This is a genomic window from Agromyces sp. Y782, from assembly GCF_059445405.1.
In genome coordinates this window covers 2845616-2900093 of sequence record NZ_JCAIUG010000001.1, presented here as the reverse complement: position 1 = coordinate 2900093, position 54478 = coordinate 2845616, and the positions used below count along the sequence as shown (strand labels likewise).

At 67.5% G+C, this 54478-nt stretch carries 67 protein-coding genes (2 of these 67 cut by a window edge); 8 read left to right on the top strand and 59 right to left on the bottom strand.

What is annotated here, in order from left to right; genetic code table 11:
• Positions 1–55, bottom strand: partial view of an IMP dehydrogenase gene (gene guaB, locus AC1C2S_RS13230; protein WP_495352979.1) — the beginning only. The gene continues 1448 nt to the left of window position 1, outside the view; 55 of the gene's 1503 nt are visible here — the first part of the coding sequence; it begins with the start codon at positions 53–55; its stop codon lies beyond the left edge, outside the window.
• Positions 56–300: 245 nt separating this feature from the next.
• Between guaB and AC1C2S_RS13225 the strand changes: the two genes are divergently transcribed.
• From AC1C2S_RS13225 to AC1C2S_RS13210, 4 genes are read left to right on the top strand one after another with little or no spacing between them, the layout of a single operon-like run.
• Entirely contained in the window at positions 301–1608 is a 1308-nt protein-coding gene (locus AC1C2S_RS13225; RefSeq protein ID WP_495353251.1) for a branched-chain amino acid ABC transporter permease, read from the top strand.
• 15 nt (positions 1609–1623) lie between these two features.
• The gene (locus AC1C2S_RS13220) at positions 1624–2604 is read left to right on the top strand and encodes a branched-chain amino acid ABC transporter permease (RefSeq protein ID WP_495353250.1); all 981 of its coding nucleotides are present in this window, start codon (positions 1624–1626) and stop codon (positions 2602–2604) included.
• Positions 2594–3508 carry an ABC transporter ATP-binding protein gene (locus AC1C2S_RS13215; protein ID WP_495352978.1) on the top strand — a complete coding sequence of 305 codons (915 nt, stop codon included), beginning with the start codon at positions 2594–2596 and terminating at the stop codon, positions 3506–3508. Before AC1C2S_RS13220 ends, AC1C2S_RS13215 begins: the two co-directional genes overlap by 11 nt.
• The gene (locus AC1C2S_RS13210; protein ID WP_495352977.1) at positions 3495–4262 is read left to right on the top strand and encodes an ABC transporter ATP-binding protein; all 768 of its coding nucleotides are present in this window, start codon (positions 3495–3497) and stop codon (positions 4260–4262) included. Before AC1C2S_RS13215 ends, AC1C2S_RS13210 begins: the two co-directional genes overlap by 14 nt.
• A gap of 523 nt (positions 4263–4785) precedes the next feature.
• On the opposite strand, the gene AC1C2S_RS13205 is transcribed toward AC1C2S_RS13210, so the two are convergent.
• The 3 genes from AC1C2S_RS13205 to groES form a co-directional block, all read right to left on the bottom strand.
• Positions 4786–6075, bottom strand: coding sequence for an ABC transporter substrate-binding protein (locus AC1C2S_RS13205; protein ID WP_495352976.1), 1290 nt, complete (start codon positions 6073–6075; stop codon positions 4786–4788).
• A gap of 256 nt (positions 6076–6331) precedes the next feature.
• Entirely contained in the window at positions 6332–7288 is a 957-nt protein-coding gene (gene rarD / locus AC1C2S_RS13200) for an EamA family transporter RarD (RefSeq protein ID WP_495352975.1), read from the bottom strand.
• 147 nt (positions 7289–7435) lie between these two features.
• A complete protein-coding gene (gene groES / locus AC1C2S_RS13195) occupies positions 7436–7732 on the bottom strand; it encodes a co-chaperone GroES (RefSeq protein WP_495352974.1) in 297 nt (98 codons plus the stop codon).
• A 152-nt stretch (positions 7733–7884) separates the two neighbouring features.
• Between groES and AC1C2S_RS13190 the strand changes: the two genes are divergently transcribed.
• Positions 7885–9072, top strand: a complete 1188-nt coding sequence (locus tag AC1C2S_RS13190) for a class I SAM-dependent methyltransferase (protein ID WP_495352973.1) — start codon at positions 7885–7887, stop codon at positions 9070–9072.
• Between the two features lie 120 nt (positions 9073–9192).
• Here the strand turns inward: AC1C2S_RS13190 and AC1C2S_RS13185 are convergent, their stop codons facing one another.
• From AC1C2S_RS13185 to glmS, 10 genes are all read right to left on the bottom strand, one after another.
• Positions 9193–9717 carry a DUF4190 domain-containing protein gene (locus AC1C2S_RS13185; protein ID WP_495352972.1) on the bottom strand — a complete coding sequence of 175 codons (525 nt, stop codon included), beginning with the start codon at positions 9715–9717 and terminating at the stop codon, positions 9193–9195.
• Between the two features lie 10 nt (positions 9718–9727).
• Positions 9728–10471 carry a DUF4190 domain-containing protein gene (locus tag AC1C2S_RS13180; protein ID WP_495352971.1) on the bottom strand — a complete coding sequence of 248 codons (744 nt, stop codon included), beginning with the start codon at positions 10469–10471 and terminating at the stop codon, positions 9728–9730.
• 7 nt (positions 10472–10478) lie between these two features.
• Positions 10479–10985 (bottom strand): DUF4190 domain-containing protein, encoded by a 507-nt coding sequence (locus AC1C2S_RS13175; protein WP_495352970.1) that lies wholly within the window; start codon positions 10983–10985, stop codon positions 10479–10481.
• A 105-nt stretch (positions 10986–11090) separates the two neighbouring features.
• Entirely contained in the window at positions 11091–12194 is a 1104-nt protein-coding gene (gene tsaD / locus AC1C2S_RS13170) for a tRNA (adenosine(37)-N6)-threonylcarbamoyltransferase complex transferase subunit TsaD (RefSeq protein ID WP_495352969.1), read from the bottom strand.
• Positions 12191–12790 carry a GNAT family N-acetyltransferase gene (locus tag AC1C2S_RS13165; protein WP_495352968.1) on the bottom strand — a complete coding sequence of 200 codons (600 nt, stop codon included), beginning with the start codon at positions 12788–12790 and terminating at the stop codon, positions 12191–12193. Before AC1C2S_RS13165 ends, tsaD begins: the two co-directional genes overlap by 4 nt.
• Positions 12787–13422 carry a tRNA (adenosine(37)-N6)-threonylcarbamoyltransferase complex dimerization subunit type 1 TsaB gene (gene tsaB, locus AC1C2S_RS13160; RefSeq protein ID WP_495352967.1) on the bottom strand — a complete coding sequence of 212 codons (636 nt, stop codon included), beginning with the start codon at positions 13420–13422 and terminating at the stop codon, positions 12787–12789. The genes AC1C2S_RS13165 and tsaB overlap by 4 nt, the downstream gene beginning before the upstream one ends.
• 10 nt (positions 13423–13432) lie before the next feature.
• Entirely contained in the window at positions 13433–13978 is a 546-nt protein-coding gene (tsaE, locus tag AC1C2S_RS13155) for a tRNA (adenosine(37)-N6)-threonylcarbamoyltransferase complex ATPase subunit type 1 TsaE (protein WP_495352966.1), read from the bottom strand.
• Positions 13978–15123 (bottom strand): alanine racemase, encoded by a 1146-nt coding sequence (alr, locus tag AC1C2S_RS13150; RefSeq protein ID WP_495352965.1) that lies wholly within the window; start codon positions 15121–15123, stop codon positions 13978–13980. The genes tsaE and alr overlap by 1 nt, the downstream gene beginning before the upstream one ends.
• Positions 15120–15488, bottom strand: a complete 369-nt coding sequence (locus AC1C2S_RS13145; protein WP_495352964.1) for a holo-ACP synthase — start codon at positions 15486–15488, stop codon at positions 15120–15122. Before AC1C2S_RS13145 ends, alr begins: the two co-directional genes overlap by 4 nt.
• Positions 15489–15510: 22 nt before the next feature.
• The gene (gene glmS / locus AC1C2S_RS13140; protein WP_495352963.1) at positions 15511–17361 is read right to left on the bottom strand and encodes a glutamine--fructose-6-phosphate transaminase (isomerizing); all 1851 of its coding nucleotides are present in this window, start codon (positions 17359–17361) and stop codon (positions 15511–15513) included.
• 88 nt (positions 17362–17449) lie between these two features.
• Here glmS and coaA point away from each other — a divergent pair, with 88 nt between their 5' ends.
• The gene (gene coaA / locus AC1C2S_RS13135) at positions 17450–18406 is read left to right on the top strand and encodes a type I pantothenate kinase (RefSeq protein ID WP_495352962.1); all 957 of its coding nucleotides are present in this window, start codon (positions 17450–17452) and stop codon (positions 18404–18406) included.
• Between the two features lie 19 nt (positions 18407–18425).
• Here coaA and glmM read toward each other — a convergent pair whose 3' ends face one another.
• The 18 genes from glmM to AC1C2S_RS13045 all read right to left on the bottom strand — a co-directional run bounded on the left by glmM (position 18426) and on the right by AC1C2S_RS13045 (position 33484).
• Positions 18426–19787 carry a phosphoglucosamine mutase gene (glmM, locus tag AC1C2S_RS13130; protein ID WP_495352961.1) on the bottom strand — a complete coding sequence of 454 codons (1362 nt, stop codon included), beginning with the start codon at positions 19785–19787 and terminating at the stop codon, positions 18426–18428.
• Between the two features lie 23 nt (positions 19788–19810).
• Positions 19811–20296: a 30S ribosomal protein S9 gene (gene rpsI, locus AC1C2S_RS13125; RefSeq protein WP_495352960.1), complete on the bottom strand. Its 486-nt coding sequence runs from the start codon at positions 20294–20296 to the stop codon at positions 19811–19813.
• A 43-nt stretch (positions 20297–20339) separates the two neighbouring features.
• Positions 20340–20786 carry a 50S ribosomal protein L13 gene (rplM, locus tag AC1C2S_RS13120; RefSeq protein WP_495352959.1) on the bottom strand — a complete coding sequence of 149 codons (447 nt, stop codon included), beginning with the start codon at positions 20784–20786 and terminating at the stop codon, positions 20340–20342.
• A 218-nt stretch (positions 20787–21004) separates the two neighbouring features.
• Entirely contained in the window at positions 21005–21985 is a 981-nt protein-coding gene (gene truA, locus AC1C2S_RS13115) for a tRNA pseudouridine(38-40) synthase TruA (protein WP_495352958.1), read from the bottom strand.
• Positions 21982–23325: an acyltransferase family protein gene (locus AC1C2S_RS13110; protein ID WP_495352957.1), complete on the bottom strand. Its 1344-nt coding sequence runs from the start codon at positions 23323–23325 to the stop codon at positions 21982–21984. Before AC1C2S_RS13110 ends, truA begins: the two co-directional genes overlap by 4 nt.
• A gap of 123 nt (positions 23326–23448) precedes the next feature.
• Positions 23449–24486 (bottom strand): GNAT family N-acetyltransferase, encoded by a 1038-nt coding sequence (locus AC1C2S_RS13105; protein ID WP_495352956.1) that lies wholly within the window; start codon positions 24484–24486, stop codon positions 23449–23451.
• Positions 24487–24572: 86 nt separating this feature from the next.
• The gene (rplQ, locus tag AC1C2S_RS13100; RefSeq protein WP_495352955.1) at positions 24573–25109 is read right to left on the bottom strand and encodes a 50S ribosomal protein L17; all 537 of its coding nucleotides are present in this window, start codon (positions 25107–25109) and stop codon (positions 24573–24575) included.
• Between the two features lie 50 nt (positions 25110–25159).
• The gene (locus AC1C2S_RS13095; RefSeq protein ID WP_495352954.1) at positions 25160–26149 is read right to left on the bottom strand and encodes a DNA-directed RNA polymerase subunit alpha; all 990 of its coding nucleotides are present in this window, start codon (positions 26147–26149) and stop codon (positions 25160–25162) included.
• 164 nt (positions 26150–26313) lie between these two features.
• On the bottom strand, positions 26314–26712 hold the full coding sequence (gene rpsK, locus AC1C2S_RS13090) for a 30S ribosomal protein S11 (protein ID WP_170024924.1): 399 nt from the start codon (positions 26710–26712) through the stop codon (positions 26314–26316).
• A 45-nt stretch (positions 26713–26757) separates the two neighbouring features.
• The gene (gene rpsM, locus AC1C2S_RS13085) at positions 26758–27132 is read right to left on the bottom strand and encodes a 30S ribosomal protein S13 (RefSeq protein WP_495352953.1); all 375 of its coding nucleotides are present in this window, start codon (positions 27130–27132) and stop codon (positions 26758–26760) included.
• Between the two features lie 179 nt (positions 27133–27311).
• On the bottom strand, positions 27312–27428 hold the full coding sequence (rpmJ, locus tag AC1C2S_RS13080) for a 50S ribosomal protein L36 (RefSeq protein WP_282836964.1): 117 nt from the start codon (positions 27426–27428) through the stop codon (positions 27312–27314).
• Positions 27429–27496: 68 nt separating this feature from the next.
• Entirely contained in the window at positions 27497–27718 is a 222-nt protein-coding gene (infA, locus tag AC1C2S_RS13075) for a translation initiation factor IF-1 (RefSeq protein WP_495352952.1), read from the bottom strand.
• 200 nt (positions 27719–27918) lie between these two features.
• Complete coding sequence (locus AC1C2S_RS13070; protein ID WP_495352951.1) at positions 27919–29070, bottom strand: mannitol-1-phosphate 5-dehydrogenase; 1152 nt, start codon at positions 29068–29070, stop codon at positions 27919–27921.
• Positions 29067–29507, bottom strand: coding sequence for a PTS mannitol transporter subunit IIA (locus AC1C2S_RS13065; protein ID WP_495352950.1), 441 nt, complete (start codon positions 29505–29507; stop codon positions 29067–29069). The genes AC1C2S_RS13070 and AC1C2S_RS13065 overlap by 4 nt, the downstream gene beginning before the upstream one ends.
• A 30-nt stretch (positions 29508–29537) precedes the next feature.
• A complete protein-coding gene (locus AC1C2S_RS13060; protein ID WP_495352949.1) occupies positions 29538–31070 on the bottom strand; it encodes a PTS mannitol transporter subunit IIBC in 1533 nt (510 codons plus the stop codon).
• Positions 31071–31089: 19 nt separating this feature from the next.
• Positions 31090–32772, bottom strand: coding sequence for a phosphoenolpyruvate--protein phosphotransferase (gene ptsP, locus AC1C2S_RS13055; protein WP_495352948.1), 1683 nt, complete (start codon positions 32770–32772; stop codon positions 31090–31092).
• A 45-nt stretch (positions 32773–32817) separates the two neighbouring features.
• Positions 32818–33084 (bottom strand): HPr family phosphocarrier protein, encoded by a 267-nt coding sequence (locus tag AC1C2S_RS13050; RefSeq protein ID WP_495352947.1) that lies wholly within the window; start codon positions 33082–33084, stop codon positions 32818–32820.
• 88 nt (positions 33085–33172) lie between these two features.
• Positions 33173–33484: a PTS sugar transporter subunit IIB gene (locus AC1C2S_RS13045; RefSeq protein ID WP_495352946.1), complete on the bottom strand. Its 312-nt coding sequence runs from the start codon at positions 33482–33484 to the stop codon at positions 33173–33175.
• Positions 33485–33708: 224 nt separating this feature from the next.
• On the opposite strand from AC1C2S_RS13045, the gene AC1C2S_RS13040 reads away from it, so the two are divergent.
• A complete protein-coding gene (locus AC1C2S_RS13040) occupies positions 33709–35607 on the top strand; it encodes a BglG family transcription antiterminator (RefSeq protein ID WP_495352945.1) in 1899 nt (632 codons plus the stop codon).
• A gap of 45 nt (positions 35608–35652) precedes the next feature.
• Here AC1C2S_RS13040 and map read toward each other — a convergent pair whose 3' ends face one another.
• The 23 genes from map to rpsJ form a co-directional block, all read right to left on the bottom strand.
• A complete protein-coding gene (gene map, locus AC1C2S_RS13035; RefSeq protein ID WP_495352944.1) occupies positions 35653–36480 on the bottom strand; it encodes a type I methionyl aminopeptidase in 828 nt (275 codons plus the stop codon).
• 6 nt (positions 36481–36486) lie between these two features.
• The gene (locus AC1C2S_RS13030; RefSeq protein WP_495352943.1) at positions 36487–37125 is read right to left on the bottom strand and encodes an adenylate kinase; all 639 of its coding nucleotides are present in this window, start codon (positions 37123–37125) and stop codon (positions 36487–36489) included.
• Entirely contained in the window at positions 37122–38444 is a 1323-nt protein-coding gene (gene secY, locus AC1C2S_RS13025) for a preprotein translocase subunit SecY (protein ID WP_495352942.1), read from the bottom strand. Before secY ends, AC1C2S_RS13030 begins: the two co-directional genes overlap by 4 nt.
• A gap of 115 nt (positions 38445–38559) precedes the next feature.
• Positions 38560–39255 carry a 50S ribosomal protein L15 gene (rplO, locus tag AC1C2S_RS13020; RefSeq protein WP_495352941.1) on the bottom strand — a complete coding sequence of 232 codons (696 nt, stop codon included), beginning with the start codon at positions 39253–39255 and terminating at the stop codon, positions 38560–38562.
• Positions 39255–39440, bottom strand: a complete 186-nt coding sequence (rpmD, locus tag AC1C2S_RS13015) for a 50S ribosomal protein L30 (RefSeq protein ID WP_022893865.1) — start codon at positions 39438–39440, stop codon at positions 39255–39257. The genes rplO and rpmD overlap by 1 nt, the downstream gene beginning before the upstream one ends.
• Positions 39440–40123, bottom strand: a complete 684-nt coding sequence (rpsE, locus tag AC1C2S_RS13010) for a 30S ribosomal protein S5 (RefSeq protein ID WP_495352940.1) — start codon at positions 40121–40123, stop codon at positions 39440–39442. Before rpsE ends, rpmD begins: the two co-directional genes overlap by 1 nt.
• 41 nt (positions 40124–40164) lie before the next feature.
• Complete coding sequence (rplR, locus tag AC1C2S_RS13005; protein WP_495352939.1) at positions 40165–40524, bottom strand: 50S ribosomal protein L18; 360 nt, start codon at positions 40522–40524, stop codon at positions 40165–40167.
• Positions 40525–40526: 2 nt separating this feature from the next.
• Positions 40527–41063, bottom strand: coding sequence for a 50S ribosomal protein L6 (gene rplF / locus AC1C2S_RS13000; RefSeq protein WP_495352938.1), 537 nt, complete (start codon positions 41061–41063; stop codon positions 40527–40529).
• 4 nt (positions 41064–41067) lie between these two features.
• Positions 41068–41466, bottom strand: coding sequence for a 30S ribosomal protein S8 (gene rpsH / locus AC1C2S_RS12995; protein WP_495352937.1), 399 nt, complete (start codon positions 41464–41466; stop codon positions 41068–41070).
• Positions 41467–41594: 128 nt separating this feature from the next.
• Entirely contained in the window at positions 41595–42182 is a 588-nt protein-coding gene (gene rplE / locus AC1C2S_RS12990; RefSeq protein WP_495352936.1) for a 50S ribosomal protein L5, read from the bottom strand.
• Positions 42182–42541 (bottom strand): 50S ribosomal protein L24, encoded by a 360-nt coding sequence (rplX, locus tag AC1C2S_RS12985; protein ID WP_495352935.1) that lies wholly within the window; start codon positions 42539–42541, stop codon positions 42182–42184. Before rplX ends, rplE begins: the two co-directional genes overlap by 1 nt.
• A 1-nt stretch (position 42542) precedes the next feature.
• The gene (gene rplN / locus AC1C2S_RS12980; protein WP_495352934.1) at positions 42543–42911 is read right to left on the bottom strand and encodes a 50S ribosomal protein L14; all 369 of its coding nucleotides are present in this window, start codon (positions 42909–42911) and stop codon (positions 42543–42545) included.
• A 32-nt stretch (positions 42912–42943) separates the two neighbouring features.
• Positions 42944–43264, bottom strand: a complete 321-nt coding sequence (gene rpsQ, locus AC1C2S_RS12975) for a 30S ribosomal protein S17 (protein WP_495352933.1) — start codon at positions 43262–43264, stop codon at positions 42944–42946.
• 2 nt (positions 43265–43266) lie between these two features.
• Positions 43267–43608 (bottom strand): 50S ribosomal protein L29, encoded by a 342-nt coding sequence (rpmC, locus tag AC1C2S_RS12970; RefSeq protein WP_495352932.1) that lies wholly within the window; start codon positions 43606–43608, stop codon positions 43267–43269.
• Positions 43608–44027 carry a 50S ribosomal protein L16 gene (gene rplP, locus AC1C2S_RS12965; protein ID WP_495352931.1) on the bottom strand — a complete coding sequence of 140 codons (420 nt, stop codon included), beginning with the start codon at positions 44025–44027 and terminating at the stop codon, positions 43608–43610. The genes rpmC and rplP overlap by 1 nt, the downstream gene beginning before the upstream one ends.
• Before the next feature lie 2 nt (positions 44028–44029).
• Positions 44030–44782: a 30S ribosomal protein S3 gene (gene rpsC / locus AC1C2S_RS12960; protein ID WP_495352930.1), complete on the bottom strand. Its 753-nt coding sequence runs from the start codon at positions 44780–44782 to the stop codon at positions 44030–44032.
• Entirely contained in the window at positions 44782–45147 is a 366-nt protein-coding gene (rplV, locus tag AC1C2S_RS12955; protein ID WP_495352929.1) for a 50S ribosomal protein L22, read from the bottom strand. The genes rpsC and rplV overlap by 1 nt, the downstream gene beginning before the upstream one ends.
• 25 nt (positions 45148–45172) lie before the next feature.
• Positions 45173–45454 carry a 30S ribosomal protein S19 gene (rpsS, locus tag AC1C2S_RS12950; RefSeq protein WP_495352928.1) on the bottom strand — a complete coding sequence of 94 codons (282 nt, stop codon included), beginning with the start codon at positions 45452–45454 and terminating at the stop codon, positions 45173–45175.
• A gap of 12 nt (positions 45455–45466) precedes the next feature.
• Positions 45467–46306 carry a 50S ribosomal protein L2 gene (rplB, locus tag AC1C2S_RS12945; protein ID WP_495352927.1) on the bottom strand — a complete coding sequence of 280 codons (840 nt, stop codon included), beginning with the start codon at positions 46304–46306 and terminating at the stop codon, positions 45467–45469.
• A 17-nt stretch (positions 46307–46323) separates the two neighbouring features.
• Positions 46324–46629: a 50S ribosomal protein L23 gene (gene rplW / locus AC1C2S_RS12940; protein WP_022893880.1), complete on the bottom strand. Its 306-nt coding sequence runs from the start codon at positions 46627–46629 to the stop codon at positions 46324–46326.
• Positions 46626–47300 (bottom strand): 50S ribosomal protein L4, encoded by a 675-nt coding sequence (gene rplD, locus AC1C2S_RS12935; protein ID WP_495352926.1) that lies wholly within the window; start codon positions 47298–47300, stop codon positions 46626–46628. The genes rplW and rplD overlap by 4 nt, the downstream gene beginning before the upstream one ends.
• Before the next feature lie 3 nt (positions 47301–47303).
• Positions 47304–47960: a 50S ribosomal protein L3 gene (rplC, locus tag AC1C2S_RS12930; protein WP_495352925.1), complete on the bottom strand. Its 657-nt coding sequence runs from the start codon at positions 47958–47960 to the stop codon at positions 47304–47306.
• A gap of 8 nt (positions 47961–47968) precedes the next feature.
• The gene (gene rpsJ, locus AC1C2S_RS12925; RefSeq protein ID WP_017201594.1) at positions 47969–48277 is read right to left on the bottom strand and encodes a 30S ribosomal protein S10; all 309 of its coding nucleotides are present in this window, start codon (positions 48275–48277) and stop codon (positions 47969–47971) included.
• A gap of 501 nt (positions 48278–48778) precedes the next feature.
• Here rpsJ and AC1C2S_RS12920 point away from each other — a divergent pair.
• Positions 48779–49228 (top strand): OsmC family protein, encoded by a 450-nt coding sequence (locus tag AC1C2S_RS12920; RefSeq protein ID WP_495352924.1) that lies wholly within the window; start codon positions 48779–48781, stop codon positions 49226–49228.
• Between the two features lie 6 nt (positions 49229–49234).
• Here AC1C2S_RS12920 and AC1C2S_RS12915 read toward each other — a convergent pair whose 3' ends face one another.
• The 4 genes from AC1C2S_RS12915 to rpsG all read right to left on the bottom strand — a co-directional run.
• Positions 49235–50449 carry an acyltransferase family protein gene (locus AC1C2S_RS12915; RefSeq protein WP_495352923.1) on the bottom strand — a complete coding sequence of 405 codons (1215 nt, stop codon included), beginning with the start codon at positions 50447–50449 and terminating at the stop codon, positions 49235–49237.
• 102 nt (positions 50450–50551) lie between these two features.
• Positions 50552–51745: an elongation factor Tu gene (gene tuf, locus AC1C2S_RS12910; RefSeq protein ID WP_495352922.1), complete on the bottom strand. Its 1194-nt coding sequence runs from the start codon at positions 51743–51745 to the stop codon at positions 50552–50554.
• 112 nt (positions 51746–51857) lie between these two features.
• Complete coding sequence (gene fusA, locus AC1C2S_RS12905) at positions 51858–53972, bottom strand: elongation factor G (RefSeq protein ID WP_495352921.1); 2115 nt, start codon at positions 53970–53972, stop codon at positions 51858–51860.
• A gap of 136 nt (positions 53973–54108) precedes the next feature.
• Positions 54109–54478: the 3' portion of a 30S ribosomal protein S7 gene (rpsG, locus tag AC1C2S_RS12900; protein WP_495352920.1), read on the bottom strand. 101 nt of this gene lie beyond the right edge of the window; the window shows 370 of its 471 coding nt (coding positions 102–471); its start codon lies off the right edge, out of view; the stop codon is at positions 54109–54111.

Below are 54478 nucleotides of genomic sequence, written 5' to 3'. Positions count from 1 at the left end.
GAAGGACGTCATCGTAGGTGAGTCCTGTGAGTCCGAACGGGTCGGCCTGGTCCATATCGCTCCTCGCGTCGAGTTCTGCCCGAGTACCGCGCGCCATGGGTCAGGCCCGCGATACCAATGTTAAGCGAGTTTGCATCCGAGCCATTCCCGGATAACAATCGAACGCCGTTTGCCTCATCTGTGAAACGTATGAGACATAATCGGCACGTACTGTCGACGACGTTGTCGACAGTAAGGACCGAACCCCGACGGCCACCAAGCCCGAGGGGCGCCCTTGGAGGTGCAGTGAAACCCACACGAATGCTCGCCCAACGGTCTCCAAGGAGGTGGCTCGTCCTCCTCGGAATCCTTTTGTCCGCACTCACTCTGTCCGGCATCGCAGCGTCCCCTGCGATGGCGGAGGATGGGAGTACGGCCCAGGCTTCCGAGGACTTCGAGTTCTTCTTCACGGGGAACGTGCAATTCGATCGAGAGCCGCTGGAAGGCGTGGAGATCACGGTCGAGGGCGGCGGCTTCACAGCCGACGCCGAGACCGACGCCGAAGGCAAATGGCGCATCGGCGTACCCGAAAAGGGCGAATACAAGGTCACTCTCGACGAAGAAACGCTCCCGAAGGGTGTCGTCGTCGCGAAGGGCGAGGCCACCATCACGGCCGAGTTCGGCCTCACGAAGCTGAAGGCCGTGAATTTCTTCCTCGGTGAGGGCGAACGGACGACCACGAACTTCGGTGCCCAGTTGCTCGAGCGGGTGATCAACGGCCTGAACTTCGGCTTGCTGCTCGCGCTCGCGGCCATCGGACTTTCGCTCATCTTCGGCACGACGGGGCTCTCGAACTTCGCCCATGCCGAGATGGTGACCTTCGGCGCCTTGATGGTGCTGAGCTTCGGCGTCGATCTCGCCTGGCCGCTCTGGCTCGCCATCGCGGTCGCCCTCGTGCTCAGCGCGGCGCTCGGCTGGGGTCTCGATGCAGTGATCTGGAAACCGCTCCGCAAACGCGGGGTCGGGCTGATTCCACTCATGATCGTGAGCATCGGCCTCTCGCTCGCGATCCGCTACACGTACCAGTTCGTCTACGGCGGCGCGACCCGGCAGCTGCCGGGAGCGACCGCCCCGAAGGAATTGTCGTTCGGCGGCGTCCAGCTCTCCTGGATCGACGTCGGCAGCATGATCGTCTCGGTCGTCGTGCTCCTCGGCGTGGCGTACTTCCTGTTGAAGACGCGTATCGGCAAGGCGACTCGCGCCGTCTCCGACAACGCGAGCCTCGCCTCTGCGAGCGGCATCGACGTCGACAGGGTCATCCGCATCGTCTGGGTGCTCGGCGCGGCGCTCGCCGGCCTCAGCGGCATTCTCTGGGCCTATTTCCGCCCCGGGGTCAGCTGGGACATGGGGTTCCAGATCCTGCTGCTGATCTTCGCCGCGGTCACCCTCGGCGGGCTCGGTACCGCCTTCGGCGCCCTCGTCGGCTCCCTCATCGTCGGACTCTTCATCGAGATCTCGACGCTGTGGCTGCCGAGCGACCTGAAGTACGTGGGTGCGCTCGTCGTGCTGATCCTCGTGCTGTTGTTCCGACCGCAGGGCATCCTCGGTCGCCGCGAGAGAATCGGCTAAGGAGGACCGACCATGATCGACTGGATTCAGATCTTCTCCAACGCGGCGCAGGAGCTCATCAGCCCCACGACCGCGGCATACGCACTGGCGGCCCTCGGCCTCGCGATCCACTTCGGATACACCGGCCTGCTGAACTTCGGCCAGGCGGGCTTCATGGCCCTCGGCGCGTACGGCTACGCCATCTCGGTGCTCTCCTTCAACCTGCCGGTCTGGGCCGCGGTGCTCGTCGGCATCGGCGCATCCGTCGTGTTCGCCCTGATCCTCGGCATCCCGACCCTGCGGCTCCGAGCCGATTACCTCGCGATCGTCACGATCGCGGCGGCGGAGATTCTACGGCTCATCTTCACGACGAACACCTTCGAGGCCGTCACCGGCTCCGCGCAAGGCCTGAACGGCTATAAGGGCAGCTTCGCCGCCCTCAACCCGATACCGAAGGGCACTTACGGCTTCGGCCCGTTCGAGTACAACGAGTACGACTGGTGGTTGCGAATCGTCGGGTGGATCGTCGTCGTACTCGCGGCGCTGCTCACGTGGCTCATCATGCGCAGTCCGTGGGGCCGTGTCATCAAGGGCATTCGTGAAGATGAAGACGCGGTTCGCGCGCTCGGCAAGAACGTCTACTCGTACAAGATGCAGAGCCTGATCCTCGGTGGTGTCTACGGCACCCTCGCCGGCATGATCTTCGTGCTCCCGCGAGCGGTCGTCCCGGCGAACTACCAGACCTCACTCACCTTCTTCATCTACGCGATCCTGCTCCTCGGCGGCGCCGCCACGATCCTCGGCCCCATCGTCGGCTCGATGATCTTCTGGGTGCTGCTCTCCTTCTTCTCGGGCTTCATCTCCCGAGCGGTGGAGGCCGGCTGGCTCCCGTTCATGACGCAGGTGCAGGCCGGACAGCTCCGGTTCATCCTCGTCGGCGTCGCGATCATGTTGATCGTGATATTCAGGCCTCAGGGCATCTTCGGAAATAGGAAGGAGTTGGCCTTTGTCAAGTGATGTCACTCCCACGTCCAAGCCGGTGAAGACCACCGGTCTCCACATCGGCGCTGCAGAACCGGGTTGCCGCAAGGTCGACCCGATCCTCATCGCGGATCGTGTCACGCGCACCTTCGGCGGTCTGAAGGCCGTCGACGTCGAACACGTCGAGATCCCGCGCGGAGCGATCACCGCCCTGATCGGCCCGAACGGCGCGGGCAAGACAACGTTCTTCAACCTGCTGACGGGCTTCGACAAGCCTGATTCCGGCACGTGGGAGTTCGAGAGTCGCTCGCTTGCGCACGTTCCCGCGTACCGGGTGGCCCGCATGGGTCTGATCCGCACCTTCCAGTTGACGAAGGCGCTCGGTCTCCTCACTGTGCTCGACAATATGAAGCTCGGGGCGAAGGGACAGAGCGGGGAGAACCTCTTCCGCGCGGTCCTCCCATTCCTCTGGCGTAAGCAGGAAGAGGAGATCGAAGCGAAAGCAGTCGAACTGCTCACCCGCTTCAAGCTCGACACCAAGCAGACCGACTACGCGGCAAGCCTCTCGGGGGGGCAGCGGAAGCTCCTCGAGATGGCCCGGGCCCTCATGAGCGACCCCACGCTCGTGATGCTCGACGAGCCGATGGCCGGGGTGAATCCAGCACTGACCCAGTCGCTACTCGACCACATCCTCGACCTGAAATCCCAGGGTATGACCGTGCTGTTCGTCGAGCATGACATGCACATGGTGCGCCATATCGCCGACTGGGTGGTCGTCATGGCCGAGGGCCGCATCGTCGCCGAGGGCGATCCGCACACCGTCATGGAAGACCAGGCCGTGATCGACGCCTACCTGGGCGCCCATCACGACGCCGATCTCGGCGCGACCGACACGGAACACGTCGAAGTCCTGAAGGAGCTCATCGATGACGAACAGTAATCCCGCTCCGGGCGCCGTGCTCGAGCCCGTCGGCGACATGGTCGTCGAGGTCGATGCGGTGACCGCCGGGTACCTCCCCGGTGTCAACATCCTGAACGCGTGCTCGCTCCAGGCACGACAGGGTGAGCTCATCGGCATCATCGGCCCGAACGGCGCCGGCAAGTCCACTCTCTTGAAGGCGATCTTCGGCCTGGTGAAGGTGCGAGAGGGCACGATCCGCCTCAACGGTGAAGAGATCACGAACCTCAAGGCGAACAAGCTCGTCGCCAAGGGCGTCGGTTTCGTGCCGCAGACGAATAACGTGTTCCCGTCGCTCACGATTCAGGAGAATCTCGAGATGGGCCTGTTCCAGAAGCCCAAGGGGCTCAAAGAACGGCTCGAGTTCGTCACCGAGATTTTCCCCGAACTCGGCAAGCGCCTCGGCCAGCGGGCGGGATCGCTCTCGGGTGGTGAGCGCCAGATGGTGGCGATGTCGCGCGCGCTCATGATGGGGCCCCATGTGATGCTGCTCGATGAGCCGAGCGCCGGCCTCTCCCCGGTGCGTCAAGACGAGGCGTTCCTTCGCGTGAAGGAGATCAACCGCGCGGGCGTTACGACGATCATGGTCGAGCAGAACGCACGTCGCTGCCTGCAGATCTGCGACCGCGGCTACGTGCTCGACCAGGGCCGTGACGCCTACACGGGCACCGGTCGCGACCTGCTGAACGACCCGAAGGTCATCGGCCTCTACCTGGGCACGCTCGGTCAGGACTGAAAGAAGCGTACGACAGAGGGGCGGATGCTGCGGCAACCGCCCCTTTTCGCTGCCGTCCCCGCTGCCCACGCAACACCCACCGCACCTGCAGCACCCACCGCACCCACATGCCTGCAGCAATTCAGGAACGGAGGCGTGTCGAGCCGCTTGGCGGCGGCACTTGAGCACGACACGCCAGGTGCACTCCTGAATTACTGCAGGGTGTGGCCGGGTGAAATGCTGCAGGGCGTGCGGGCGGACCGGCAGACACGTGCGGGCGGACCGGCGGCAGACGTGCGGGCGGATCGGGAGACGTGCGGGCCGACCGGCGGCAGACGTGCGGGCCGACCGGCGGCAGACGTGCGGGCGGACCGACGGCAGACGTGCGGGCGGATCGGGAGACGTGCGGGTGGACCGGCGGCGCACGTGCGGGCGGATCGGGAGACGTGCGGGCCGACCGGCGGCACACGTGCGGGAGATTGTGCGGGGCGCACGAAGAGAGGGCCCCGGCCGAAGCCGGGGCCCTCTCAGACACGACCCCGTACTAGTTGATGCGGGTGTACGTGTTGTCGTCGCCGTACTCGTAGACGCCGATGGTCGCCTCGGTCGGGTCACCGTGCTCGTCGAGCGTGATGGGACCGGACGCACCGTCGTAGTCGATCTGCTTGCCCTCGGCGAGCAGCGCGGCGCCGTCGGCGAAGGTCGTGACCTTCTCGCCGTCGCCTGAGCCACCCGACACCTGACGAAGGTACTTGGCGATGTCGGCACCCTCGGTGCTGTTCGCCGCGTACGCTGCAAGGGCGATCAGCACGGTTGCGTCGTACGACTCGGGGCCGTAGCTGAAGTCGGCGAGAGCCGGGTCGACTCCGAGGAGCCGATCACGGAAGTCGTCTTCGAGCTTCGGGCCGGGCAGCGTGCCCTTCGAGCCGGCGATCAGGCCGGGCGCGAAGTCCGCACTGTAGTCGGACAGGTTGCCGTCGACGAAGTAGAGCTGGTCGCCGGGGTAGCCCGAGCCGACGAGCGCCGGAACGACGACCTTGGCCTCGTCGAACGTGATGACCGCGACGGCGTCGGGGTTCGCGGCCGAGATGGCCGAGAGCTGCGCGTCGAAGCTCGAGTCACCCGTGTTGAAGAGCTCTTCGGCCACGACTTCGCCGCCTGCTGCTTCGAACGCTTCCTTCGTCGCGGCCGCGAGGCCGGTGCCGTAGGGGTCGTTCAGCACGAGCAGGCCGAGCGTCGAGTTGCCGTCGTCGGCGATCTGCGTGCCGAGCACTTCGCCCTGGAGCAGGTCGGAGGGCGCCGTACGGAAGTACAGACCGGCGTCTTCGTACTCGGTGAAGTCGGGCGAGGTGTTCGCCGGGGAGAACTGCACGACACCGGCCGAGGTGATCTGGTCGATGACGGTGAAGGAGACCCCAGACGAGGCAGCACCGATGATCGCCGAGACGTCCTGCGAGAGCAGGTCGGTCACGGAGACGGTGGCGATGTCGGTCGTCGTGTCGCCCGAGTCACGGAAGATGACGTCGAGGTTCAGACCCGAGTCGGCGTCGTTGACCTCCTGCTGGCCGAGCGCGACGCCGGCCTCCTCGGGCGGGCCGAGGAACGCGAGCGTGCCGCTCTGGGGAAGGATCGTGCCGATCTTGAGGTCCAGGTCACGTTCACCGGCCTCGATGGGCAGTGCGTCGCCGGTGTCGGCCGGCTCTTCCGTCTCGGTCGACGGCGTGCCGCCCGACGCGCACGCAGACAGGAGAAGGGTGCTGACGCCGGCAATGGCGAGACCCGTCCAGGCTGCGCGAGCCGAACGCTTGGCCGAGGCCTTCGCGAATACGCTCATGTTGCTCCTTGGGACTGAAGGAAATTGGTACACAATGCAGCGCCACGGTGACGCCGTTGTTTGACAGTATTCCGCGCCAATGGCGGAAACAAGTCAGGGCGGTCACAACCGTGTAACACCGCGGCAATCGTTATCTCGCCGACACCTCCCCCTGATTCGGCGCACGGAATCAGCGAGAAACCGCCCGTTCACGCGAAAATCGCGCGCCTGCGACATCCGCTCACCGGTTCGCCACCCGGCCCGCTCGGGACACGGGTCACGCGGGCTCGACGACCAGCCGTCTCGACACGCGAACGCCGCGCAACAGATCGACCGTCAGCACGATGAGCGCCACCCAGACGAGCCCGAAGCCGATCCAGCGCTCGAGCGGCATCGGCTCGTGCAGCACGACGACTCCGACGACGAACTGGATGAATGGCGCGAAATACTGGATGAAGCCCATGAAAATGAGCGGCAGTCGTCGGGAAGCCGCCGCGAAGAGCAGGAGCGGCACCGCGGTGACCGCGCCGAGGCCGATCAGCAGCACCGTGTGCCACACGCTCACCGTGCCGATCGTGAGCCCCGTGGTCATGGCGACGAACACGAGCTGCACCACGGCGAGCGGTGCGAGCCACATGGTCTCGATCGTGAGTCCTGAGACCGCGTCGACCTTCGGGCCGACGCGCTTCTTGATGAGTCCGTAGAAGCCGAACGAGAACGCCAGCACGAGTGCGATCCACGGCAGCTGGCCGTATCCGAACGCGAGCACCACGACCGCGACGATCGAGATGCCGACCGCGATCCACTGGGTGAGGTTCAGGCGCTCGCGCAACACGAGCACGCCGAGGAAGACCGTCACGATCGGGTTGATGAAGTAGCCGAGCGCAGCCTCGACCACCTGGCCGGAGAGCGTCGCGTAGACGTAGGTCTGCCAGTTGATGAAGATGAGGAGACCGGCGAGCCCCATCGTGAGCACGATGCGGCGATCGCGGAAGAGCACCGCAAGTGGCCGCCACGCGCGCGTGACCGTGATGAGCAGGGCGCAGAAGACGATCGAGAACAGCACCCGCCAGGCCACGATCTCGAACGGCGCCGAAGGAGCGAGCGCGATGAAGTAGATGGGGAGGAAGCCCCAGAAGCCGTAGGCGCCGATCGCGAAGAAGAGGCCCGAGCGGCTCACTCCCGCCGTCGGAGTCGTCGAGGCGGATGGCACGGTCTCGGAGCGGGATGACACCAGCACAGACTACGCCCGGGCGGGGATGACGAGAGCGGCGGGCAAGAGGTTCGGGCGAGCGGATGCCGCGGCATCCGCCCGCCCGAACGACGACGAGGCCCGGATGCCCCACTGGGGCATCCGGGCCTCGAATGTAATCGTGTCGCCTTAGCGGACGACGACCGCGAGCACGTCGCGAGCCGACAGGACGAGGAGGTCGTCGCCGTCGAACTTCACCTCGGTGCCGCCGTACTTCGAGTAGATCACCTTGTCGCCGACTGCGACGTCGAGCGGGATGCGGTTGCCGTGGTCATCGATGCGACCGGGGCCCACTGCCACGACCTCGCCCTCTTGGGGCTTCTCCTTGGCAGTGTCGGGGATGACCAGACCCGATGCGGTGGTCTGCTCGGCCTCGACCTGCTTGATGACGATGCGATCCTCGAGCGGCTTGATGGAAACCGACACGGTTGACCTCTTTCTTGACGAAGACTGGTTGGCAGCCTCAGAGCGAGAGTGCTAAACCGAGTCTAGGCGCGATTTGGCACTCGTGCAACGTGAGTGCCAGCCCATTCAGCCACAGGCGAACGCTGCCGCGACGCGATGCTAACGTGGCCCGGGTGGATCGCGCTGAACTCGTCGAACTGCTCTCGCCAGAGGGCCTCACGCTGCTCGACGGGCTGCCCGATTGGGACTCGAAGGCCGACATCGTCAAGACCGTCGCCGACCTTCGCAAGCAAGGGCATCGGCCCAGTCTCGTGGCTGCCGTGCTCAGCCAGGCGAAGCTCCGAGCGAAGGCGGAGGCGAAGTTCGGCCCGTTCGCCTCGCGGATGCTCTTCACCGAAGCCGGCCTCGAACAGGCGACACGGTTGAAGGTCGCGGCCCTGCACGCCGGACGCTTCTCGAGGGCCGGTGTCGGCCATGTGGCCGATCTCGGCTGCGGCATCGGGGGCGATGCCCTCGCCATGGCGGCGATCGACCTCGAGGTCACGGCAGCCGAGGCCGACGAGGTCACCGCGGCGATCGCCGCGTACAATCTCACGCCTTTTCCCCGGGTGCGAGTGCTGCACGAGCAGGCGGAGCAGGTCGCCCTCGGCGGCATCGACGGGGCGTGGCTCGATCCGGCGCGACGAACGACCGCAGGCGGCACGACGACGAGAATCACGGATGCCGCCGACTACTCCCCCTCGCTCGACTTCGCTTTCGGGCTGGGTGAGCGCATGCCCGTCGGAGTCAAGCTCGGCCCCGGCACCGATCGCGGCGTGATCCCCGCAGGAGCAGAGGCGCAGTGGGTCTCGGTCGACGGCGACCTCGTCGAGCTCGGGGTCTGGTTCGGATCGGTCGCCCGTCCCGGCATTCGCCGCGCCGCCCTCGTCATCCGGGGTGACGCCGCCCAAGAACTCACGGCGGGTGCCGACAGCGAAGACGCTCCGGTCGGGCCGCTCGGCGATTACCTGTACGAGCCCGACGGTGCCGTCATTCGCGCGCGGCTGATCGGTGATCTCGCCCGTGCGCACGGCGCGTGGATGCTCAGCTCCGGCATCGCGTACCTCACTGCCGACACCGCGTTCGACTCGCCGTTCGCTCGCGGGTTCCGCGTGCTCGAACGGCTGCCCGCCGACGAGCGCCAGCTGCGACAGGCGTTGGCGGAACGGGACATCGGCACACTCGAGATCAAGAAGCGCGGCACCGATGTCGACCCCGCCCGGCTGCGCACCCGGTTGAAGTTGCGCGGCGCGGCCTCTGCGACCATCGTGCTGACCCGCGAAGCAGGCCGGCACGTCGCCCTGCTCGTCGAGCGGATCTGAGCCGACGCTCGCCGAATTGCCGGGGCCACCCGCCCGTCGTCATCGCGTGAAGCGTCGGCCGTCGCATGTCGGCACGGCAGTCAGGGCCTCAGCCCGACACGACCTCAGCGCGGCACGACGTCAGTGCGGCAGAGCACCGAAGACGATCGCGTAATAGCCGATCCAGACGGCCGAGAACACGAGCCCTGCGATGCCGGTGCCGATGCCGGCGAATGCCAGCGTGCGCCCCCGTTCCTCACGGCGAAGGCCGAGCACGCCGAAGACGATCGCGGCGATGGAGAGCGGCAGCATCCAGCCCACGAAGAGCGATGCCGCGGCGCCGATGGTGCCGGCGACGGCCGCGATCCAGCTGAACACCCGCCGTTGCGTCTGCTCTTCGACCGCTTCGGTCGGGTCGGATCCCGGCCGATGCACGATGAGCAGCTGCCCGGTGGAGATCGATCGGAGCTGACCCGTGTCGAACGGGACGTCGAACTCCCGCACCGCGGGATCGGCACGGAACGTCGGTTCGGCGGGCTGGAACGGCGCCAAGGGCTCGAACGACCTCGCTCGCTCGTCGCTCGCCCCGTTCGACCCGTCGTCGCGAGCCCCAGGAGAGCGGTCGGGGGTCTCGCCGTCGGGCGAAACCCCCTCGCGCTCAACCATGGATCGCTCCTCAGTACCCGTAATAGCTGTCGTAGCCGGAGAAGACGATGCCCCACAGCACGAACGACAGCAGCGCGATGGCGATGCCGACGAAACCGAGGATGATGCCGGTCAGCCACATGCCCTTCGCAGCAGGCTCCTTCTTCTTGCCGAGGAAGCCGAGCACGACGGCCGCAGCCGGGATGAACAGCTGCAGCACCCCACCGACGAACGGGATGAAGACGACGAAGAAGCCGATGAGCCCCACAATGCCCGCGATGAGCGAGATCAGGCTGAGCACGGGTGTCGCCCTCGCCGGTGCGGCAGTGCCGTAGGCGGGTGCGCCATACGCCGGCTGCGCCGGTGCGCCATAGGGAGGTTGGGCGGGCGCACCATATGCAGGCTGCTCGGGAGCACCATAGCCGGGCGCCGCCGGCTGGCCGCCTGCGGCGGGAGCGCCGTAGGGAGGCTGCGGCGGGGGCGTCGGAGCTCCGTAGCTCGGTGCCGCGGGGGGCACCGGTGGTGCGGGCGGTGCAGGTGGCTCTGGAGCAGCCGGCGGTTCGGGCGCCGATGGCACTTCGGGCACGTCGGGTGTCGACGATGCCGGAGCGGCCGCAGCGGCGTCGACCGGCACGATGGGCTCGGGGGCGCTCGGAATCTCGGGCTCGGGGGCGTCGGGCAGCTCGGGCTCGGGAACGCTGGGCGTCTCGGGCTCGGCCGGCACCTCGGGGAGGTCTGGCACCTCTGGGACGTCGGGGTTCTTGGGATCACTCATGGTTGCCTCAGTACGACCCGTAGGTCGTTCCGTAGTTGGCGAGCACCGCGAAGGCGATGATCGCGATGATGATGAAGATCACGCCGATCAGGATGCCGACGAAACCGAGGATGATGCCGGTGAGCCACATGCCCTTCGAGGCCGGCTCCTTCTTCTTCGCGATGAAGCCGAGCACGACGGCGGCGATCGAGAACAGCAGGCCGAAGTAGAAGAACGAAGCGACGAGGCCGACGATGCCACCGACGAGGGAGAGGATGCTCAGCACCTGCGACGGCTTGGCCGACGCGTCTCCGTAGGGGGGCGCCGCGGGCGCGGGCTGACCGTAGGCGGGCGCGGCAGGTGCCGGCTGACCGTACGCGGGCGCCGCGGGCGCTGCAGGGGGCGCTGCGGGAGGAACGGGTGCAGCAGCGGGCGGAACCGGCGGGGCGGGCGGAACCGGTGCGGCAGGCGTCTCGGCCGGCGGCACCGGCGGCACTGCGCCGTCGGGCTGCTCAGGATGGTTCGGATCGGTCACGGTGGGTTCTCCTCGATGCTGTGGAATACGACCCCGCCACGATGACAGGCGCTCCCGGGCGCTGTCAACGACAGCGGCATCCGGTCTCGTGATCACACTATCGCGCTACGTACGGGGCTGCACGGATTCCGACGCACGTGACGACGCGGACTCGGCCGCCATCTGGATCTCGGTCGCCGGCAGGGTCGAGTCTGCACCGAAGTCGAGCGTCGACGGCGGATGCCCCGCCATCACGAGTTGCGCGCCGAGTGCGGCGATCATCGCGCCGTTGTCGGTGCAGAGCGACAGCGGCGGAATGCGCAACGCGACGCCCGCGGCATCCGCTCGTTCGGCGGCCAACTCGCGCAGGCGGGCATTCGCCACGACGCCGCCGCCGAGCAGCAGGCGCGGCACACCGAGTCGGGTGCACGCCGCGACGGCCTTCGTCACGAGCACATCGCCGACCGCTTCGCGGAAGCTCGCAGCGACGTCGGCGACCGGCACGGGCTCGCCGGCTGCTTCGCGCTGCTCGACCCATCGAGCGACGGAGGTCTTCAGGCCCGAGAAGCTGAAGTCGTAGCGGTGCGCCGCGAGGTCTTTGGGCTGGGTGAGTCCGCGTGGGAACCGGATGGCTCGCGGGTCGCCGCCGATCGCGGCTCGATCGATCTCGGGCCCGCCGGGGTACGGCAACCCCAGGAGCCGCGCCACCTTGTCGAACGCCTCGCCCGCGGCGTCGTCGATGGTCTCGCCGAGGAGCTCGACGTCGGAGACGAGGTCGCGCACGAGCAGGAGCGAAGTGTGCCCGCCCGAGACGAGCAGCGCGACAGTGGGCGTTTCGAGCGGAGCCGCAGTGTCGAGCAGATCTGCGCCGACGTGCCCGACGAGATGGTTCACTGCGTAGATCGGCACGTCGAGCGAGATGGCCAGCGCCTTGGCGGCGCCGACGCCGACCATGAGCGCGCCCGCGAGGCCGGGGCCACTCGTCACCGCGATCGCGTCGAGATCGGCGAGGGTGACGGATGCCTCGGCGAGCGCCGCCCGGATCGTGGGCCCGAGCGCCTCGAGATGTGCACGCGCGGCGATCTCGGGCACGACGCCGCCGTATCGGGCGTGCTCCTCCATCGATGAGGCGATCGTGTTGGCGAGGAGCGTCGTGCCGCGCACGATGCCGACACCGGTCTCGTCGCACGAGGTCTCGATGCCGAGGATGAGCGGGGCGTCGCGGTTCATCGGGTCACCCCTGCGCCGCCAGCAGCGCGCTCGCCCGCGTCGTCGGCGGCGGGGCGGGTGACCGCCGGCGGCACCGTCAGCCGCATGCGCACCGCGTCGATGCCGCGCCGGTAGTAGCCACGGCGCACGCCGATCTCCTCGAAGCCGAGCGAGTCGTAGAGCGCACGGGCGATGGGGTTGTCGGCGCGCACCTCGAGGAAGAGCTCCGCCACGTGTCGGCGCCGAGCTTCGGTGATGAGTGCGTGCATGAGGCCGCGGCCGAGGCCGATGCCCCGGGTCGACGGCGCGACCGCGATCGTCTGGATGTCGCCCTGCCCGCCGCCGGCCGGGGCGAGCAGGCCGGCGTAGCCGAGCAGGCCGCCGGCGGGATCGCCATCGGCTTCCGGATCGGCGTCGGTGTCGGCGTCGGTGTCGGGATGAGCATCGCGCTGGGCTTCGATCCGGTCGTCGACGGCCACCAGGTAGTAGCCGTGCTCGCTCTCGATCTCACGGCGCATGGCGTCTTCGGGCCAGGCATCGGCCTCGAAGGTCGCGCGCTCGAGCACCATGATGCGCTCGAGATCGTCGCTCGTCGCACGTCGCATGAACACGCTCATCGCAGCACCTTCTTGCCGGCCGACGGGGTGACATCGGGTGCTCGCAGGTAGATCGGCTCGTCGGGCGTGAGCGGCAGGCGACCGGTGGCGAAAGCGAGTTCGGCGAGCATGCCGACCGCGCCCGCCGAGACGATCGCGGCATCGAAGCGGATGCCGCGTGGCGCGGGCATCTCGTCGCGTGGCGCGAGTTCGGGGCCGCTGACCCGCACCGGCAGTCCGTCACCGTCGAGTCCGTCGTACTCGGAGATCGCGAACTCGCGACGCCGGGCATCGGTGACCACTTGCAGCGGGCCGGCGTCGCCCGCGCGGTACCGGGCCAAGGCGATCGCGTCGTGGCTCACGACCGGAACGAACGGGCGGCCGATGCCGAGCGCGAAGGCGTGTGCTGCGGCGATGCCGACGCGCAGGCCGGTGAACGGCCCGGGTCCCATTCCCGCCGCGACACCCGACAGGTCTCGTGGTTCGACGCCGGCGCCGGCGAGCGCGTCACGGATGAATCCGCCGATCACCTCTGCGTGGCGCATCGTGTCGTCGGTACCCGTCTCGACGAGACAGCGCAGTTCACCGCTGACGCCATCTCGATCGACGACGGCGACACTCGTGCCCGTCGAGGTGTCGATCGCGAGGAGCATGGCGTCAAGCCTACGCGGGCGCGGCGTACGGAGTGGCGACCCAGCGGGGCCCGCGGCCGATCACCGTGACCGTTCGCGGCTCGTCGGCATCGAGTGCGGTGCGGTCGAGGCCGTCGGCCGTGGCATCCATGCCGCCCGCGCCGCCGACCGGCCCCGCGGCATCCGCGGTGCTCGCGCCAGTCGGCCGCTCGATCACGACCTCGAGCCATGAATCGGTGAGGTCCTCCACGAGCCCGCCGCCCCATTCGACGACGACGACGGAGCGATCGAAGTCGAGGTCGAGGTCGTCGAGCAGTGCAGCACTGCCGAGCCGATAGGCGTCGACGTGCACGAGCGGGGCGCCGCCGACGAGGCTCGGATGGGTGCGAGCGAGCACGAAGGTCGGGCTCTGCACGGGCCCGCGCACCCCGAGGCCCGCGCCGATACCGCGGGTGAGCGTGGTCTTGCCCGCGCCGAGCGGCCCCGTGAGCACGACGACGTCGCCCGCGCGCAGCACGGCCCCGAGCTCACGACCGAACGACTCCATCGCCGGGGTGTCGATCACCTCGAACCGCATCACGCCCCGCCCAGGTAGCGGCGCGGCACGCGCGGGCCGATCCGGGTCACAATCTCGTAGCCGATGGTGCCTGCGGCATCGCCCCAGTCGTCCGCCGACGGTGCGCCCGTCTCGGGGTCGCCGAAGAGCACGACCTCGTCACCCGCCTCGACCCGGTCGTCGCCGACGTCGACGACGAACTGGTCCATCGCGATGCGGCCGACGACGGGGCGGCGCGCGCCCGCGATCCAGACCTCTGCCCGATCGGAGGCCTGGCGGGGAACCCCGTCTGCATACCCGAGCGGCACGAGGGCGAGCGTCGTCGCACGCGCAGCGCGCCAGATGTGGCCGTACGACACACCGGTTCCGGGCTCGACGCGGCGCACAGCAGCGACGCGGCCGCGGAGCGTCATGGCGGGTCGCAGCCCCAGATCGGCCGCAGTCGTGCCGTCGCCGAACGGCGGGATGCCGTACGCGCCGATGCCGATGCGCACGAGATCGAAACGAGCGGCGGGCACGCGCAGCGCTCCCGCGGTCGAGGCGAGATGGCGCACCTCGGCGCGCAGTCCCGCCGCCGCTGCCTGCTCGAGGCCGCGCTCGAAGGCTGCCAGCTGGCGCGCATCCTCATCGGGGGAGGTGTTCGCGAGATGGCTGAACAGGCCGCGCACGCGGATGCGGCCTGCACCCTCGAGCCCCGCCGCGATCGCGACCGCCTCGGGCCAGTGCTCGGGGGCGACGCCGCTGCGACTGAGACCCGTGTCGAGTTTCAGGTGCACGGCCGCCACGCGGTCGACGGATGCCGCGGCATCCGCGATGGCGAGAAGCTGAGCGATCGACGAGACGCCGAGGTCGATGTCGCGCTCGATCGAGGGGCCGAACGTCGCACCCGGGTCGTGCAGCCACGCGAGGAGCGGCGCATCGATGCCCGCTTCGCGGAGCGCCCGTGCCTCGTCGATGTCGGCGACACCGAGCCAGTCGGCGCCGCCTGCGAGCGACGCCCGGGCCACCGGTACCGCGCCGTGCCCGTAGGCGTTCGCCTTCACGACGGCCATCGTCAGCGCCGGCGCCACGACCGCGGCGAGCCTGCGCACGTTCCCGCGCACGGCCTCGAGATCGATGACGGCTTCGCGGAACGGCCTCACCGGGGCATCCGTCGGCCCGTTCACGAGGCGCCTCCCGCCCCGTTCTCGAGCACGACGAACGCACTCGCGATGCCGGCGTCGTGACTCATGGTGACGTGGACCCGATCGATGCCGAGGTCACGGGTGAGTTGCGCGATCGCGCCTGATAGCTCGAAATCGGGGTTGCCGTGCTCGTCTTGCACAACCCTCATGTCGTGCCACCGGATGACCGGGTTACCGCCGAGCGCCTTGATGAGCGCCTCTTTCGCGGCGAATCTCGCGGCGAGCGATCGCGCAGGGCGGTCGCGTTCGCTCTCGGCGAACAGCCGGTCGCGAAGCGCGGGAGTGCGCGCCAGCGAACGCTCGAACCGGGCGATGTCGACGACATCGATGCCGATCCCCGCGATCACCGCGCCACCTCCCGCAGCCGGCTCACTCGACCGTGACCGACTTCGCGAGGTTCCGCGGCTGGTCGACATCGAGCCCCTTCGCCTGCGAGAGCTCCATCGCGAAGATCTGCAACGGCACGACGGCGAGCAACGGCTCGAAGAGCGGCGCCGCGAGCGGGATGCGCAGCACCTCGTCGGCGAACGGCAGCACTGCGGCGTCACCGGCCTCGGCGATCGCGATCACGCGAGCGCCGCGGGCGCGGATCTCCTGGATGTTCGAGACGACCTTCGGGTGCAGGGCCGCGGAGCCGCGCGGGCTCGGCACGACCACGAACACGGGCTGGCCCGGTTCGATGAGTGCGATCGGGCCGTGCTTGAGCTCACCGGCGGCGAAGCCCTCGGCATGGATGTACGCGAGCTCCTTGAGCTTCAGCGCACCCTCGAGCGCGATCGGGTAGCCGACGTGACGGCCGAGGAAGAGCACCGAACGCGTGTCGGCCATCCAGTGCGCGAGCTGCGCGACCTTCTCGGACTCGGCGAGCACGACCTCGAGCTTCTCGGGCACCGCCGCCAGCTCTTCCAACTGCATCGCGAGCGCATCGGCGGAGAGCGTGCCGCGCACCCGTGCGAGATGCAGGCCGAAGAGGTAGAGCGCCGCGATCTGCGCGACGAACGCCTTCGTGGAGGCCACTGCGACCTCGGGCCCGGCGTGAGTGTAGACGACCGCGTCGGACTCGCGGGGAATCGTCGCCCCCTGCGTATTGCAGATCGAAATCGTTCGCGCTCCGTGCTCACGCGCGTACTTCACGGCCATGAGCGTGTCCATGGTCTCGCCCGACTGGCTGATCGAGACGACGAGCGTGTCCGCATCGAGCACCGGTTCGCGGTAGCGGAACTCGTGGCTGAGTTCGACCTCGACCGGCACCCGTGCCCACTGCTCGATCGCGTACTTCGCGACCATTCCCGCGTAGGCGGCGGTGCCGCACGCGATGACGGTGATGCGACGGATGCCGCGCAGCTCGTCATCGCCGAACGACTCGAGTTCGGGAATCACGACCTGGCCGTCGACGACGCGGCCGAGCAGCGTGTTCCGCACAGCCTCGGGCTGCTCCGAGACCTCCTTGCGCATGAACGAGGACCAGCCGCCCTTCTCGGAGGCGGACGCGTCCCACGCGACGTCGAACGGCTCGACCTCGACCGGCTGCCCGTCGAAGTCGGTGACCACGACATCGCCGGCGGTGATCGTCACGATCTGGTCCTGGCCGATCGCCACAGCGCGCTTCGTGTACTCGACGAAGGCCGCGACATCCGAACCCAGGAAGTTCTCGCCCTCGCCGAGTCCGATCACGAGCGGGGAGTTGCGGCGGGCGCCGACGACGACGCCCGGCTCGTCACGGTGCACGGCCAGCAGAGTGAATGCGCCATCGAGTCGGGACACGATCCTGCGGAACGCCTCGCGCAGGTCGCCGGTCGCCCGGTACTCCCTGCCGAGGAGGACGGCGGCGACCTCGGTGTCGGTCTCGCTCTCGAAGGTGAAGCCCTCGCTCTCGAGCTCGGCCTTCAGCTCGGAGAAGTTCTCGATGATGCCGTTGTGGATGAGGGCGAGCCGGCCCTCATCGCCGAGATGCGGGTGCGCATTGCGATCGGTGGGTCCGCCGTGCGTCGCCCATCGCGTGTGGCCGATGCCGGTACCGCCGCGGTGCAGCGGGTTCGCGGTGAGTTCGTCGGCGAGCACCTGGAGCTTGCCGGCCCGCTTCGCGGTCTCGATGGCACCGTCGTCGTCGACGACCGCCACTCCCGCTGAGTCGTAGCCACGGTATTCGAGGCGACGAAGGCCTCCCATAAGGACGTCGAGGCTGTTGCGCTCTCCGACGTATCCGACGATTCCACACATGGGAGCGATTGTACTGGCGCTGCGCTGTGCACTCCCCCGCCGTCGCCGCCCGGGCACCGTCGCCCGAGCGCCTGACTACACTGGCACGGTGCCTGATCCGCAGAGCCAGTCGTCGCCCGCGGCGCAGATCTCCCCGTTCATCGAACTCGATCGGGCCGACTGGGCCGCGCTCGCACCGTCGATGCCCTCTCCATTGCGCGAGACCGAGATCGTGCAACTGCGCGGTCTCGGCGAACCGCTCGACCCCCGAGAGGTCGCGGAGGTCTACCTGCCGCTCAGCCGGTTGCTGAACCTCTACGTCGGCGGTACGAAATCGCTGCACAAGGTCACGAGCGAGTTCCTGCGCGAGCGCTTCGAGTCGACACCGTTCGTCATCGGCGTCGCCGGCTCGGTCGCCGTCGGCAAGTCGACGATCGCCCGATTGCTGCGCGAACTCCTCGCTCGCTGGGAGCACACGCCGCGCGTCGAGCTCATCACGACCGACGGGTTCCTGTTCCCGAACGCCGAGCTCGAACGGCGCGGCCTCATGGCTCGCAAGGGTTTCCCCGAGTCGTACGACCGCCGTGCGCTGCTCCGCTTCGTGAGTGAGGTGAAAGCCGGTGCGGCCGAAGTGCGCGCGCCGTTCTACTCGCACCTCGCCTACGACATCGTGAACGACGCGCAGGTCACCGTGCGTCGACCCGACGTGCTCATCGTCGAGGGCCTGAACGTGCTGCAGCCGCCCGGACCCGGTCATCGTCTCGCCGTGAGCGACCTCTTCGACTTCACGATCTACGTCGATGCGCGCACGAGCGACATCGCGCGCTGGTACGAAGAACGCTTCCTGAAGCTCCAGCGCGGAGCCTTCGCGAACCCGCGCTCGTACTTCCATCGCTACGCGAGCCTCACCGAAGCCGAGGCGCGTGCGCGGGCACGCGAGATCTGGCACACCATCAACGAGCCGAACCTGCTGCAGAACATCCGCCCGACGCGGTCGCGCGCGTCCCTCGTGCTTCGTAAGGGCTCTGATCACACGGTCTCGAGCGTGCTGCTGCGCAAGCTCTGAGCGCCCGAACGGATGAACGTCAGAGGGACAGTCGTTGCCTGACGACGGCCGCAAGCGTCTCAGCGTGTCGCTCGGCGGCCTCTTGGTCGGCGGCTTCGACCATGACGCGTACCATCGGCTCGGTACCGGAGGGGCGCAGGAGGACCCGCCCGGAGTCGCCGAGCTCGGCCTCGACCGCGGCGACCGCGGCAGCGATCGCCGCATCGTCGCCGAGCGCGTGGTGGTCGACGCCGCGCACGTTCACGAGCACCTGCGGGTAGACCGTCATGACCGAGGCGAGCTCGGCGATCGTCTTGCCGGTGCGCGCCATCTCGGCCGCGAGGTGCAGGCCGGTCAGTACGCCGTCGCCGGTCGTGGCGAACTCGCTCATGATCACGTGGCCCGATTGCTCGCCGCCGAGCGCGAGACCCTCGGCCGCGAGCGCTTCGAGCACGTAGCGATCGCCGACCTTGGTCTCGACGACGCGGATGCCTCGTTCAGCCATCGCGCGACGCAGGCCGAGGTTCGACATGACCGTCACGACGAGCGTGTCGTCGGTCAGTGTGCCGCGTTCTTTCATCGACACCGCGAGGATCGCCATGATCTGGTCGCCATCGATGACCTTGCCGTCGGCGTCGACAGCGAGGCAGCGGTCGGCGTCGCCGTCATGGGCGATGCCGAGATCGGCCCCGTGCTCGACCACGGCCGCCTGGAGTTGCTCGAGGTGGGTCGACCCCACGCCGTCGTTGATGTTCATGCCGTCGGGGTCGGCGCCGATGACGATGACGTCGGCTCCGGCGTCGGTGAACGTCTCGGGCGAGACGCCAGCGGCAGCGCCGTGCGCGCAGTCGAGCACGACCTTCAGTCCGTTGAGCCGGTGGGGCAGCGTGCCGAGCAGATGCACGACGTAGCGGTCTTCGGCATCGGCGAAGCGGCGGATGCGCCCGACGCCGTCGCCGACCGGAGCGAGCTTCGGCCGGCCGAGGAAGGACTCGATGCGGTCTTCGACCTCGTCGGGGAGCTTCGTACCGCCGAACGAGAAGAACTTGATGCCGTTGTCGGGCGCGGGATTGTGCGATGCCGAGATCATCACGCCGAAATCGGCGCGGATCGAGTCGATCAGGAACGCGGTAGCCGGCGTCGGGATGACACCGGCATCGAGCACGTCGACCCCCGAGGCGGCGAGGCCGGCCGAGACGGCAGCGGTGAGGAACTCACCTGAGACGCGCGGGTCGCGCGCCACGACCGCGACGGGCCGCCGGCCGGCGGCTCGACGCTCTTCTGCGTGCCGCCCCTGAGTGAGGACGGCAGCAGCAGCCTGAGCGAGGCCCAGGGCGAGGTCAGCCGTGAGTTCACGGTTGGCCAGGCCCCGGACCCCGTCGGTTCCGAAAAGCCGAGGCATCTACGGAGATCCGGGCGCTGAGATCAGCGCTTCGAGAACTGCGGCGCCTTGCGGGCCTTCTTGAGACCGGCCTTCTTGCGCTCGATGACGCGAGCGTCACGCGTGAGGAAGCCCGACTTCTTGAGCGTCGCACGGTTGTTCTCGCGGTCGATCTCGTTGAGCGCACGAGCGATGGCGAGGCGCAGCGCGCCGGCCTGACCCGAGGGACCGCCACCCGTGATCTTCGCGACCACGTCGTAGGAGCCGGTGAGCTCGAGCACCGTGAAGGGATCGGTGATGAGCTGCTGGTGCAGCTTGTTCGGGAAGTAGGCCGCGAGCTCGCGACCGTTGACGGTGATGCTCCCGGCGCCGGGAACGAGGCGCGCACGGGCGATCGCCTGCTTGCGGCGACCGACGGCGGCACCGGGCACGGTGAGCACGGGGCGGGGGGTGCTGGGAGCGGCCTCAGCGGCGCTCTCGGTGGTGTAGCTCTCGGGAGCCGCTTCGATCTGGTCTGCGATCTTCGCCATGGTGGTGTGAATCCTTATTTCGAGAACGTCGAGGGTGCCGGAATTACTGGGCGACCTGGGTGAGGGTGTACGGCTTCGGCTGCTGAGCCGAGTGCGGGTGCTCCGGCCCGGTGTAAACCTTCAGCTTCTTGAGCTGGGCCCGACCGAGCGAGTTCTTCGGGAGCATGCCGCGGATCGCCTTCTCGACGGCGCGGACGGGGTTCTTCTCGAGGAGCTCGGCGTAGCTGACGGCCTTGAGGCCGCCCGGGTACCCCGAGTGGCGGTAGGCCTTCTTCTGCTCGAGCTTCTGGCCGGTGAGGGCCACCTTGTCGGCGTTGACGATGATGACGAAGTCACCGGTGTCGACGTGGTTCGCGAAGATCGCCTTGTGCTTGCCGCGCAGCAGGGCTGCGGTGTGGCTCGCGAGGCGACCGAGCACGATGTCGGTTGCGTCGATGACGACCCAGTCATGCTGGATGTCGGACGGCTTGGGAGTGAAAGTGCGCGTCACGGAAGTGCTGCTTTCTGATCGAGTGAGGGGTTCGTGAATCCCACTCCGGTGGGTGTTCGCCCGCGATGCGTTCGAACGCCCTGGTGGAGGGCTCAACTTCGCATGTCGCCGCAGAGGACGACACCAAAGGGAAAGCTTAGCGGGTCGAGGCGCGGGCGTCCAATCCCGCGGGTGAGCCGCCCTCTGCGTCAGCACAGCTCTGCGTCACCACAGCTGCGTTAGCGCAGCTCTGCGTCGATCGGATGCGCCCGGAGCGCGCGCCGCGCACGGGTCTGCGCCGCCCGCGCCTCGAGCTCGTGGTCATCGGGGTATCCGACCTCGGTCAGCACCAGACCCTTCGCAGGCATGACCTTGAAGGCGCTCGTCCGCTGCCCCGCACGAAGCAGTTCTAGGGGTGATTCCACGCCAAGACGCCCCTCGCCCACTGCAACCACCGCGCCGATCAACGCGCGCACCATCGAGCGGCAGAAGGCGTCGGCCTGCAACGACGCCACGAGCACCCCGTCGGCGTCTCGGCGCCACCGATAGGACTGCAGCGTTCGGATCGTCGTCGCCTCGGCGCGCGGCTTGCAGAACGCCGCGAAGTCGTGCAGGCCGACGAGCGACTCGGCCGCCGCCGACATCGCCCGGTCGTCGAGGGCGCGCGGGATGGCGACGGTGCGACGCCGCTCGAGCGGGTCGCGTCGAGCGGATGCATCGGCGACGCGGTACTCGTACCGGCGCCACATCGCCGAGAACCGGGCGTCGAACCCGTGAGGCGCACGATCGATGCCGTTGACGACGACATCGGCGCCCGCCCCGAGGATGCCGGTGAGTCGTCGTGCGAGCACACCCGCCTCGCTCGCAACCTCGGCCGGGTGGCCTCGTCGCGGCCGCGTCACTGCACGCAACGCATCCACTGGAACATCGAGGTGCGCAACCTGCCCGATCGCATGCACGCCGGCATCGGTGCGCCCGGCGACCGTGAGCGTTGGAGCCACACCCGTGCGCCTGAACAGGGTCGCGAGCGCGTCTTCGAGCACCCCCTGCACGGTGCGCTGCATCGGCTGGCGGCTCCACCCGTTGAAGTCGGTACCGTCGTAGGCGATGCCGAGTCGAAGGCGCACCACGGATGACTCGACGTCGCCGTTGCCCGCCGCGTCCGACTCACTCACCTCGTCGAGGTGCAGCCCGCCCGCGGCATCCGCTCGTTCGATCACCGCACCAGCCTAGGGTCGGAATCATCGTCTCGCGCACAGCCCTTGACCCCTGGCGCCGCCGTCTCGGCGGGTGCCCGCCGGGATGGCGGTGCGACGGCGACCCGCGCACCCGGACCTCCGATGGTGAGCATCACGACCGCACCGGTCACGAGCGCCCAACCCGTGAGTCCGACCTGCCATGGCAGGTACCCCTGCGTGAGGATGACGCCCACACCGACGATCGCGATCACGGTCCATACGATGACCGCGGCGAGCGGCGTGCTGCGCTCGCCGGGGGCAGGCCAACGCGCCTCGAACCTGGGAACCACGAGGCAGCACAACGCCACCACGAGCGCGATCGCCGCGATCCAGATCGGGCGCGTCGCCCACCATGCCGGCGAGAGCACCGGCGGGAATCCGAAGCCCAGGAGGCTTTGACCGCCGACGACGACGGCCATGGCGAATGTGTGCCAGAGGTAGATGACCATGCCGTACACACCGAAGACGTAGACGCCGCCGAGCACCGCCCTGCGCTGCATCGCACGGCGGATCGCCGGCTGCGCCAGTGCGAACAGCGAAACCTGCCCGACTGCCAATGCCAGGATGCACAGGGTGGGCGGGTTCAGGTTGTCGAGCATGTCGTGCGAATACCCGAACACCGTGACGAGCACCGCGATCACGCCGTAACTCGCGGCCGCCATGGTCCAGAGCACGATACGGGAGCGTCGGGCGAACCAGCCGTCGCGCAGCCCGAAACCGAGCTGCTGCGCGAAGAGCCACACGAACAGCCAGTTGAGCGGCCCAACAGGAAGGCCGGCAGCACGTGTCGCCACATCGACCGCGACGACCCCGCCCGCGAGCCCGAGATATGCCACCCACGGCACGTGCCGATGCAACGTCGACATGACGGGCACGAGAGCCGTGCATGCGATGTACACGGGGATGAACCACAACGGCTCGGCGAGCCGCATGGCGAAGGTGCGCACGAACTCGAAGTCGGCACCGCCGACGAGCATCGCCGCGAGCACGACGCCCACGGCTGCGACCACCGAGACCACGGGACGTGCGAGCCGGATCGCGCGCAGCCGCACGTAGTGCGCGACCGTCTCGCCGTGGCCGCGAAGCCGCCGCCATTGGGTGATCGAGGCGAACCCGCCGCAGATGAAGAAGACCGGCATGATCATGAGCGGCCAGGTCGCCCAGGCGAGCGGCTCGAAGCCGTCGAGCGCGTTGAACGCCCGCAACGGCGAGCCGCCGATGCCCATCTGCAAGGCGTGCAGCAGCACCACGACGGGAAGGCAGAGCGCTCGGGCGAAGTCGATCGACAGATCGCGGTCGACCGGAACCCGAAGCGTGGACATGCGACTCCCTCTCACCCACCGGATGGCGGGCGTCGAGCACCGATTCTGGCAGAAACGCGATCGAGCCCCATGCCGCTGTGGACAACGGAACCGTGCGAACGGATGCCGCGAGCAGCCGGAGCGCTACACCACGATCGTGTAGCTGGTTTCGCTGGTCGCCGCCCTGAACCCCATGCGCTCGTACAGGGCGAATGCACCGGTGGGGCTCGCGGCGTCGACCTCGAGCGTGGAGTACTCGAGCCCGGCGGCACCGGCGGCCGCGAGGTGGGTCGCCAGCAGCGCCTTCGCGATGCCGCGCCCGCGTTGGCCGCGCACCACGCCGACCAACGGGATGTGCGCACTCGAGAAGCCCTGCCCGGCCCAGTCGTCTTCCTTCACTTCGGCGAGGACGAACCCCACGACACGGTCGCTCGCCTCTTCGACGGCCACGACCGAGAGATCGGGGCGGAACACCGCGCTCGAGGCGAAGGCCCGCCATTGCTCTTCGGATGTCGGCTGGCTGCCCCAGTGATCGCGGAACGCGTCGTTGCGAGCCTCTCGCACCTCGTCGACCCGCGATGACGTCAGCATCTCGATGCGAACACCGTCGCCGGGGCGAGCATCGTCGATCGGCTCCCCGAGGTCACGGCGCAAGCCCGCGAAGTACCGCGCAACGCTGAACCCCGACGACTCGAACAACGGACCGGCTCCGTGCGCGCGGTCGTCGGTGAAGGCCATGACCCAGCCGGGTAGCCGCAGGTCGGATGCCGCGAGCTGCTGCTCTCCCCGAGCGCGCTGCCATTCGAGGAGGACCCGGCCGATGCCGCGACGACGCAGCTCAGGATGCACGCCGCCCGCGAGAATCGTGCGCACGAGCGTGTCGTGCACCGGCGGGTGGTACGCAATGCCCCACGCCACCGCCCGACCGTCGGCATCGAGCCCGACGACCGTATCGAGCTCGCGGTCGACGAACGACATCCCGAGGTCGTCGGCGAGCTCCTCGCGCGGCACCGCGTACTCGGGATGGTCGACTGCCGCCATGGCCGCCTCGAGTGCGACGAGCAGGTCGAGGTCGTCGTCGCCGACCGGGCGCCATGCTTCGACGTCGGGATGCGAAAGGGGCGGGAGCGTCTCGGGAGCCGCGATGCGCTCGAAGAGCGGCGGCAAGTCGTGCTCGGTCACTCTTTCAGCCTAGACGGCGACACGTGCGCGGCGCGCAGAAGGCCCCGGCGTAATCGCACCGGGGCCTTCGTGAACGAGTGTCGAGACTACTTGGCCTCGGCGGCCTCGGTCTCGGCGGGCGTCTCGTCGGCGACAGCCTCGGCCGTCTCATCGGCGGCAGCCTCGGTCTCGACGACCTCGGTCTCCTCGACGACCTCGGCCGGAGCCTCTTCGGCGACGGGCGCCTCGGCGGCGGCCGGCTTGGCTGCGCGCTTCTTCGGGGTCACGGGCTCGAGTACGAGCTCGATGACCGCCATGGGCGCATTGTCGCCCTTGCGGTTGCCGATCTTCGTGATGCGGGTGTAGCCGCCTTCACGGTCGGCGACCTGCGGTGCGATGACCGTGAACAGCTCGTGCACGACGGTCTTGTCGCCGATGACACCGAGCACACGACGACGCGCGTGCAGGTCACCGCGTTTGCCGAACGTCACCAGACGCTCGGCGAGCGGACGCAGGCGCTTGGCCTTCGTCTCGGTCGTGGTGATGCGCTTGTGCGTGAACAGCGCAGCAGCGAGGTTCGCGAGCATCAACCGCTCGTGGGCGGGGCCGCCTCCGAGGCGGGGGCCCTTCGTGGGCTTCGGCATGGTTCGTTCTCTCCAGTAGGTGGGGGTGGGCGGGCGGGCGCAGTGCCTGCCTAGTTGTTCTCGTCGTCGAAGCCCGTGTAGAAGTGGGCGCCATCGAACCCGGGGACCGAGTCCTTGAGCGACAGACCCATTTCGGTGAGCTTGTCCTTGACCTCATCCACCGACTTCTGACCGAAGTTGCGGATGTTCATGAGCTGCGACTCCGACAGGGCGACGAGCTCGGACACCGTGTTGATGCCCTCGCGCTTCAGGCAGTTGTAGCTGCGCACCGACAGGTCGAGGTCTTCGATCGGAATCGAGAGCTCGCTGGAGAGCACGGCATCGACCGGCGCGGGGCCGATCTCGATGCCCTCGGCGGCGGTGTTCAGCTCGCGGGCGAGGCCGAACAGCTCGGTGAGCGTGCGGCCCGCCGAGGCGATCGCGTCGCGCGGCGTGATGGCCGCCTTCGACTCGACGTCGACCACGAGGCGGTCGAAGTCGGTGCGCTCGCCGGCACGGGTGGCCTCGACGCGGTAGGTGACCTTGAGCACCGGCGAGTAGATCGAGTCGACCGGGATCTGGCCGGCCTCTGAGTACTCGTTGCGGTTCTGGCTGGCCGAGACGTAGCCGCGGCCGCGCTCGATCGTGAGCTCGAGCTCGAACTTCGCCGAGTCGTTGAGCGTCGCGATGACGAGCTCGGGGTTGTGCACCTCGACGCCGGCCGGAGCCGAGATGTCGGCGGCGGTGACCTCACCCGAACCCTGCTTGCGCAGGTAGGCGGTGATCGGCTCGTCGTGCTCGCTGGAGACGACCAGGTTCTTGATGTTGAGGATGATCTCGGTGACATCCTCCTTCACGCCCGGAACGGTCGAGAACTCGTGGAGCACGCCGTCGATGCGGATGCTCGTCACGGCTGCGCCGGGGATCGAGGAGAGGAGGGTGCGACGGAGCGAGTTGCCCAGGGTGTAACCGAAGCCCGGCTCGAGGGGCTCGATCACGAAACGCGAACGGAACTCCGAGATGTTCTCTTCGGTGAGCGTCGGGCGCTGTGCGATCAGCACTGTTGATTCCTTTCGGCAGGGTGTCCGCTATATGACACCTGCGAGTACGAGGATCTTGAGTTGAGTGAGAGAACGGATCGCTGGTCGAGTAGGCCCCTCAGGGCCGTATCGAGACCGCGGGGTCTCGATACGGGCGCGAGCGCCCTACTCGACCAACGTGAGAATCAGACGCGACGGCGCTTGGGCGGGCGGCATCCGTTGTGCGCCTGGGGCGTCACGTCGTTGATGCTGCCGACCTCGAGCCCTGCGGCCTGAAGGGAACGGATCGCGGTCTCGCGGCCCGAGCCGGGGCCCTTGACGAAGACGTCCACCTTCTTCATGCCGTGCTCCTGCGCCTGGCGGGCGGCCGACTCTGCGGCCAGCTGCGCGGCGAACGGGGTCGACTTGCGCGAGCCCTTGAAGCCGACGCCGCCGGAGGAAGCCCAGCTGATCACGGCACCGTTGGTGTCGGTGATCGAGACGATCGTGTTGTTGAACGTCGACTTGATGTGGGCCTGGCCCACTGCGATGTTCTTCTTTTCCTTCTTGCGCGGCTTGCGAGCTGCCGTCTTGGGTGCTGCCATGATTTCTCCTGAATCCTAGAGGCGCTGGATCGCTTAGGCCTCGGCCTAGCGAGCCTTCTTCTTGCCGGCCACGGTGCGCTTCGGTCCCTTGCGGGTGCGAGCGTTGGTCTTGGTGCGCTGGCCTCGGACCGGGAGACCGCGACGGTGGCGGATGCCCTCGTAGGAGCCGATCTCGACCTTGCGGCGGATGTCGGCTGCCACCTCACGGCGCAGGTCACCCTCAACCTTGAAGTTGACCTCGATGTAGTCGCGGAGGGCGATGAGCTGCTCGTCGCTGAGGTCCTTCACGCGAATGTTTCCGTCGATGCCGGTCTCGGCGAGCGTGGTGAGCGCTCGCGTGCGGCCGACGCCGTAGATGTAAGTCAGTGCGATCTCCACGCGCTTTTCGCGCGGGATGTCGACTCCTGCCAGACGTGCCATGTGTGGCTTCTCCTGTTTCGAAGTGGAGGTGTGGAACAACGCCGGTGCCCGGGCCTCCGACCCGAGGTGTCCGTATCGCTGATCGAGTAGCCGCGAAGCGGCGTATCGAGATCGATACTTCTGGCGCTGCCGATATGTTCAGTTGTGGGGAGCGGGGCGCGTGCGCCCCTTGTCTGCGACTAGCCCTGACGCTGCTTGTGGCGCGGGTTGGCCTTGCAGATGACCATGACGCGGCCGTGGCGGCGAATCACCTTGCAGTGGTCGCAGATGGGCTTGACGCTGGGGTTGACCTTCACGATTGTTCCTTGATTTCGCTGTCCTCGTACCCGCGGGACGCCGCGAGCCGTTACTTTCCGAACAGCCCTTACTTGTAGCGGTAGACGATGCGGCCGCGCGTCAGGTCGTATGGGCTCAGCTCCACGATCACGCGGTCTCCGGGGAGGATGCGGATGTAGTGCTGGCGCATCTTCCCTGAAATGTGCGCGAGGACCTTGTGCCCGTTCGAGAGTTCCACCCGGAACATCGCGTTCGGAAGGGCCTCGGTGACCGAGCCTTCAATCTCGATGACGCCGTCTTTCTTGGCCATAGCCTCACTATCGCTTGGAGTTTGGGATGCTGGTCGTGCGATGGTTCTGCGCAGAACGCAGCCCCGTCAGGACGCAGAAGATCTGTGGGAACACAGACCGTCAGGCATGCCGAAGCAGGCGTGCAGAACACCAAGGGTCAACTATAGGCGATTCGTGCCCGCTTCGCCAGTTGAGCCACGGATGCCGCGCCGACGGCGCTTCACGCGGTCGACTGCGCGTCCGTGAACACGGCGATGAGCGCGGCCTCGAGCGGATGCCCCGCCTCGATGCCCGTCACCTCGTGCACGAGCTCCGTGGCGTCGCGCGCCGGCAGCAGTGCCTGCAGCTCGACGCTCTCGGGGTCGGTCGGCACATCGAAGCGCAGGGCGGCGCCGACCGCGGCGAGGAGGCCGTCGACCGAGCCGCCGCGCTCGGCGAGTTCGGCCGCCGGACCGATGAACCGCTCGTGCCTCCCGAGCTTGCGCAGCGGCTGGCGCCCCACACGCTCGACGGTGTCGGGCAGCTCGGGGTTGCGGAAGCGCTCGAGGATGGCCGCCCGGTATTCGGCCTGCTGCGCCTCACTGAACTCGTGCTTGTCGACGATGAGCGCGGAGGTCTCGATGAGCACGCGCTCGACGGCACTGGCCACGGCCGGATCGGCGAGCGCCTCGGCGATGCGCTCGTGCCCCGCGAGGAACCCGAAGTAGGCCGTCGCCGCGTGCCCGGTGTTCACCGTGAAGAGTTTGCGCTCGATGTACGGTGCGAGGTCGGCGACGAAGTGCGCGCCGGGGATCGCGGGCGCCACCGCACCGAACGGCTGGCGTTCGATCGCCCATTCGAAGAAGGTCTCGACGGTGACGTCGAGCCCCGCGCCGGGCGCCTGCGCCGGCACGATCCGGTCGACCGCGGTGTTCGCGAACACCGCGCGTGCGGCGAGCGCCGGCCACTCCGATTCGGTGACGAGCGCGGCCATCTCGTCTCGCAGCACGTCGGTGGCGTTGATCGCGTTCTCGCAGGCCATGATCGCCAGCGGCGGGGCCTCGGCGGCCCGCGCACGCAGCGCGGTCACAAGGTGCGGGGCGATGAAGCGCAGGATGGTCGGCCCGACCGCGGTGGTCGCGAGGTCGGCGGTCTCGAGCTCGGCGGCGAGCTCCGCGGCATCCGTCGCACTGTTGACGGCGCGATAGTCGTCGACGACTCGGTCGCGGTCGCCGGCGCCGACCTCGTGCACCGTGTAGTGGTCGGATGCCGCGAGCGCATCGATCAGCTCGGCGTTCACGTCGGCGAACACGACCTCGTAGCCCGCCTCGTGCAGCAGGAGACCGACGAAGCCGCGCCCGATGTTGCCGGCGCCGAAGTGCACGGCTTTCACGAGTCGTTGACCTCCGAGAGGAGTGCGAAGATCTCCTCCGCCGACCCGGCGTCGACGAGCGCCTGCACCGAGTCGTCGTCGGAGAAGATGATCGCGATCTTGGAGAGGATCTCGAGGTGCTCGTTCTCGAGCCCGGCGATGCCGACGACGAAGCGCACGGGTTCGCCGCCCCAGTCGAGAGGCTCGTCGTACCGCACGAACGAGAGCGCGGAGCGCACGATCGCGTCCTTGCCCTCGTTCGTGCCGTGCGGGATGGCCAGAAGGTTGCCCATGTAGGTCGAGACGGATCCCTCCCGCTCGAGCATCGAGTCGAGGTAGTCCGGGCGCACCGCGCCGGCATCGACGAGGATGCCGCCGGCGTCGCGGATCGCCTGGTCTCGGTCGGCCGCACGAGGTACGAGCCGCACGTTCTCGGGAGAGAGGATCTGTTCGGTCATGGGCCGTTCCTTTCTATCGGCGCTGGCCTTTCAGCGCACGCCTTCGGATTCCAGCAAGTGCACGATCTCGTCGTACTTCGGCGAGTTCATGAAGTTGTCGACCGAGATGTGCAGGGCGTTCGGCGACTGCAGTCGTGCCCGGTCGGTGAGGTCCTGGTGGGTGACCACGAGGTCGACGTCGTCGGTGAGGCTGGCGATCGACTTGTTCGTGACGTCGACACTGTCGATGCCTGCCTTCTTGATCTTGTTGCGCAGCACTGTCGCGCCCATGGCGCTCGAGCCCATGCCGGCGTCGCAGGCGAAGATGATCTTGTGAATCGGCTTCCGCTCGAACGCCGCAGCCTCGCCCTCGCCCAGCAGGGCACCGCCGGCGGCCGCACCGTCGGCTTGGAGGTCTGCCAAGACGCTGCTCGACTTGCCCTTGTTCGCCTGTGTTTTCGCGATGGCCGCCGAGAGATCGCCGGCGTCTTCCTTCGCGAGGTCGCGCTTGCGGCTCGCCCTGAGGATCACCGCGGAGACGAGGAACGAGACGGTCGCGGCGAAGACCACCGAGAGGATGACTCCGAGGTAGCTGTCGTTCGCGGTCTGGAGCAGCACCGCGATGATCGACCCCGGTGCGGCGGGAGCACGCAGCCCCGACTGGAAGAGCACGTTCGTCGCGACACCCGTCATACCGCCGGCGATCGCAGCGAGGATCAGCATCGGCTTCATCAGCACGTACGGGAAGTAGATCTCGTGGATGCCGCCGAAGAACTGGATGATGATCGCACCGGGCGCACTCGCCCTGGCCATGCCGACACCGAAGATCGCGAACGCGAGCAGGATGCCGAGGCCGGGGCCGGGGTTCGCCTCGATGAGGAACAGGATCGACTTGCCGGTCTCCTCCGACTGCTGGATGCCGAGCGGCGTGAACACGCCGTGGTTGATCGCGTTGTTCAGGAAGAGGACCTTGCCGGGCTCGACGAGGATCGACACGAGCGGCAGCAGTCCCGCGACCACGAGCCAGTTCACCGCGGCCTCGAGGCCGTTGCTGACGAACTCGACGGCCGGCGCGAACGCGAAGAAGCCGGCGAGCGCGAGCAACAGTCCGAGGATGCCGGCCGAGAAGTTGTTCACCAGCATCTCGAAGCCGGCCTTGATCTTGCCCTCCCACAGCTTGTCGAGCTGCTTCATGATCCACGCGGCGAGAGGGCCCATGATCATGGCGCCGATGAACATCGGGATGCCCGCGCCGACGATCACACCCATGGTCGCGATGGTGCCGACGACACCGCCTCGGGTGTCGTAGACCATGCGCCCGCCCGTGTTGGCGATGAGCAGCGGCAGGAGGTAGGTGATCATCGGGCCGACGAGGCCGACGTACTCATTGCCGTCGGCGTCGGGGAAGCCGCCGAGTGCCGGAACCGGGAACGGTCCGGCTTCGATGAACAGTGCGGTGATGAACCCCCACGCGATGAATGCCGCGATGTTCGGCATGATCATGCCGCTGAGGAAGGTGCCGAACTTCTGGACGGCTACCCGGCCTCCCCCTGGCCGCTTCGTGTCCGATGACGTCGTCGTCATTTTGATGCCTCTCTAATGGTCACGACGCGGATTCCCGGGTCGTGGTGATGTCGGTGGCGGCTGCGTCAGCCGCCGCTCGGGCTTCGGCCGCTCCCTCAGCGGCCAGGGCTGCCTGCGCGAGCGCTTTCGCCTCGCTCAGGCTGTACCGCGCGAGGGATGCGCGGACATCTGCGAGTGCCGATGATGACATCGACAGGCTCGTGGCACCGAGTCCCACGAGCACGACGGCGAGCAGCGGGTCGGCGGCGGCCTCGCCGCAGATCCCGACGGGCTTGCCGAGTTCGGCGCCTGCATCGCCCACGTCGGCGATCAGCCGCAACACGGCCGGATGCCACGGGCTCTGCAGGTTCGCGACGGTACCGAGCAGTCGGTCGGCCGCCATCGTGTACTGGGTGAGGTCGTTCGTACCGATCGAGGCGAAGTCGCACGCGGCGAGCACGTGGCGCGCGATGAGTGCCGCCGACGGGGTCTCCACCATGACACCGGCGACCCTGATGCCGAGCTCTTTGGCGAGCGCCGTGAAGTACCGCGTCTCTTCCACCGTCGCGATCATCGGCGCCATCACCCAGAGCTCGGCGTCGGTCGCCGAGTCGGCCGCGGCGAGCGCGGTCAACTGCTCCCGGAGGATGACCTCGGAGTGCCGAAGCGATCGGATGCCCCGGAGCCCGAGTGCCGGGTTCTCCTCGGGCGCGTCGTTGAGGAAGGCGAGCGGCTTGTCGGCGCCGGCGTCGAGCACGCGCACGACGACCTTCTTGCCCGCGAACGCCGTGAGCAGCCTCGTGTAGTGCTCTTGCTGCTCTCGGACGCTCGGCGCGCTGTCGGCGTCGAGGAAGAGGAACTCGGTGCGGAAGAGCCCGACGCCCTCGGCGCCGAGCTTGAGCGCCTCCGCGGCCCCGTCGGCCGAACCGAGGTTCGCGAGGAGCGGCACCGGAGTGCCGTCGGCGAGTGCGCCCGGAGTCACCGGCGCCGCCTCGAGCGCCGCGCGCTCCGCGATGCGGGCCTTCGCGTCGGCGAGCTGCTCGGGCGTGGGCGAGGCGATCACGACATCGCCCGCGGCGTCGACCACGACCGTATCGCCGTCGGCGAGGCTCGCGGCATCCGCTGCCCCGACGACCGCGACGATGGACTTCTCGCGGGCGAGGATCGCGGTGTGCGAGGTCGGGCCGCCGTCGACGGTCACGAGTCCGAGCACCTGGCCGAGGTCGAGCGTCGCGGTGTCGGCGGGCGCGAGGTCACGGGCGACGAGCACGAACGGATACCCCGGATTCGGCACACCGGGGGCCGGAAGCTTCAGCAGATGCGCGATGACGCGCTGGGAGATGTCGTCGAGATCGGCTGCGCGCTCGCCCATGTACCCGCCCATGCCGGCGAGCAGGTTGCGGTAGGCGGCGAACGCCTCGTAGACGGCGCGCTCGGCGGTCTTGCCCGTCTCGAGCAGCTTCGTCACCTCGTCGATGAGGCTCGGGTCCTCGGCCATCATCGCCTGGGCCTCGAGCACGTCCTTCGCGGCTCCCCCAGCTTTGGCCCCGCGGCTGGCGAGCTCCGCCCCGACGACCGAGAGCGAGGCTCTCGCCCGCTCCCCTTCGCGTTCGGGGTCGAGATGGCTCGGTCGGTCGACCGGCTCGGGCAGGCGCTCGGCCATCCGCACCACCGGCCCGACGGCCACCCCCTGGCCGATGCCGGTGCCCGTGATCTCCATCATTCGCCCTCTCGAGTCGTCGGATCGAAGGAAGACGGATGCCCCGCCCTACTCGTCGTGGTCGGTGCCGAGCAGTTCGATGAGCTCGTCGAGCACCGTCTGTTCGTCGCCGCCCTCGACGACGAGCGTGACTTCGTCGCCGTGATCGATGCCCTGCGAGATGACCCCGAGGATGCTCGCCGCGTTGACCGGCTTGCCGCCGGCCTTGCTGAGCGTGACCGTGGCGCCCGAGGCTGCGACGGCTTGGGTGAAGAGCTTGGCAGGCCGTGCGTGCAAGCCATGCGTCGATCCGATTCGAACTGTTCGTTCCGCCATGATTCCGGTCTCCGTCGCGAGTGTCCGTTCCCTCGTTCACCATAGCCCTCCGCCGCGAGTGAGGGAGCGGTGAGCACCGCGCGGCGGATCATGATCGTGTCCTGGTCGCGGCGAGCGCGAGATCGAGCAGCGCCTCGCCGTCGGCGGCGGTGGCCGCATCGTCGGGCAGGAGCGCGACATCGACGGATGCCGCGGCCGCGCGTTCGCTGAGCGAGTCGAGCTGATCGCCGAGGTGCGCACCGATGAGGAGCAGATCGGCTCCGGGCAGCACGGCATCGAGCCCGGACAGACTCGTCGCCTTCGCTTCCAGCGGCAGGCCGCGGGCTTCGGCGGCCCGCCGGAGACGCACGGTGACGAAGGTGCTCGAAGCGCCGGCGCCGCAGACCACGATGATGCGCATCCGATGCCTCCTCGCCCCGCCGCTCGCGGTCTCCGTCGATCGTCTCGCACACGGCCCGAGCCGCGATCACCTCGATTCTCCGCCCCCGTCGCGGCTTCGCTCCAGCACATTCACTTCCGCTCCCCCGGAAACTCCTCTCGTGTGGGCGGGCATCCTGTCGTGCCGATGGTTGACTGTGTGCACTGCCCGGGCCGAGAGGTTCGGGCAAAACCCGGGAGATGTGCGTGGCCGAGAACTGGAAGCGACTCGTCGAGATGCTCGTCGAGCGCACCGACTGGACGACCGGCGCCGAACTCGCGACCCGGATCGGTGTGACCCCGCGCACCATCCGCAGCTATGTCGCGAGTGCGAACACCGACGCCATCGTGGTCGTGTCAGGGCCGTTCGGGTACCGCCTCGATCGCACAGCATGGGCCACGGCGCAGGCGGGCCCGCCGGCGCGAACCTCTCCCGCAGCACGTGCCTCACGCATCATCCGTGCCCTCGCCGATGCCGATGCCGGTCTCGACGTGTACGAGACGGCGTCGTCGCTGCATGTCAGCGAGTCGACGATCGAGGCCGATCTCGGCCGCATCCGGGCGCGACTGGCCGGCACGGGTCTCGCCCTCGTGCGTCGCGGCCCACGCGTGAGCCTGAGCGGTCCCGAGTCCGCGATGCGGCGCCTGCTCGGCGCCTTGTTCCGCGAGGAGGCGACGCGCGGCATGCAGGGCACCGTCGCACTGCGCGCCGCCTATCCTGAGCTGCCCGCGTTCAGGGAGTCGCTCGTCGCGCAGCTCGCTGAAGCCGGCTATGCGCCCAACGAGTACGCGTTGGACGACGTGCTCCTCCATATCGCCATCGCCGTCGATCGGGTCGGCCACGACCATCGGCTCGACGCCGACGAGCTGCCGGCACCGGCTGACCGCGCAGACCGCGAACGCACCGCACTCGGGGAGTTGCTCGACGGGGTCATCCGCACGCGGTTCGGCACCGCGGTCGGCGACGCCGAACTCACGCACCTCTCGCGCCTGCTGGGCACCCGCGCGGCGACGCGAACCCTGCCGGCGACGGATGCCCCGGGGCCGCCCCTCTCCTCCAGGTCCGCGCTGGTGCGCGCGGTGGTGGGGAAAGCGGCCGACACGTACCTCGTGGAGCTCGACGATGACGAGTTCATCGAACGCCTCGCCCTGCACGTCGACAATCTCGTCGCGCGCTCGGCCGAGCACCGGCCGTCGCGCAATCCCCTGACCGCGACGATCAAGTCGGCGTATCCGCTCATCTACGACCTTTCGGTCTACATCGCCCACGAACTCGCGATGGCCGAGGGAATCGTCTTCGATGACGACGAGATCGCCTACATCGCGATGCACGTCGGGGCGTATCTGGACCGTCGCCGGGCGAGCGCCGAGCGGGTGCGCGTCATCATCGTCGCGCCGGCCTACCACGACGTGCACCTGGCGCTCGCCGAGCGAATCACGAAGGCCTTCCCCGATGACATCGACTTCGTCGGCCTCGTCGATCACGCCGGAGTCGAATGGTCGAGCCTGCCGGCCGAACTCGTCGTCTCGGTGCTCGCCCCACCGGTTCCGACCCCGAATTTCGTACGGATCTCGCCGTTTCCCACGGAGGCCGACCTCGAACGCATCCGATCCGAGCTCGGTCGCATCCGGCGGGTTCGGCGACGCGCGCGCCTCGCCGTCTCGCTCTCGCAGTACATCGCGCCCGAGCTCTTCGTCCGCGGCCTGCACGGGCAGGATCCCGAACGCGTCATCCGCCTCCTCGGCGACCGCATGATCGCCGCGGGCGTCATCGACCACTCGTACGTCGACGGCACGCTGGAGCGGGAGCGCCTCTCATCGACCGCGTTCACCGAGTACCTCGCGGTGCCGCACGCGATGACGATGTCAGCCGATCGCACCGCAATCGCGATCGCGATCGACGAGACACCCATCGACTGGTCGGGCGCCCGCGTCAACGTGGTCGCCCTCATCGCATTCGCCGAAGACGGACGAGCCGAGTTCCAAGATGTCTTCGACCAGTTCGTGGAGACGTTCTCGGAGCGCTCGAACGTCGAGCGTCTCGTTCGCGGTGCCACCGACTACCCGGGCCTGCTGGCGGAACTCGCGCGGCTCATGGAGCCGTAGTCGGCGCCGTCCGCTCCCGGCACCGGTTCGCCGGCACGATCTCAGTCAGGCGATCGGTGCCGGCCTGATGCCGAACGGGGCAAGCCCCGCAGCGCCGCCGTCGGATGCCGTGAGCACCCAGATGCCATCGGCATGCACCGCGACGGAGTGCTCCCAGTGCGCGGCGTCCGATCCGTCGGAGGTGGTCACCGTCCAGTCGTCGTCGCGGGTGAACGTGTCGATCGCACCCCCGACGATCATCGGCTCGATCGCCACGACGAGTCCGGGCTTGACCGCCGGCCCGCGGCGATCGACGCGGTAGTTGAACACCGGTGGCTCCTCGTGCATGGAGCGTCCGATGCCGTGGCCGACATAGTCGGTGAGGATGCCGTAGTCGCCCTCGCCGCGCACGAAGTCCTCCATCGCCGCTCCCACCTCATTGAGGTGAGACGCTCTGGCGAGCGTGGCGATGCCGAGCCACAGGGATTGCTTCGTGACCCGGCTCAGCTGCTCGCGGGAGGCGACGACATCCGGGCGCGCCGGGTCGGGCAGCACGAGGGTGAACGCCGAGTCGCCGTTCCAGCCGTCGACCTCGGCCCCGCCGTCGACCGAGACGATGTCGCCCGGGCGGAACGGACGGTCACCGGGGATGCCGTGCACCACGTCGTCGTCGACCGAGACGCACAGCGTGTGCCGGTACCCGGGCTCGAGCTGGAAGTTCGGTCGCCCGCCCGCTTCGCGGATCACCCGTTCGGCGGCCGCGTCGAGCTCGATCGGCGTCGCACCCGGAACCAGGAGGCGCCGAGCTTCTGCGAGGGCCGCCGCGGTCGCCGCACCCGCCGCCAGCATCGAGCGGAGCTCGGGCGGAGACTTGTAGATCGAACGTCGGAACACTCTGGCTCAGGCTGAGACGACGTTGCCGTTTGACGGCGTGAGGCCGCGCTCGGCCAGGCCCCGGAAAATGCGCTGGGTCACTTCGTCGAGCGAGCCCACCCCGTCGATGCGAGCGACGATGCCGCGCGGCCGGTACACGTCGAGGATCGGCGCCGTCTCGCGCTCGTAGATCGCCAGTCGGTTCGCGATCACCTCTTCGGTGTCGTCGGTGCGTCCCTGATCGGCGGCCCGCTGCTGCAGCCGGGCGATGCTCTCGGTACGGGGAACATCGAGCTCGATGACGGCGTCGAGCGCCTCACCGCGACCCGTGAGGAACGCGTCGAGGTCGTCGACCTGCGCACGGTTGCGGGGATACCCGTCGAGCAAGAAGCCCTTCGCGGCATCCGCTTGGCTGAGCCGATCGCGAACGAGTTCGCTGGTGAGTGCATCGGAGACGAGGTCGCCCGCCTCGATGATCGCCTGCACCCGCTTGCCGAGCTCGGTGCCGCCCGCGACGTTCGCACGGAAGATGTCACCCGTGGCGATCTGGGGCACTCCGAAGGCCTCCGCGACGAGCACGCCCTGCGTTCCCTTGCCGGAGCCCTGAGGCCCGACGATCAGGAACCGAGCCGACCCCGTCGCGCCCTGAGCCTGTCGAAGGGTCATCGGAGAAGTCCTTCGTAGTGCCGCTGCTGGAGCTGGGCGTCGATCTGCTTCACCGTCTCGAGGCCGACACCGACGATGATCAGGATCGAAGCGCCGCCGAACGGGAAGTTCTGGTCTGCACCGACCAACGCGAACGCGATCAACGGGATCAGGGCCACGAGACCGAGGTAGAGGGAGCCCGGCAGGGTGATGCGGGTGAGCACGTAGTCGAGGTACTCGGCGGTCGGACGCCCGGCACGAATGCCCGGGATGAACCCGCCGTACTTCTTCATGTTCTCGGAAACCTCGTCGGGGTTGAACGTGATCGCCACGTAGAAGTACGTGAAGCCGACGATGAGGAGGAAGTACATCAGCATGTACAGCGGGTGGCTGCCCTGCGTGAGGTAGTTCGTGATCCAGGTGACCCAGGGCTGCGGAGTCTCACCGGCAGCCGGGGTGTTGAACTGCGCGATGAGCGCAGGCAGGTAGAGCAGCGAGGAGGCGAAGATGACCGGCACCACACCCGCCATGTTCACCTTGATCGGGATATAGGTGTTGTTGCCGCCGTAGGTGCGGCGGCCGACCATCCGTTTCGCATACTGCACAGGGATGCGCCGCTGCGACTGCTCGACGAAGACGACGGCGATCACGACCACGAGGCCGATCACGAGCACGATCGCGAAGGTGTCCCAGCCGCGGGCGATTCCGATGGCCCAGAGCGAACCCGGGAACTGCGCTGCGATGGACGTGAAGATCAGTAGCGACATGCCGTTGCCGATGCCGCGCTCGGTGATGAGCTCGCCCATCCACATGATGAGGCCGGTACCGGCGGTCATGGTGACGACCATGAGCAGGACTGCATACCACGCGTCGTTCGAGATGAGCTGCGAACACGACGGGTCGCTCGATGGGAACAGCGCGCCGGAACGGGCGACCGTGATGAGCGTCGTCGACTGGAGCACGCCGAGGGCGATCGTGAGGTACCGCGTGTACTGGGTGAGACGCCCCTGGCCGGCCTGGCCTTCTTTGTACAGGGTCTCGAAGTGAGGGATCACCACGCGCAGCAACTGCACGATGATCGACGCGGTGATGTAGGGCATGATGCCCAGCGCGAAGATCGAGAGCTGCAGCAGCGCACCGCCCGAGAACAGGTTGACGAGGTCGTAGAGACCCGCCGCCCCCGTCTGGTTGGCTGCGAGGCAGGCCTGCACGTTGCCGAAATCGACGAACGGCGCGGGAATGAACGAGCCGAGCCGGAACAGGGCGATGATGCCCAGCGTGAACCCGAGCTTGCGGCGAAGATCCGGCGTGCGGAAGATCCGCCCGATGGCGTTGAACACTCGTCCTCCTGTAGCTCCGTGTGGAGTCAGTCCATATGCGACTCGAGCCAGTCGAGACCCCCGTGAATCATACGCGAGGTCCCGACTGGCTCGAGCAATCGGTGCTGTTTCCGGTCTACTTGACCGAGCCGCCAGCGGCGACGATCTTCTGCTCGGCCGAGCCGGAGACCTTGTCGACCGCGACGGTGAGCTTCACCTGGATGTCACCGTTGCCGAGCACCTTGACGCGCTCGTTCTTGCGAACGGCGCCCTTGTCGACGAGATCGGCGATGGTGACATCGCCTCCCTTCGGGTACAGCTCGGCGAGCTTCTCCAGGTTGACCACCTGGTACTCGACGCGGAACGGGTTCTTGAACCCGCGCAGCTTCGGCGCACGCATGTGGTACGGAAGCTGGCCACCCTCGAACCCGGGGCGGATGTTGCCACGCGCCTTCGAGCCCTTGGTGCCGCGACCGGCCGTCTTGCCCTTCGAACCCTCACCGCGTCCGACGCGGGTCTTGTCCTTCTTGGCGCCGGGAGCCGGGCGGAGGTGGTGTACCTTCAGCACCTGCTCGCGCTTCTCCGCGACATCCGCCTTGGCAGCGGCCGTCTTGGCGGACGCGGCCTTCGCTGGGGCCTTCTTCTCCGACGCAGCCTTCGCCGCGGCCTTCGGAGCGTCGGCCGAGTCGGCCTTCGCTGCGGCAGCCTTGGCGGGGGCCTTCTTCTCGGCTGCCTTGGGGGCGGCCTTCGCGGCGGCGGGCTTGTCGGCCGTCTTCTTCGCCGGAGCCTTCTTGGGGGCTTCGGCGGCGACGTCCTTCTTCTCGTCAGCCATTAGTCAATCTCCTCAACCTTCACGAGGTGCGCGACGGTGTTCACGTAGCCGCGGTTCTGCGGGGTGTCCTCGCGAATGACCGAAGCGCCGATGCGCTTGAGCCCGAGGCTGCGCAGCGTGTCGCGCTGGTACTGCTTCTCGCTCACCTTGGACTTGATCTGGGTCACCTTCAGCTGCTTGGCCATCAGGCACCTGCCTTCGATGCTGCGGCAGCCTCGGCCGCCTGGGCTTCGGCACGCAGCAGACGGGCCGGAGCGACCTCGTCGTAGGGCAGCCCCCGACGCGCGGCGACCGCACGCGGCTCTTCGAGCTGCTGCAGGGCCGCGACCGTGGCGTGCACGATGTTGATGGTGTTCGACGAGCCGAGCGACTTGCTCAGCACGTCGTGGATGCCGGCGCACTCGAGCACGGCGCGCACCGGACCACCGGCGATGACACCGGTACCGGCGGACGCGGGACGCAGCAGGACGACGCCGGCTGCGGCCTCACCCTGCACGGGGTGCGGGATGGTCGCTCCGACGCGGGGGACGCGGAAGAAGTTCTTCTTCGCCTCCTCGACACCCTTGGAGATCGCGGTCGGAACCTCGCGCGCCTTGCCGTAGCCGACGCCGACGAGCCCGTTGCCATCGCCCACGACGACGAGCGCCGTGAAGCTGAAGCGACGGCCGCCCTTGACGACCTTCGACACGCGGTTGATGGTCACGACGCGCTCGAGGAACTGGCTCTTGTCTGCGTCACGGCCACCACGGTCACGGCCACCCTGGTTTCGGTCGCGACCGCCACCGCCGCCGCCACCACGACGAGCATCGCGCTCGTTGCGGGCCGGCTCTGAAGCGGCTGCCGTCTCGACGGGTGCCTCTGCAGTCACCTCGGGCTCCTTCGTAGTGCCATTTTCAATAGGTACGGTGCTCACAGGTTGAGCCCTGCCTCTCGCGCTCCATCGGCGATCGCTGCGACGCGACCGGCGTACTTGTTGCCGCCGCGATCGAAGACGACCGACTCGATGCCGGCCTGCTTCGCGCGCTCCGCGACGAGTTCGCCGACCTTCTTGGCCTTGGCGGTCTTGTCACCGTCGAGGGTGCGGAGGTCGGCCTCCATCGTGGACGCGGATGCCAGCGTGCGGCCGGCGGCGTCGTCGACGACCTGCACGAAGACGTGCCGGGCCGAGCGGGTGACAACGAGGCGCGGACGCAGCTCGGTGCCGACGACCTTCTTGCGAAGGCGGGTGTGGCGGCGCGAACGCGCAGCCGTCTTGGTCTTCACGGCCATGATTACTTACCAGCCTTTCCGGCCTTGCGACGCACGACCTCGCCGGCGTAGCGGATGCCCTTGCCCTTGTAGGGCTCCGGCTTCTTGATCTTGCGGATGTTCGCGGCGGTCTCGCCGACGGCCTGCTTGTCGATGCCGGCAACGGTGATCTTGTTGTTGCCCTCGACGGTCAGCGTGATGCCGGCCGGCGCCTCGACGACGACGGGGTGCGAGAAGCCGAGCGCGAGCTCGAGGGAGCCGCCCTTCTGGGCCACGCGGTAACCAGTGCCGACGATCTCGAGTGCCTTCGTGTAACCCTGGGTCACGCCGATGATCTGGTTGGCGATGAGGGTACGCGTGAGGCCGTGCAGCGAACGCGAAGCGCGCTCGTCGTCGGGTCGGGTGACGAGAACCTGGTTCTCGTCGAGCTTGACCTCGATGGGGGCGGCGACGGTGAGCGAAAGCTCGCCCTTCGGGCCCTTCACGGCGACGGCCTGGCCGTCGACCTTGACGTCGACGCCCGCGGGGATGTCGATGGGAAGTCGTCCGATTCGTGACATGGAACTACCACACGTAGGCGAGGACTTCTCCGCCTACGCCCTTCTTCTCGGCCTGGCGGTCGGTGAGCAGACCGCTGGAGGTGGACAGGATGGCAACGCCGAGACCGCCGAGCACCTTGGGGAGCTCCGTCGACTTCGCGTACACGCGGAGGCCGGGCTTGGAGACACGCTTGATGCCCGCGATCGAACGCTCGCGGTTGGGGCCGAACTTGAGCTGCAGCGTGAGGGTCTTGCCCACTCGCGCGTCGGTCAGCTCGAAATCGGCGATGTAGCCCTCTTTCTTCAAGATCTCGGCGATGTGCCCCTTGAGCTTGGAGTTGGGCATCGACACGGACTCGTGGTGCGCGGAGTTCGCGTTCCGCAGACGGGTCAGCATGTCAGCGACCGGGTCGGTCATCGTCATGACAAGTGTTTCCTTACGTTCACCAGGTTTCAACACCCGTTACACGAGCGGTGACCTGTGGTGTCGGCCCCCACGGATGCGGGGAACCGGTTCGGATGCCGCGGGCGTGTGCCCGCGGCATCCGTGGTTCAGTTGGCGGACTCGGCCGACTTGAAGGGGAAGCCGAGCTGCCTGAGCAGCGCGCGACCCTCATCATCGGTCTTGGCAGTGGTCACCACGGTGATGTCCATGCCGCGGACGCGGTCGATCTTGTCCTGGTCGATCTCGTGGAACACGGACTGCTCCGTGAGACCGAAGGTGTAGTTGCCGGTGCCGTCGAACTGCTTCTCGGACAGGCCCCGGAAGTCCCGGATGCGCGGCAGAGCGAGCGACAGCAGGCGGTCGAGGAACTCCCACATGCGGTCGCCGCGAAGCGTCACGTGTGCACCGATCGGCTGGCCCTCACGCAGCTTGAACTGCGCGATGGACTTGCGAGCCTTGGTGACCTGCGGCTTCTGGCCGGTGATCTTGGTGAGGTCGGCGATCGCGCCGTCGATGACCTTGCCATCGCGCGCGGCCTCGCCGACGCCCATGTTCACGACGATCTTCACGAGACCGGGCACCTGGTGCACGTTGGTGTAGCCGTGCTCCTCGGTGAGGGTCTTCGAGATCTCGTCCCGGTACTTGGTCTTCAGTCGCGGCTGGATTTTGCCAGCCTGCGTAGCCGTATCGGTCATTACAGGTCCTTACCTGATTTCTTGGCGTAGCGGACGCGGACCGTCTTCTCGACGCCGTCCTTCGTCACGGTCTCGTTGCGGAAGCCGACACGGGTCGGCTTCTTCGACTCGGGGTCGACGAGCGCGACGTTCGACACGTGGATCGGCGCCTCTTGGGTCTCGATGCCACCCGTCTTCGAGCCGCGCTGGGTCTGGCCGACGCGAACGTGCTTCGTCACGAAGTTGATGCCCTGCACGACGACGCGGTTCTCGGCGACGAGCACCTCGAGCACCTTGCCCTGCTTGCCGCGGTCTCCGCCGCGGGCCTGGCTGCGGCCCGAGAGGACCTGCACGAGGTCGCCCTTCTTGATGTTGGCCATGTTAGATAACCTCCGGTGCCAGCGAGATGATCTTCATGAACTTCTTGTCGCGAAGCTCGCGACCGACGGGTCCGAAGATTCGGGTGCCGCGAGGGTCGCCGTCGTTCTTGAGGATCACCGCTGCGTTCTCGTCGAACTTGATGTAGGAACCGTCGGAACGACGGGTCTCCTTGACGGTGCGGACGATGACGGCCTTGACCACATCGCCCTTCTTGACGTTGCCGCCGGGGATCGCGTCTTTGACGGTGGCGACGATCGTGTCGCCGAGGCCGGCGTAGCGACGCTTCGAGCCGCCGAGAACGCGGATCGTGAGCAGCACCTTGGCGCCGGTGTTATCGGCGACCTTGACTCGTGATTCCTGCTGAAGCACTGTGAACTCCTTCTTTCAAGTAAGCCCGAGGCTTACTTGGCCTTCTCGACGATCTCGACCAGGCGCCAGCGCTTGGTGGCGCTGAGCGGGCGGGTCTCGCTGATCACGACGAGGTCGCCGATGCCTGCGGTGTTCGCCTCGTCATGCGCCTTCACCTTGGAGGTGCGGCGGATGACCTTCCCGTAGAGAGGGTGCTTCACGCGGTCTTCGACCTCGACGACGATGGTCTTGTCCATCTTGTCGCTGGTCACGTAGCCGCGACGAACCTTGCGGTAGCCACGGACGAGCTCGGCCGCGGTGTCGACCTCGGCCGCGGTGCCGACTCCGGCAACTGGCTTCTTGGTCTCAGCCATGATCAGGCCTCCTTCGTCTCTGCTTCGGCAGCGGCATCCTCGACCGGAGCGGTCTCGGTTGCCTCGGCCTTGGCCTTCTTGGTCTTCTTCTCGGCCTTGACCGGAGCCTCGACCGGCGCGGGCGTGGCCCGGATGCCGAGCTCGCGCTCGCGGATGACCGTGTAGATGCGCGCGATGTCGCGCTTGACCGCGCGGAGGCGGCCATGGCTTTCGAGCTGACCCGTGGCCGACTGGAAGCGCAGGTTGAACAGCTCTTCCTTGGCCTTCTTCAGCTCATCGACGAGACGCTCGTCTTCAAAGGTGTCGAGCTCGACGGGGCTGAGCTCTTTGGTGCCGACGGCCATTATGCGTCGCCCTCCTCGCGCTTGATGATGCGTGCCTTGAGGGGCAGCTTGTGAATGGCACGGGTCATCGCCTCACGAGCGAGCTGCTCGTCGACGCCGGAGACCTCGAAGAGGACTCGACCCGGCTTGACGTTCGCGACCCACCACTCGGGTGAACCCTTACCGGAACCCATGCGGGTCTCGGCCGGCTTCTTCGTGAGCGGACGGTCGGGGTAGATGTTGATCCACACCTTGCCGCCGCGCTTGATGTGACGCGTCATCGCGATACGAGCGGACTCGATCTGACGGTTCGTCACGTACGCGGGGGTCAACGCCTGGATGCCGTACTCACCGAAGGTGACCTTGGTGCCACCGGTGGCGTGGCCCGAACGGCCGGGGTGGTGCTGCTTACGGAACTTGACTCGACGGGGAATCAACATGGTTATGCCTCAACTCCTGCTGCCGCCGGCTCCTGCGCCTTGGGCGCACGACGGGGACGGTCGCTGCGCTCGGGGCGCGACGACTTCTGGTTGGCCTGCTCGCGGGCGAGCTCCTTGTTGGTGATGTCGCCCTTGTAGATCCAGACCTTCACGCCGATGCGGCCGAAGGTGGTCTTCGCCTCGTAGAAGCCGTAGTCGATGTTCGCGCGCAGGGTGTGCAGGGGCACACGGCCTTCGCGGTAGAACTCCGAGCGGCTCATCTCGGCGCCGCCGAGGCGGCCGGAGACCTGGATGCGGACGCCCTTGGCTCCGGCACGCTGAGCACCCTGCAGGCCCTTGCGCATCGCGCGGCGGAACGCCACACGAGCGGAGAGCTGCTCGGCGATACCCTGAGCGACGAGCTGGGCGTCGGCCTCGGGGTTCTTCACCTCGAGGATGTTCAGCTGAATCTGCTTGCCGCTGAGCTTCTCGAGGTCGGAACGGATGCGCTCCGCCTCGGCGCCGCGGCGGCCGATCACGATGCCGGGACGCGCCGTGTGGATGTCCACACGAACGCGGTCACGGGTGCGCTCGATCTCGATGCGCGAGACACCGGCACGATCGAGCGACGTCTGCAGCAGTCGACGGATCTTGATGTCTTCTGCAAGGTAGTCGGCGTAACGCTGACCTGGCTTCGTCGAGTCTGAGAACCACCGCGACACATGGTCGGTGGTGATGCCGAGACGGAAGCCGTACGGGTTGACCTTCTGACCCATTACTTCGTACCCTCCTCGGGCGTGGCGAGCACGACGGTGATGTGGCTCGTTCGCTTGTTGATGCGGAAGGCACGACCCTGGGCACGCGGCTGGAATCGCTTGAGGGTGGTGCCCTCATCGACGAATGCGCTGCTGATGTAGAGGTCCTGCTCGTCCAGATAGGTGTTCGAGGCATCGGCCTTGACGCGAGCGTTCGCGATGGCTGAGGCAACGAGCTTGTACACCGGCTCGCTCGCACCCTGAGGTGCGAACTTCAGGATGGCGAGTGCCTCCTGTGCCTGCTTACCGCGGATCAAGTTGACGACGCGGCGGGCCTTCATGGGGGTCACGCGGATGTGTCGCACGCGTGCGATCGACTCCACCATTTCTTCTCCTCCTTCACGTCACCGCTTAGCGGCGACGGCCCTTCTTGTCGTCCTTCACGTGTCCACGGAAGGTGCGGGTGGGGGCGAACTCGCCGAGCTTGTGACCCACCATGGTCTCGGTGACGAACACCGGGATGTGCTTGCGACCGTCGTGCACCGCGATGGTGTGACCCAGCATGGCCGGGATGATCATCGAACGGCGCGACCAGGTCTTGATCACGTTCTTGCTGCTGGCCTCGTTGGCCGTGATCACCTTGCGAAGCAGGTGGTCATCGACGAAGGGGCCCTTCTTCAGACTGCGTGGCATCTTCTACAACTCCTACTTGCGCTTCTTGCCGACGTTACGACGGCGAACGATGAGCTTGTCGCTGGGAAGATCGCGCTTGCGCGTACGGCCTTCCTTCTGGCCCCACGGGCTGACGGGGTGACGTCCACCGGACGTCTTGCCCTCGCCACCACCGTGCGGGTGGTCGACCGGGTTCATGGCGACACCGCGCACGGTCGGGCGGACGCCCTTCCAGCGCATGCGGCCGGCCTTGCCCCAGTTGATGTTCGACTGCTCGGCGTTGCCGACCTCGCCGACGGTCGCGCGGCAGCGCGCATCGACGTTGCGGATCTCGCCCGAGGGCAGACGCAGCTGGGCGTACGGGCCGTCTTTCGCGACGAGCCGAACGGATGCACCGGCCGAGCGGGCCATCTTCGCGCCGCCACCGGGGCGGAGCTCGATCGCGTGGATCACGGTACCGGTGGGGATGTTCTTCAGCGGCAGGTTGTTGCCGGGCTTGATGTCGGCGCCGGCGCCCGACTCGACGATGTCGCCCTGGGCGAGCTTGTTCGGAGCCAGGATGTAGCGCTTGGTGCCATCGACGAAGTGCAGCAGCGCGATGCGCGCCGTGCGGTTGGGGTCGTACTCGATGTGAGCGACCTTGGCGTTGACGCCGTCTTTGTCGTTGCGCTTGAAGTCGATCACGCGGTACTGGCGCTTGTGGCCACCACCGATGTGACGCGTCGTGATGCGACCCTGGTTGTTGCGACCACCGGTCTTGGACAGCGGGCGGAGCAGCGACTTCTCGGGCGTCGAGCGCGTGATCTCCGCGAAGTCGGCGACCGACGATCCGCGACGACCCGGCGTCGTGGGCTTGTACTTACGAATAGCCATTCTTATTCCTCTGCTCCCTAGCCGACAGCCGTGAAGATGTCGATCGAGCCGGACTTGAGGGTGACGATCGCGCGCTTGGTGTCCTTGCGCTTGCCAAGGCCGAACCGGGTACGGCGGGTCTTGCCCTGACGGTTCAGGGTGTTGATCGACGCCACCTGGACGTTGAAGATCTTCTCGATCGCGAGCTTGATCTCGGTCTTGTTCGAGCGGGGGTCCACGATGAACGTGTACTTGCCCTCGTCGATCAGGCCGTAGCTCTTCTCCGAGACGACGGGCGCGATGATGATGTCGCGCGGGTCCTTGTTGTTCGCGGCGGCGGTCATGCCGAGACCTCTTCCTTCACTGCGCTGTCAGCCTTGGGCGCCTTGGAGGCCACGAAGGCCTCGAGCGCGGCAGTGCTGAAGACGATGTCGTCGGAGACGAGCACGTCGTAGGCGTTCAGCTGGTCGACGCGCAGCACGTGCACGGTCGGGATGTTGCGCACCGCGCGCTGCGCGAGCTCTTCACCCTGCGTGAGCACGATGAGGAAGCGCTTGGCGGGAGCGATCGCTCCGAGGAGCGCGACGGCGTCCTTGGTCTTCGCCGTCTCGCCGGCGACGAAACCGGAGACCGCGTGGATGCGGCCACCGCGTGCGCGGTCGGAGAGCGAACCGAGGAGGGCCGCGGCGATCATCTTCTTGGGGGTGCGCTGCGAGTAGTCACGCGGCTGCGGGCCGTGGACGATGCCACCGCCGGTCATCTGAGGAGCACGGATCGAACCCTGACGGGCGCGGCCGGTGCCCTTCTGCTTGAACGGCTTGCGACCGGCGCCGGAAACCTCGCCGCGGGTCTTGGTCTTGTGCGTACCCTGGCGCGCTGCTGCGAGCTGGGCGACGACGACCTGGTGGATGAGCGGGACGTTGGTCTGCACGTCGAAGAGTTCGGCGGGCAGCTCGACCGAGCCGGACTTCTTGCCGGTCGCGTCGAGCACGTCAATGGTGTTGGCGGTAGCCATGGACTACGCCCCCTTCACTGCGTTGCGGACGAAAACGAGGCGGCCGCGCGCACCGGGAACTGCGCCCTTGACGAGCAGCAGGCCCTTCTCGGCGTCGACGGCGTGCACGCGGAGGTTGAGCACGGTCACGCGCTCTCCACCCATGCGACCGGCCATGCGCATGCCCTTGAAGACACGGCTGGGGGTCGAGGAAGCACCGATCGAGCCGGGCTTGCGGTGGTTGCGGTGCGAACCGTGCGAAGCGGAGACGCCCTTGAAGTTGTGGCGCTTCATGACACCGGCGAAACCCTTGCCCTTGCTCGTGCCGACGACGTCGACGAGCTGGCCGGCTTCGAAGGTGGCCTCGACGGTGAGCTCTTGGCCGCGCTCGTACGAGGCGGCGTCAGCGGTGCGCACCTCGGTGAGGTGGCGGCGCGGAGTCACGCCGGCCTCACGGAAGTGACCGGCTGCGGGCTGGTTCACCTTGCGCGGGTCGATGGCGCCCGCCGCGATCTGCACGGCCTGGTAGCCGTCTTTCTCGGGGGTGCGAACCTGGGTGACCACGTTCGGGGCGATCTCGATCACAGTGACCGGAACGAGCTTGTTGTTCTCGTCCCACACCTGGGTCATGCCGAGCTTCGTGCCCAGCAGTCCCTTCACGTTCTTGGTAGCGGAAGACATCTGTTACCTCAGAGCTTGATCTCGATGTTGACGTCGGCCGGCAGGTCGAGTCGCATGAGCGAGTCGACGGCCTTGGGCGTCGGGTCCACGATGTCGATGAGGCGCTTGTGGGTGCGCATCTCGAAGTGCTCGCGGCTGTCCTTGTACTTGTGGGGCGAACGGATGACGCACACCACGTTCTTCTCCGTCGGAAGCGGCACTGGGCCGACGACCGTGGCGCCCGCGCGGGTCACCGTGTCGACGATCTTGCGCGCCGAGGTGTCGATGACCTCGTGGTCATACGACTTCAGTCGAATGCGGATCTTCTGTCCCGCCATTGCTGACTCTCTCTCTGTCAAGGCGTCTTACCCCTTCCGAGGGCATCGGACGCCGCGTAGCTACTCCGTGTGAAGCACCACTGTTCTTCTGTCAAAGGCCGTTGATCGAGCCTGTCGAAACCACCCGGGCGGATTCTCTCCGCCGCGGTGCCCTCGACACGCCCGACCTCGTGCCCACCGACGCGCACGCAGGCATACCTGTGTCTGTTCAGGCACAGGCCTGTTGCGTTGTGGTTGTCGGCTTGTCTGTTCTCCTGCCTGCGGCCTAGCCTGACCCCTGTACGAACCGGGTGGCTATGCACTGCCTGACAGTGATCCGATCGGCGCGCACGCATGCGCGCGTTCGAAATGTTGAACTCATCGAGTTTGCCACAGTCCGGGCATCCATGCAACCCGGGCGTGTCGCGCCCACTCGGTTCACAGCCGAGTTCCAGCCGACGGATGCCTCGAGCCCGCCGCATCCGTGATGGAATCGAGCTGACGACCACGACTGGAGACCCCATGACCGAGCACGCGCACCGCGTGAGTCAGCGGATCGGGCCGGGCAGCGTCTCGGTCACGCGCACCGGTTCACGCACCTACGAGGGTATGAACGAGCGCGGCTCGACCGTGCTGATCGGGCCCGAGGAGGCGGAAGGCCACTTCACCCCCGGCGAGCTTCTGAAGCTCGCCCTCGCCGGCTGCGCCGGCATGAGCGCCGACCGGGTCGCGGCACGCCGTCTCGGTGACGACTTCGCGATGACGGTGTGGGCGCACGGCACCTCCGACGCCGACAACCGATACTCTCGCGTCGATGAAGAGCTGCTCGTCGATCTCTCGGTGCTCGAACCGGCCGAGCGCACGAAGCTCATCGAGATCATGGCGAAGGCGATCGACCGCGGCTGCACCGTGGCACGCAGCGTGCACGGGAGCATCGACCTCGAGACGACGATCGACGCAACCGCGGTCTGACCGACGTCACTCGCGATCGCTGCGATCGCACGCGGCCGCACGCTCGGCGGCCATGCTCGGTGCGACGACGCCGGCAGTGACGACGACCGCGACGACGACCGCGATGCCGCCGATGACGACCGACGGGCGACCGCGAGCGCCCTTCGCCGGGGTGCGGAACGGGTCCTCGATGAATCGCTTCGAGAGACCCGCGACGAGGAACGCGAGCGCGACGAGCAGCACCATGAGCCAGGGCGGGCTCGGCATACCGGTGAAGTAGGGCATGAACATGAAGATCGGCCAGTGCCAGAGGTAGAGCGAGTACGACACGTCCCCCGTCCACTGCACGGGGGCCGCTGCCGCGAGACGGGCCGGCGACCACGCGACATCCGGCATGCCCGCCCAGATCACCGCCAACGTGCCCGCCACCGGCACGAGCACGACGACGCCCGGGAACAGTTCGTGCGAACGGAAGGCGACGATCGGCACGATGATCAGCGCGAGCCCAGCCCATGACGCCGCACTGCGCCAGCGTGCATGATCTGGACTCGGCGTCCCGGCGACGACGGCGAGGATGCCGCCGACGCCGAATTCCCACGTACGAGTGAGCGTCGAGAAGTAGGCGAGATCCGCGTTCTGAGTGGTGAGCACGACGCAGTAGGCGAGGGATGCCGCGGTGACGGTGCCGAGCACGGCCAGCACGAAGCGCCGGGAGGCCGCTCCCCTGCGCACGGCGATCCAGAGCCCGAAGATGATGAGGAGCGGCCAGAACAGGTAGAACTGCTCCTCGACCGACAGCGACCAGAAGTGCTGCACCGGCGTCGATTCCAGATCGGCCCGGCGCGGGATCTGCGAATCGATGGCCAGCTGCCAGTTCTCGTAGTAGAGCGCGCTCGCCACGATCTCGCGGAACCACGAGCGCCACTCGCGCTGCGGAACGACGAGCAGCGTGAGCACGGACACCGCCAGCAGCACTGCGACGGCAGCGGGGAGAATGCGCCGAGCACGGCGGAGGTAGAAGGTGCTCAGCGAGATTCTGCCGCGTGTCTCGGCCTCCCGGAGGAGCAGGCCGGTGATGAGGAACCCCGAGACGACGAAGAAGACGTCGACACCCATGTACCCCGCAGGCGCGACGGCCGGCCAACCATGATGGAGCACCACCGCCCCGACGGCGAGCGCCCGGAGAGCCTGGATCTCGGGGCGAACCGTCGATCGAACGAGTGGCTGAGGGGGAGCTGCCATCTGTTCCAGCGTAGATCGCTCGCCCGCTTCGCGCGAGGGCGAACGCGAAACGGGGCCGGGCCCGAAGCCCGACCCCGTTGGGATCGCGTAGTGCGAAAGGTGTTACTTGAGCACCTTCGTGACCGTGCCGGCGCCGACGGTGCGACCACCCTCACGGATGGCGAAGCCGAGACCCTCTTCCATGGCGATCGGCTGAATGAGCTCGACCGTCATGTCGGTGGTGTCGCCGGGCATGACCATCTCGGTGCCCTCGGGCAGCGTGATGACGCCGGTGACGTCGGTGGTGCGGAAGTAGAACTGCGGGCGGTAGTTCGCGTAGAACGGGTTGTGACGCCCGCCCTCTTCTTTGGAGAGGATGTACGCGGTGCCGTCGAAGTTCGTGTGCGGGGTGACCGAACCCGGGGCGACGACGACCTGGCCGCGCTCCACATCTTCGCGCTTGGTGCCGCGAAGGAGCAGACCGCAGTTCTCGCCGGCCCATGCCTCGTCGAGCTGCTTGTGGAACATCTCGATGCCGGTGACCGTGGTCTTCTGCGTCGGGCGGATGCCGACGATCTCGACCTCGGAGTTGATCTTCAGCGTGCCACGCTCGGCGCGGCCCGTGACGACGGTTCCACGACCGGTGATCGTGAAGACGTCTTCGATCGGCATGAGGAACGGCTTGTCCTTGTCGCGGATCGGGTCGGGGATCGACTCGTCGACGGCGTCCATGAGGTCGAGAACCGACTTGACCCACTTCTCGTCACCCTCGAGCGCCTTGAGGCCCGAGACCTGCACGACGGGAGCGTTGTCGCCGTCGAAGCCCTGGCTCGAGAGCAGCTCGCGAACCTCGAGCTCGACGAGCTCGAGGATCTCTTCATCGTCGACCATGTCGGACTTGTTGAGCGCGACGAGCAGGTAGGGCACGCCGACCTGCTTGGCGAGCAGCACGTGCTCACGCGTCTGAGCCATCGGGCCGTCGGTCGCCGCGACCACGAGGATCGCGCCGTCCATCTGCGCAGCACCGGTGATCATGTTCTTGATGTAGTCGGCGTGACCCGGGGCGTCGACGTGCGCGTAGTGGCGCTTCGGCGTCTCGTACTCGACGTGCGAGATGTTGATCGTGATGCCGCGCTGACGCTCTTCAGGAGCGGAGTCGATCGACGCGAAGTCGCGCTGCACGTTGGTGGCCGACGGGTACTTGTCGGCGAGCACCTTCGAGATCGCGGCGGTGAGGGTGGTCTTGCCGTGGTCGACGTGACCGATCGTTCCGATGTTGACGTGCGGCTTGGTCCGCTCGAACTTGGCCTTAGCCACTGTGGGTCCTCCTCAGGACTCGTGTAGAACCCCCGGGCGCTGGATTGCGACCGGTGGTCTACGGGGGTTGTGTTGATATGTTACGCGAACCGGCAGGTTCGTGCGTCTCGGACTATTCGCCCTTGTTCTTCTGGACGATCTCGTCGGCCACAGCCTTCGGGACCTCCGCGTAGCTCTGGAACTCCATCGAGTACACCGCGCGACCAGAGGTCTTCGACCGAAGGTCGCCGATGTATCCGAACATCTCCGAGAGCGGGACGTGCGCACGCACGACCTTCACGCCGGCGGCATCCTCCATCGACTGGATCTGGCCGCGACGCGAGTTCAGGTCGCCGATGACGTCGCCCATGTACTCCTCAGGAGTACGGACCTCGACGGACATAAGCGGTTCGAGCAGCACGGGGTTCGCCTTGCGAGCGGCTTCCTTGAAGCCCATCGATCCGGCGATCTTGAACGCCATCTCCGAGGAGTCGACGTCGTGGGCCGCACCGTCGAGCAGGCTCGCCTTCACGCCGACCATCGGGTAGCCCGCGAGGATGCCGTACTGCATGGCATCGCGGAACCCGGCGTCGACCGAGGGGATGTACTCGCGGGGGATGCGACCACCGCTGACCTTGTTCTCGAACTCGTAGGTCTTGTCGCCTTCGATCTCGAGCGGCTCGATCGCGAACTGGATCTTCGCGAACTGGCCGGAACCACCGGTCTGCTTCTTGTGGGTGTAGTCGTGTTTCTCGACCGCGCGCTTGATCGTCTCGCGGTACGCGACCTGGGGCTTGCCCACGTTGGCCTCGACGTTGAATTCGCGCTTCATGCGGTCGACCAGGATGTCGAGGTGAAGCTCGCCCATGCCCTTGATGACCGTCTGGCCCGTCTCGGAGTTCTGCTCGGTGCGGAACGTCGGGTCTTCTTCGGCGAGCTTCTGGATCGCAGTGCCGAGCTTCTCCTGGTCGGCCTTCGTCTTCGGCTCGATCGCGACCTCGATCACGGGATCGGGGAAGGTCATCGACTCGAGCACGACTTGGTTGTTCGGGTCGCTCAGGGTGTCACCGGTCGTCGTGTCCTTGAGACCGATGACGGCGTAGATGTTGCCTGCGGTCACCGACTCGACGGGGATCTCCTTGTTGGCGTGCATCTGGAAGATCTTGCCGATGCGCTCCTTCTTGCCCTTGGTCGAGTTGATGACCTGGGCACCCGAGTCGAGACGACCCGAGTAGACGCGCACATAGGTGAGGCGACCGAAGAACGGGTGCACCGCGACCTTGAATGCGAGGGCCGTGAACGGCTCCGAAGCATCCGCGTGGCGCATGACGACCTTCTCCTCGTCGCGAGCGTCGTGCGCCTCGATGGCGGGCACGTCGAGCGGCGACGGGAGGTAGTCGATGACGGCGTCGAGCATGGGCTGCACACCGCGGTTCTTGAAGGCCGAACCGCAGAGCACCGGGTAGATCTCGCTCTTGACCGTGAGGCCGCGGATGGCGGCCTTGATCTCGGCGACCGTGAGCTCTTCGCCACCGAAGTAGCGCTCCATCAGAGCGTCGTCGGTCTCGGCGACGGCCTCGAGCAGCAGGGTGCGGTACTCCGCAGCCTTCTCGACGAGGTCGGCGGGGATCTCTTCAATGGCGTACTTGGCGCCCATCTCGACGTCACCCTTCGCGTCGCCGCGCCAGGTGAGTGCACGCATCTCGACCAGGTCGACAACGCCCTCGAAGGAGGACTCCGCACCGATCGGCAGCTGCAACACGAGCGGCTTGGCACCGAGGCGGTTGACGATGGTGTCGACCGTGAAGTAGAAGTCGGCGCCGAGCTTGTCCATCTTGTTGACGAAGCAGATGCGCGGCACGTTGTACTTGTCGGCCTGACGCCAGACCGTCTCGGACTGGGGCTCGACGCCCTCTTTACCGTCGAAGACGGCGACGGCGCCATCGAGCACGCGGAGCGAACGCTCGACCTCGACCGTGAAGTCGACGTGGCCGGGGGTGTCGATGATGTTGATCTGGTTCTTGTTCCAGAAGCAGGTCACGGCGGCAGACGTGATCGTGATGCCGCGCTCTTTCTCCTGCTCCATCCAGTCGGTCGTCGAGGCACCGTCGTGGGTCTCGCCGATCTTGTGGTTGACGCCCGTGTAGAACAGGATGCGCTCGGTCGTGGTGGTCTTGCCGGCATCGATGTGCGCCATGATGCCGATATTGCGGACCTTGTTCAGGTCGGTGAGCACGTCTTGTGCCACGGGTGTTCCTCCGGGGATTCAGGAAGGGGAAAGATGAGGTGAACGGATGCCGCGGCATCCTGCTGTGGCATCCGTCCGGCCTGCTACCAGTGGTAGTGGGCTCGATCGGATGCCGGCCGCGGCACCCGTCTGCCTGCTACCAGCGGTAGTGGGCGAAGGCGCGGTTCGACTCGGCCATCTTGTGGGTGTCTTCGCGGCGCTTGACCGCGGCACCCAGGCTGTTCGAGGCGTCGAGGATCTCGTTGGTGAGACGCTCGGTCATCGTCTTCTCGCGACGGGCCTTGGCGTAGCTGGTGAGCCAGCGGAGAGCCAGGGTGTTGGCGCGGTGAGGCTTGACCTCGACGGGGACCTGGTAGGTCGAACCGCCGACGCGACGTGAACGCACCTCGAGTGTGGGGCGCACGTTGTCGAGCGCCTTCTTGAGGGTGGCGACGGCGTCTTGGCCGTTCTTCTCGGCAACGTTCTCGAGGGCGTCGTAGACGATGCGCTGGGCGAGGTCTTTCTTG

Coding starts and splice junctions, on each gene's coding strand:
- AC1C2S_RS13225 (WP_495353251.1), top strand. CDS start 301: ATGCTCGCCCAACGGTCTCCAAGGAGGTGGCTCGTCCTCCTCGGAATC.
- AC1C2S_RS13210 (WP_495352977.1), top strand. CDS start 3,495: ATGACGAACAGTAATCCCGCTCCGGGCGCCGTGCTCGAGCCCGTCGGC.
- AC1C2S_RS13205 (WP_495352976.1), bottom strand. CDS start 6,075: ATGAGCGTATTCGCGAAGGCCTCGGCCAAGCGTTCGGCTCGCGCAGCC.
- AC1C2S_RS13185 (WP_495352972.1), bottom strand. CDS start 9,717: ATGGTTGAGCGCGAGGGGGTTTCGCCCGACGGCGAGACCCCCGACCGC.
- AC1C2S_RS13180 (WP_495352971.1), bottom strand. CDS start 10,471: ATGAGTGATCCCAAGAACCCCGACGTCCCAGAGGTGCCAGACCTCCCC.
- tsaD (WP_495352969.1), bottom strand. CDS start 12,194: ATGAACCGCGACGCCCCGCTCATCCTCGGCATCGAGACCTCGTGCGAC.
- AC1C2S_RS13165 (WP_495352968.1), bottom strand. CDS start 12,790: ATGAGCGTGTTCATGCGACGTGCGACGAGCGACGATCTCGAGCGCATC.
- tsaB (WP_495352967.1), bottom strand. CDS start 13,422: ATGCTCCTCGCGATCGACACCTCGACGGGCACGAGTGTCGCCGTCGTC.
- tsaE (WP_495352966.1), bottom strand. CDS start 13,978: ATGCGGTTCGAGGTGATCGACACCCCGGCGATGGAGTCGTTCGGTCGT.
- glmS (WP_495352963.1), bottom strand. CDS start 17,361: ATGTGTGGAATCGTCGGATACGTCGGAGAGCGCAACAGCCTCGACGTC.
- glmM (WP_495352961.1), bottom strand. CDS start 19,787: ATGCCTCGGCTTTTCGGAACCGACGGGGTCCGGGGCCTGGCCAACCGT.
- rpsI (WP_495352960.1), bottom strand. CDS start 20,296: ATGGCGAAGATCGCAGACCAGATCGAAGCGGCTCCCGAGAGCTACACC.
- AC1C2S_RS13110 (WP_495352957.1), bottom strand. CDS start 23,325: ATGTCCACGCTTCGGGTTCCGGTCGACCGCGATCTGTCGATCGACTTC.
- rplQ (WP_495352955.1), bottom strand. CDS start 25,109: ATGCCGAAGCCCACGAAGGGCCCCCGCCTCGGAGGCGGCCCCGCCCAC.
- rpsK (WP_170024924.1), bottom strand. CDS start 26,712: ATGGCAGCACCCAAGACGGCAGCTCGCAAGCCGCGCAAGAAGGAAAAG.
- rpsM (WP_495352953.1), bottom strand. CDS start 27,132: ATGGCACGTCTGGCAGGAGTCGACATCCCGCGCGAAAAGCGCGTGGAG.
- infA (WP_495352952.1), bottom strand. CDS start 27,718: ATGGCCAAGAAAGACGGCGTCATCGAGATTGAAGGCTCGGTCACCGAG.
- AC1C2S_RS13065 (WP_495352950.1), bottom strand. CDS start 29,507: ATGACCGAACAGATCCTCTCTCCCGAGAACGTGCGGCTCGTACCTCGT.
- AC1C2S_RS13060 (WP_495352949.1), bottom strand. CDS start 31,070: ATGACGACGACGTCATCGGACACGAAGCGGCCAGGGGGAGGCCGGGTA.
- ptsP (WP_495352948.1), bottom strand. CDS start 32,772: ATGATGGAGATCACGGGCACCGGCATCGGCCAGGGGGTGGCCGTCGGG.
- AC1C2S_RS13050 (WP_495352947.1), bottom strand. CDS start 33,084: ATGGCGGAACGAACAGTTCGAATCGGATCGACGCATGGCTTGCACGCA.
- AC1C2S_RS13045 (WP_495352946.1), bottom strand. CDS start 33,484: ATGCGCATCATCGTGGTCTGCGGCGCCGGCGCTTCGAGCACCTTCGTC.
- AC1C2S_RS13030 (WP_495352943.1), bottom strand. CDS start 37,125: ATGACCCTTCGACAGGCTCAGGGCGCGACGGGGTCGGCTCGGTTCCTG.
- rplO (WP_495352941.1), bottom strand. CDS start 39,255: ATGGCTGACGAGAAGAAGGACGTCGCCGCCGAAGCCCCCAAGAAGGCT.
- rpmD (WP_022893865.1), bottom strand. CDS start 39,440: ATGGCCAAGCAGCTGAAGGTGACCCAGATCAAGTCCAAGGTGAGCGAG.
- rplR (WP_495352939.1), bottom strand. CDS start 40,524: ATGGCCGTGAAGACCAAGACGGCTGCGCGTTCGCGCCGCCACACCCGC.
- rplF (WP_495352938.1), bottom strand. CDS start 41,063: ATGTCACGAATCGGACGACTTCCCATCGACATCCCCGCGGGCGTCGAC.
- rpsH (WP_495352937.1), bottom strand. CDS start 41,466: ATGACGATGACCGACCCGGTCGCTGACATGCTGACCCGTCTGCGGAAC.
- rplE (WP_495352936.1), bottom strand. CDS start 42,182: ATGACCGATACGGCTACGCAGGCTGGCAAAATCCAGCCGCGACTGAAG.
- rplX (WP_495352935.1), bottom strand. CDS start 42,541: ATGGCCAACATCAAGAAGGGCGACCTCGTGCAGGTCCTCTCGGGCCGC.
- rpsQ (WP_495352933.1), bottom strand. CDS start 43,264: ATGGCTGAGACCAAGAAGCCAGTTGCCGGAGTCGGCACCGCGGCCGAG.
- rpmC (WP_495352932.1), bottom strand. CDS start 43,608: ATGGCCGTCGGCACCAAAGAGCTCAGCCCCGTCGAGCTCGACACCTTT.
- rplP (WP_495352931.1), bottom strand. CDS start 44,027: ATGTTGATTCCCCGTCGAGTCAAGTTCCGTAAGCAGCACCACCCCGGC.
- rpsC (WP_495352930.1), bottom strand. CDS start 44,782: ATGGGTCAGAAGGTCAACCCGTACGGCTTCCGTCTCGGCATCACCACC.
- rplV (WP_495352929.1), bottom strand. CDS start 45,147: ATGGTGGAGTCGATCGCACGCGTGCGACACATCCGCGTGACCCCCATG.
- rpsS (WP_495352928.1), bottom strand. CDS start 45,454: ATGCCACGCAGTCTGAAGAAGGGCCCCTTCGTCGATGACCACCTGCTT.
- rplB (WP_495352927.1), bottom strand. CDS start 46,306: ATGGCTATTCGTAAGTACAAGCCCACGACGCCGGGTCGTCGCGGATCG.
- rplW (WP_022893880.1), bottom strand. CDS start 46,629: ATGACCGCCGCCGCGAACAACAAGGACCCGCGCGACATCATCATCGCG.
- rplD (WP_495352926.1), bottom strand. CDS start 47,300: ATGGCTACCGCCAACACCATTGACGTGCTCGACGCGACCGGCAAGAAG.
- rplC (WP_495352925.1), bottom strand. CDS start 47,960: ATGTCTTCCGCTACCAAGAACGTGAAGGGACTGCTGGGCACGAAGCTC.
- rpsJ (WP_017201594.1), bottom strand. CDS start 48,277: ATGGCGGGACAGAAGATCCGCATTCGACTGAAGTCGTATGACCACGAG.
- AC1C2S_RS12920 (WP_495352924.1), top strand. CDS start 48,779: ATGACCGAGCACGCGCACCGCGTGAGTCAGCGGATCGGGCCGGGCAGC.
- AC1C2S_RS12915 (WP_495352923.1), bottom strand. CDS start 50,449: ATGGCAGCTCCCCCTCAGCCACTCGTTCGATCGACGGTTCGCCCCGAG.